The following is a 45,576-nucleotide window of genomic DNA, read 5'->3' on the forward strand; positions in this document are numbered from 1 at the left end:
CCACACCACAGAGCTTCATCAGCTCCTTCTTTGCCTGAGGGTAACGCATATCATAGATTTTTTCCAGAGAGATCTGACCGGATGCAATGGTCCTGGCCGTTACTGCGATATATTTTGCCCGGTATCCCAGGCCGCATCCTCTTAACTCCTCTTCCGTTGCCTGACTTAGCGCCTCTACAGTCGGAAAAGCGTAGTATTCCACACCTGCAGATGAATTTTTTCGCTCTCCGTACTTCCGGCAGATGGTTTCGATACATTTGCGGATACGCTTGATATTGTTCTGCTGAGATATCAGAAACGTAACGATCATTTCCCAGAGATCCTGTCTTAATATCCGTATCCCGTCTCCTGCCTTTATTGCGGCACCCAGATATTTATCCCGTGGATTAGCAGCATTCATGTAAGCTTCATAATCCGTATCCAGATCAAAATACAGCACCCAGTAACAGATAAATTCCTCCTGAGAGCAGCAGAAATCCACCACTCCGTCTTTCTGATACATTTCCAGATACTGGTCTCCCGCCACCATGGAAAAATGTCCGTCTCCAAGCTTTCTCATCCGGAAGCACTGTCCGGAATCGCATATTTTATCAAGGCTGAAATGTTCCAGCTCTACTGTGATCATGTCTGTTCCTCTCGTAAATATTTTTCCTTATATAATGTTCTGTATTCTCTTGGTGTCATCCGGTACCGTTCCCGGAATACCCGGTTAAAAGTCCTCTGACTTTCAAATCCCGGGATCTGCACATACGCCTGTTCCACTGCAAGATTATCATCCTTCTCCTTGCGGTTTGCCCTGAGACACCGTACCGCATTTAGAATATCCGGATGCACCTGCTCCTTTTTTATAACCGGGTCTTCCGGACAGCTGTTCTGGATGATATCCGCAAACTGACCAATCAATACCGGCTTTGCCCAGAGATAGACTGCTTTGTTTTCTCCCGGAGAGAACACCTGATAGTGATGGATCACATCCGGAAAGATCACTGCAAAATCTCCCTCTTCCATATGATAAAGTTCCTGTCACATACCAAGCTCCAGAGTTCCCTCTGTGATATCGATAAACTCTATGGAGTTATGAAGATGGGGTGAAGCATGGGCTAAGGTCCGCAGATGAATATGGAGATTCTTCTTTTTTTCTTCGTATACTGGAAACATGGATTTTTCTCTCCGCAATATTTGACTACTTTTTCTGTGTTTTTGGCACGTAATATTTCCGAGAGTTTATTATAATGCATTTGTAAGTTAAAGAAAAGAGGAGGAAAATAAAATGAAAAAAATCATAGAATTTATCAAATATGCGATCAAATGCTACATAGAGATCAATGCAAGAAATCCATACTTCCACTAAGAAGATCCACAATAATATCTGAGGTCACGGATATTTTGTGTGGATCATGCGCATGAAAAAACTGAATAAAAGTCAATAAATGACTTGTGCGAAAATAATATCACCTGGCATCATGAAGTATCTCCAAAGCCCGTTTATATCTTCCATGCAGCCGTGATATCTGTTCAGTAGACATATTTTCGCAGTCAGAAAGACGTGTTACATCAGAATTGTGGAGCAGATCAGCCTGCTTCACTTTTTTTGCGATCGGATTCTTCCGAAGCTTCCGGATATAATCGAAATAATTCATATTCTTATCTCTTGTAAGACAACGTAATGCCTCCACAACCTCTTCCGGAAATTCTCCGGTAAGATCCTCAAATGTGATCTCTGTATCTTCTATCACATCGTGCAGAAGTGCCGTACATACACTGAGTTCATCATCCATTTGCTCCGCTACATGAAATGGATGAAAGATATAAGGTGTCCCGCTTCGATCTGTCTGTCCATGATGTGCCTCGTATGCCACCTTCATAGCTTTTTTCGTCAAAGCTGTATAAATCATAGCTGTGCCTCCCGTCAGGTCTTTCGAACCCCCGTTCATACTCTGTATTACACAGTATAGCATCTATATTTCCTACATACAAGGATAAAAAGTTTTATATATCTATCATTTTTACTTATATACGACAATTTTCTGATTATAGCATCCCAAAAACTCTGCTGTTCTTATTTAGATCTTTCATTGGATCATGAACTCGCTTGCCCTCATTCTGAAATTAGTATATACTTACTAGTACAGCGAAAATTAAGTTTCTGCCATATTGACGCAGGATGATTTCTTCATCTGCAAGGCGGAGGAATGAGGCGTAGCGGTGGCTACGACGATTGACGACAACGCAGCAGATGAAAAATCAGACAAGTCAATATGGCGGTTACTTAATATTCGCTGTACTAGGTCAGGTAAAACTATCCATATTCGTGGTATTACACGGATCACTTCATTTTAAAAAAGAAAGGAATCTTACCTATGAAATTTATATATCCCGCAGTTTTCCGTCCCACAGAGGACAAAAAATACAATGCTTTTTTTCCGGATCTTGCCTGCTGTGAAGCCAACGGTGACACGCTGGATGATGCCATCGAAAATGCCAATGCAGCTGCATACGACTGGATCTACACAGAGCTTATGGAATTTGAGGGAAAGCTTCCTCCGGTTTCCGATGAGAGCGATCTGGAGCTTCAGGAAGGAGACGTTGTCCGCAATATCTCTGTAAATATCCGCTTCCAGGATGGCTGGGACGAATAAACTCTCGTATCACAAAAACAAAGGCGACATTTAATATCATTTTCAATAAATGTCCGTGTCGAAAATGCCTGTTATGCAAAAAGCATCCGGATCGGTAATTGTCCTTTATTACCGATCCGGATGCTTTTATTATACATTTCTTCATTGTTCGTGATACTGTCTGAAAAATTTACGCAGTCCGTCCAGTGCTTTTACCAGCACTTCTGTCTCATTCTCATTCAGCTCTGCGATCACCGCTTCTGTCATCTGCCTATGAAACTCCGCATGATGATGATATGCCATACGTCCCTTATTTGTAAGCTGGATAAATACCACACGCCGGTCCTTCTCACTTCGCTCTCTCTTCACATAGCCTTTTTTTACAAGACTGTTCATAGATGTTGTGAGGGAGCCTACGGTGATCTTAAGCTTGGCTGCAATGGAGGACATGTTCCCCCCTCCAAGGCCTACAGCCTCGATAATGTGCATATCATTGTTGGAAATATCTTTATATTTATCTGTGATGATGGCTTCCTCCTCCAGTCGGAGGATCTCATTGAACAGATTCACCAGCACGTCATTTATAACTTCCCGATTGTCCACTCTACCCGCTCCTGTTTCTCCGGAGCAAAAAAGCTTCTCCGGTTCTCTGTTTATGAAGCCATCGTAACATAAATATGGCATTTTTTCCACTGGATTTTTACTTTGCGGGCTACAAAATCACTGCACTTATTACTTCTACATTTTCCTGAAACGTTCATAGCGATGTTCCAGAAGCTTCTCCGGCTCTTCTTCGCCATATTTCTCAAGAAAATCCGCAATTCCGTTTTCCAGATAACCTGCAATATCATTTATGTTCTCACGGCTTACAGGCTCTGCTTCCGGAATCACATGCTCAATCATCCCCATCTGGTAAAGGTCTGCAGCTGTGAGCTTCATCACTGCTGCTGCTTCCTTTGCCTTTTTGCTGTCTTTCCAGAGAATGGAGGCAAAGCCCTCCGGGGACAGGATGGAATAAACGGAATGCTCCAGCATCCATACCTCATCTGCCACCGCCAAGGCAAGGGCACCTCCGCTTCCGCCTTCACCGATCACAACGGAAAGCACCGGCACTGTGAGACCTGCCAGTGTATAGAGATTTTTTGCAATGGCTTCACCCTGTCCACGTTCCTCTGCTTCCAGCCCGCAGAATGCACCTGGCGTATCTACAAGGCAGATCACCGGACGGTGAAATTTCTCTGCCTGCTGCATCAGGCGCAGGGATTTCCAGTACCCCTCCGGAGATACCATTCCGAAATTCCGGGTAATGTTTTCCTTTGTACCCTCTCCTTTTTCCTGTACAAGGACAGTTACCGGCTGTCCGTGGAAAAATGCCACACCACCGATCACTGCCGGATCATCCCCGCAGTGACGGTCCCCGTGAAATTCCATGAAATCGTCAAAAAGCGCTTCGATGTAATCCTTTCCTGTAGGGCGTGTTTTGGCTCTGGCAAGCTGGACATGTTCCCAAGGAGTGAAATCTCCGGATGGAACGAAGTCCGGCCAGATCCTATTATCTTCCTCAACAGTTTTCATCGATTCCTGATTGTCAGACTTGAACCCATTTTTAATGTCCGTATTATCGGACTGTACATTATTTGGGACTTTGTTCTGATGTAATCTCAGAATATCCGCCAATACGATCCTCTGCTCCTCACGCTTTACGATCTTGTCCACAAAGCCATGTTCCAGAAGAAATTCCGCTCTCTGGAAGCCTTTGGGAAGCTTTTGCCCGATGGTCTGTTCGATCACTCTGGGACCTGCAAAACCGATCAGCGCTTTCGGCTCTGCCAGGATAATATCTCCCAGCATAGCAAAGCTTGCCGTCACGCCGCCTGTTGTCGGGTCTGTGAGGACCGGCACATAAAGAAGTCCGGCATCGCTGTGCTTCCGGATGGCCATACTGGTTTTTGCCATCTGCATCAGGGAAACCAGGCCCTCCTGCATTCTGGCACCGCCGGAACAGATATAGAGGATTACCGGCAGCTTCTCCTCTGTGGCACGTTCAAAAGCCCGCGTGATCTTTTCCCCCACGACTTCTCCCATACTGGACATCATGAAACGACAGTCACAGACACCAAGTGCCACAGGTGTCCCTTTTATAGTACACTTTCCGGTAACTACAGCCTCATCAAGCCCTGTCTTTTCACGAAGCCCCTGAAGCTTTTCTTCGTAGCCTCTGTACTGAAGGGGATTCTGTTCTTCCATGTGAGCATCCCACTCCACAAAACTCTTTCTATCTGCGATCAGTTTGATCCGACGGTAAGCGGGTACATGGAAATAATTTCCGCAGTGGGGACAGATGTATTGATTCTGCTTTACCTCGTCTACAAAAACCGCCGCTTTGCAGGCGTTGCATTTACGCATCAGGTTATCCGGCACCTCCGGAGTGTTTTCCTGTTCCTCACCCCGGATATCCCTGACTGTTTTTTTGAACATGTGCTTAATTCTCATTGATCTTCACTCCCGCAATGATATGGCTGGCAAGAAAGCCAGTGTCAAAATTTCCGGACTGATAATCCTCATCTTTCAGGATTTCGTACTGATAGTCAATATTTGTATCGATTCCGTCAATGATCACCTCACCAAGAGCACTCTGCATTTTTGCAATGGCGTCTTTCCGGTTACCTGCATGAACGATCAGCTTCGCAAGCATGGAATCATAATATGGCGGGATCTTACAGCCGTTATACACACAGGTATCCACACGGATCCCGTTTCCTCCCGGAAAATGCGCTCCCTGGATAGTTCCCGGCGAAGGGCGGAAATTTTTCTGGGGATTTTCAGCATTGATCCTGCACTCAATGGCGTGTCCCTGGATCCGGACATCCTCCTGAGCGATCTCAAGAGGCATTCCGGAAGCGATCTTCAGCTGCTCCTTTACAAGATCGATACCTGTTACCCACTCTGTCACCGGATGCTCCACCTGGATCCTTGTATTCATTTCCATAAACCAGAATTTTCCATCCGGTTCCAGAAGAAATTCGATCGTTCCCGCATTTACATAACCGGCTGCTTTCGCCGCCGTCACCGCCGCATGACCCATTTTTTCTCTTAATTCCGGAGAAACTGCAGCACTTGGAGATTCCTCGATCATCTTCTGATGATTTCTCTGGATGGAGCAGTCACGCTCTCCCAGATGGATCACATTTCCGAAGCTGTCTGCAAGGATCTGAAACTCAATATGTCTCGGATTTACCACGAAATGTTCAATATACATGGTACCGTCGCCAAAAGCGATCTCAGACTCTTTTCTGGCGGTTGCATAGGCTTCCGGAAATTCCTCCGGTGTGTTTGCCACACGCATGCCTTTTCCGCCGCCGCCAAGAGCTGCCTTGATGATCACCGGATAACCGATTCTCTCAGCTTCCTTAAGACCGGTTTCAATATCCTCCACATCCCCTTCGCTGCCCGGAACTACCGGAACACCAGCTGCGATCATGGTGCTTCTTGCAATTTTTTTGTTGCCCAGCATACGGATGACCTTTGATGGCGGACCCACAAATGTGATCCCGCATTTTTCACAGAGCTCCGCAAATCTGGCATTTTCAGAAAGAAAGCCAAATCCCGGATGAATGGCATCCGCACCGGAAACCATGGTTGCACTGATGATCTGTTCCATATTCAGATAGCTCTGTGCAGATGGTCCCGGTCCGATACAGATTGCTTCGTCCGCCAGCTGTGTGTGAAGGCTTTCCTCATCTGCCTCAGAATAAACCGCCACTGTGGCAATTCCCATTTCTCTGCAGGCACGGATAATACGCACCGCGATCTCGCCTCTGTTGGCGATCAGTAACTTTCGAATCATACAATCACCTTACCCGATCATAAATGTAAGCTCAGCCTCTACGGCAACCTCGCCATCCACAGATGCCACTGCAGAACCAATGCCTACAGGACCCTTTCTGCGGATGATCTTTGTCTCAAGACGGAGCTTGTCTCCCGGAGCTACCTTTCTGCGGAATTTACACTTGTTGATACCTCCGAAATAAGCGGTTTTTCCCTTCATGTCCTCCAGGGAAAGAATGGCTACCGCACCCACCTGTGCCAGCGCTTCTACCATCAGAACACCCGGCATTACCGGCTCCTGGGGAAAATGTCCCCGAAAAAAATCCTCGCGGAAGGTCACACATTTATATCCGACAGCAAATTCACCCGGCTCATAATCTTCAATATAGTCCACAAGCAGAAACGGATGTCTGTGTGGAATGATCTCCTCGATCTGTTTTACATCAAGATGCTTCATTCTCTATCCTCCTGAAACAATAATTTTTCTTATTCTCTGATTCTGATCTGAAGGTACTTATCGGATACGGAAAAGCTTCTGACCGTATTCTACCGGCTGTCCGTTCTCCACATAGATCTCTGCGATCTCGCCGTCAAAATCACTTTCGATCTCATTCATCAGCTTCATAGCTTCCACGATTGCAAGAACCTGTCCTTTTTTTACCTTGTCTCCCACCTGAACGTAAGGCGGAAGATCCTGGGACGGTGCAGCATAGAAGGTTCCTACCAGCGGAGATGTTACCAGGCTGCCTGTCTGATCTTCCCCGCTCTGTGGTACGGTTTCCGACTGCTCAGTACCTTTCACTCCCTGTGCTTCTGCCACAGTTTTTCCTGTCACTGTCACTGCCATTTCATCTGTTGAAGCCGGTACCACAGGATCTTTGCCCGCCACCGGTGCTGTATTCACTGCCCTGCGGACTTTTCCACCGGTCATTCCTACTGCCGGAATGTTTTCCACAGTTTCTCCCATAACCCCCTGGATGATCTGTGGCTTTCCATGCTCCATACTTAAGGTCAGATCTGCTGTCTCATATGTAAAGGCAGTAAGCTCTGATGCAGATACGTGATCGATCAGTTCAAGAATCTGGTTAAATTCCATAGCTTCAGTCCTCCTCATACTTCTTTACAAGCAATGTTCCGTTGTGTCCTCCAAATCCAAGGGAATTGCTCATTGCATAACGAACTTCCTGTTTTGCCGGAGCGCCGATCATATAGTTCAGATCAAGCTCCTCCTCTGTTTCTGTTGTTCCCACTGTCTGATGGATAAATCCGTCCAGAATGGATTTTACGCATACGATAAACTCAACAGCTCCTGCTGCGCCAAGAAGATGGCCCACCATGGATTTTGTGGAATTGATCTTTACATCCTTGGCAGCGTCCTTAAACGCAAGCTTGATAGCTCTTGTTTCAAACAGGTCATTGTGATGTGTTCCGGTTCCGTGTGCATTGATATAATCTACCTGCGCCGGTGCAACACCTGCTTCCTTCATGGCATTTTCCATAGCACGTGCGGCGCCGCTTCCGTCCTCGGCCGGAGATGTGATATGGAAAGCATCTGCAGTTGCACCGTATCCCACAACCTCTGCCAGGATATTGGCATTTCTCTTTTTGGCATGCTCAAGCTCTTCCAGAACAACCACACCTGCACCCTCGCCCATAACAAAACCGCCTCTGTCTTTATCAAACGGAATGGATGCACGCAGCGGATCCTCACTTGTGCTCAGTGCAGTAAGGCTTGCAAAGCCTGCGATACCGATAGGGCAGACAGCTCCCTCTGTACCACCGGCAAGCATTACATCTGCATCACCATACTGAATGGCACGGAAAGCATCTCCGATACAATGTGTTCCTGTCGCACATGCCGTTACCACGTTGGTGCATTTTCCTTTTGCGCCGGTAGCGATAGAAACATTTCCGGCTGCCATATTTGTGATCATCTTCGGAACAAGAAGCGGATCCACTCTTGAAGGACCTTTTTCCATAAGCTTCTTCTCATTGGTCTCGGTAGCCTGAAGACTTCCCACACCGGAGCCGATGATAACGCCTACCATGTACGGATCTTCCTCTTCCATCTTAAGCCCGGAATTTTCCACTGCTTCCAGTGCAGCTGCTACCGCATACTGGGAAAAAGGCTCCATTCTTCTTGCAGTTCTCGGATCCATGCGATCCTTTGCCACAAAATCTTTAAGCTCTGCTGCCAGTGTTGCCTTGTATCCGGTCGTATCAAAACGGGTGATCGGTCCGATCCCCACCTTTCCTTCTTTTACTCCGTTCCAGAAGCTTTCCACATCATTTCCGATCGGTGTTACTGCTCCAAGTCCTGTTACTACTACTCGTCTTTTCATCAATCTATCCTCCTGACTCCGGGGAGCCTTCTTTACATTGCCATTCCGCCGTCTACGCGAAGTACCTGTCCTGTGATGTAACGTGCACCGTCTGATGCCAGAAATGCGGCTGCCTTTGCCACGTCTTCTGTTGTTCCCATGCTTCCCATGGGGATAGATGCCGCAATATTTTCTTTTACTTTGTCAGAAAGCACGTCCGTCATGTCTGTTTTGATAAATCCCGGTGCAATGGCGTTGACCGTGATCCCTCTGGATGCCAGCTCCTTTGCAGCGGATTTTGTAAGACCGATGATCCCGGCTTTGGATGCCGCATAATTGGCCTGTCCTGCATTTCCACGAAGGCCTACCACCGATGAAAGGCTGATGATCCGGCCGCTTCTCTGCTTCAGCATCATTCTGGACACATGACGGATGCAGTTGAAGGTTCCTTTCAGATTGATGTCAACAACTCTGGAAAAATCTTCCTCACTCATTTTCATGAGAAGTCCGTCCTTCGTAACTCCGGCATTATTTACCAGGATATCAACACGTCCGTATTTTTCTGCAACAGCTTTGAAAAAAGCTTCACATGCATCAAAATCTGCCACATTGCACTGCAGGATATCTGCCTGGCCGCCGGCTGCCTCGATCTCTGCTTTTGTTTCCTGGGCTTTTTCTTCTGAGCCGTTATAATTGATCACTACAAGGTTTCCTGCTTTTGCAAGCTCCAGGGCGATGGCTTTCCCGATCCCACGTGCACCGCCTGTTACAACTGCGATTTTTTTCTCTGACATATGAATTCCTTTCTGATGTTATGCGGTCATCCGTGATCCGCATTTGTTACCTGGCATTTCTGTCTGCTGCACTATGCCTGCTTTATTTTTGATTCTTTATCTTTTTTTCCAATATTTATACTAGTTCCTGGCAGACCTTCTCTGCATCTTCTACGGTCTGGATGTTATATACTTTTACATTTCTGTCGATCTTTCTCATAAATCCGGCAAGGGTTCTTCCCGGTCCGATCTCAATAAATGTATCTACTCCCTGACGGATCATATTTTCCACACTCTGCTGCCAGCGCACGGAAGAAGAAATCTGTTTTTCCAGAAGTGCTTTTGTTTCCGCCGGATCTTCCACATACTCTGCGGTCACGTTTGTCACATACGGGATTTTAAGTTCATGAAGTGTGACACCCTCCAGAACCTTTCCCAGTTCTTTTCCTGCAGTGGCAAGCATTGCGGAGTGGAACGGTCCGCTGACATTTAACGGGATCACTCTTCTTCCTCCGGCTGCCTTCAGCTTTTCAGAGGCTTCCGCAACTGCCTCCGCAAGGCCTGTGATCACGATCTGGCCGGGACAGTTGTAGTTTGCAATGCTTACATCTGCAATGTCTGCAAGCACTTCCTCGATCTTCTCTGTCTCCATTCCCATAACTGCTGCCATGCTTCCCTTACCTGCCGGAACTGCCTGCTCCATAAGGATTCCCCTTTTTCTCACGGTAGTAACAGCATCCTTCAGCTCCATGCCGCCGGCAGCTTCAATAGCGCAGTACTCGCCAAGGCTTAATCCTGCAGTTACATCTGGATGAAGTCCCATCTCCTCTACCACCTTCTCCATGGCAAGACAGGTAGTGACCAGTGCAGCCTGTGTATATTCAGTCAGGTCAAGCCTGTCATTTTCTTCAAAGCAAAGTGCTTTCATATCCAGATCCAGCCACTCACCGGCAGAGTCGAAAACATCCTTTGCTGTATCGTATTTCTCATAAAAATCTTTTCCCATTCCGGCCTTCTGTGCACCCTGGCCCGGAAAGATGAATGCTGTTTTTCCCATTTATTATTCCTCCACAAGAAAACTGTTTTTCTTTACAGTCTCTTTTGTCTCTCTGATCAGTCTTGCCATCAGCTCCTTACAGGTCGGTACATCCTTTACCATACCTGCGATCTGTCCGGACATAACGCTTCCGGTTTTTACATCGCCGTCAACAACAGCCTTCCTGAGGCCACCAAGTGTCAGCATTTCCAGTTCTTCAAAGGATGCACCTGCAGCTTCTTTCTCCAGATATTCCTTTGTCATAGGGTTTCTTAAGGTACGGACCGGATGACCTGTGGTACGGCCGGTTACTCTTGTGTCGATATCCCTGGCTTTCAGAAGGAATTGTTTGTAATTCTCATGTACGTGACATTCCTCTGTTGCCACAAATCGGGTTCCCATCTGTACGGCTTCTGCACCCAGCATAAAGGCTGCCGCGATCCCACGACCGTCTGCAATTCCACCTGCTGCAATTACCGGGATCTTTACTGCATCCACGACCTGCGGTACCAGCGCCATAGTGGTTGTCTCACCGATATGTCCGCCGGACTCGGTTCCCTCTGCTACCACTGCATCTGCGCCACAGCGCTCCATTCTTCTTGCAAGAGCTACAGATGCAACAACCGGGATCACCTTTACTCCGGCAGCTTTCCATGCTTCCATGTATTTTTCCGGGCTTCCGGCACCGGTTGTTACTACCTTGATCCCTTCTTCTACTACGATCTTCGCAACCTCATCGGCACTTGGACTCATCAGCATGATGTTTACACCAAAAGTCTTATCTGTCAGTTTTTTCGCCTCACGTATCTGCTCACGCACCCACTCTGCCGGTGCGTTTGCCGCTGCGATCAGTCCCAAGCCGCCTGCCTCGGATACTGCTGCCGCAATGTGATGATCTGCCACCCAGGCCATACCGCCCTGGATGATGGGATATTCAATACCAAGTAATTCTGTAACTCTTGTTTTCATCTTTTACCTCCGGAAAATTAAATCAAGCGGATAAAAGCATCCGCGGTTTATTTGGATCAAGCGGATAAAAACATCCGCATTCACTACGTAGCCTTATTTTAACAATTCATTAACAGGGGCTTTAATACTCGATCAGGCTTGCTCCGTACGTCAGTCCGCCGCCGAAGCCTGCAAGGACCATTCTGTCACCCCGCTGCAGTTTTCCGCTTTTTTTCATCTCATCCAGGAGGATAAGAAGACTTGCGGAAGAAGTATTGCCGTATCTGTCCATATTCATAGGGAACTTGGAAATGTCTTCGCCCAGCCGCCTTGCTGCAGAACGGATGATGCGCTCATTTGCCTGGTGGAGAAGATAATAACTGATATCTTCACAGGAAACCTGCTCTCGGGAAAGAAGCTCCTTCACAGCCTCCGGTACCTTGCTCACGGCAAAGCTGAACACTTCCTTTCCGTTCATCTGTATGTAGGTTTCCTTTGCCTTCGGATCATTTTCATAACGGATCTGATTTCTGCTCTGTAAGGTAAGTGCACCGCCTTTTTTTCCAATGGAATGGGTTACCTGTGCATAGCTTCCACCCTCTTCTGCTCTCAGCACGACTGCTCCCGCACCATCCCCGAAAAGAATGCAGGTGCCACGATCTGTCCAGTCCGTTAAACCGGACAGTTTTTCCGCTCCGATCACAAGGGCATTCCTATATATTCCCTGGGCCAGGTATGCCTGCGCAGTGTTCAGTGCCAGAAGAGATCCTGTGCAGGCGCCGTTCAGATCAAAGCAGGTAGCCTTTTCCGCTCCGAGCCGCTCCTGCACCCCACATGCCACACAGGGCATGATCTCTGTTGGAGAAATGGTTGCCACAAGGATCAGATCGATTTCTTCTGCCTTCATTTCTGCGTCTTCCAGAGCTTTTAATGCTGCCCCCGCTGCCATCGTCACAGTATCTTCGTCCTCTTTTGCAATATGTCTCTGTACCACACCGGTTCTTTCCCGAATCCACTGATCACTGGTTTCCACCATCTTTGCCAGATCGTTGTTATCCCACACTCTGTCCGGTGCCCACGAACCGGTTCCACATATTTTACCTGTCATATTTTTCTCCATGATATCTGTCTTAAATCAGTCTGTATAAATCTGTACTGCTGTTCTCTGAATTATCTTTTATCTTAAAATATTTTGATTATCAAATTATATCATCATAAAAGTATTTGTCAAGAAGGAATTTTTGAGCATCCTTTTATGAAAAAAATAACAGCTGCCCCAGGCGTGGAGTATTGGTCTCTCCTCTGTCCTGTGACAGCTGTCTTATTTTTTTCAGACAGGTATTGTATTTATGGTTATTGCATTTATAGTTATTGCCTTCATAGTTTTACTTCATCACCCACTGTACCAGGCACACCACACCAATCTGCACCAGCAGTATCACCGGTACACCAATTGCAAATCTGGCTTTTCGGGTTTTGTGGTGAAAAAATCTCATGCCAAGGATCGCCCCGACGCTGCCACCGATGACAGCACTTAAGATCAAGGTCTTCTCCGGGATCCGCCATTTATTACGACGGGCTTTCTGCTTGTCAACTCCGAAAAGCACAAAGGCCAGGATATTGACTGCAAGCAGATAATAATATATGTAATCATTCATGATAGCTCCCTCCAGGCTCTGTGTCCTGTATTTCGGACAGTAACCGATTTATGTATTCATTGCAGTTTGATGATCAGCACCGGTATGGGCGGATCATTAGGCCGGTTTGCATATTCCGACAGGATCACCAGATATTTATGAGGATCCAGCTGACGGATAAACGCAAGCATCTCATCCCGTTCCTGATATCCTGTATCCCCGCCACTGTAAATACAAAGTGTCATAAGTCCGCCCTTTTTCAGAAGCTTAAGTCCGCTTTCCACCGCTCTTATGCTGCTGTCTGCTCTGGTCGCCACCGAATGGTCTCCGCCGGGAAGATATCCCAGATTAAAGGTGATGCAGGACACGGTTTCTTCTTCTGCATAAACATCCATATTCTCATGAGACTCCAGAAGAAGCTGATAATTTTCCGGACAGTTATCTCTTTTCAGTCGCTCCTTCGTATGTTCCAGTGCCTGCTTCTGAATGTCAAAAGCCAGAACCCGTCCTCTTTTTCCTGCAAGCTGGCTTAACAGAGCCGTGTCATTGCCATTTCCCATTGTTGCATCGATACAGATGTCTCCCGGCATGACCTGCTGCCGTATAAAATGCTGCATGTATGCAGTGATCTGAAGATTTTTCATTTAAAAATCCTTTCAAAATTCTCTTACAGTTCATGATAATACGGACAGATATCCTCATAATGTCCATCCTTCATACGGAACCCCTTCGGGATCACGCCAAGCTGAGTAAATCCAAGTCTCTCATAAAGATGTCTTGCAGGAACATTGCAGGACACAACCGCATTAAACTGCAGGACACCAAAACCATGCTCTTTTCCCCGGGTCAGACAGTCGGATACCAGCTTTTCTCCAATGTGAAGTCCTCTGGAATCTCTGCTTACCGCATAGCTGGCGTTACAGATATGACCGCATCTTCCGATATTATTCGGATGAAGAATGTAAAGTCCGTAAACTTTTCCGCTTTCCGCATCTACTGCTGCAGCTGTATAGGTCTGTTCTGAAAAAAAAGCTTTTCCTGTCTCTTCGTTAAGGCATTCTTCCTGTGGAAAAGCCACACCGTCTTCTACAACCTCATTCCATATCCGGATCAGATCCGGAAGATCTTTTTCTTCGTATTTTCTTACTGTAACATTCATGATGATCTTCTCCTCTATTTAAGCAGCTCCACATTCCGTCCATTTCTTTGGATCACACCCTCATCCGAAAGATTTTTGATCTCCCGCATCATGGCACTACGGTCCACACTTAAGTACTGGGCCAGTGCAGTATAGGACATGGGCAGCTTGAATTTCCCGGCATTTTTTTCCGCAGCCAGAGAATGCAGATAGGCTATCAGCTTCTTTCTGGTGGAGGATCGTGAAAGCATGTATATCCGATCCGTCTGCTGCCTGGAACGGAGGGCTGTCATCTGCAGAAGATTACTGACCATCTGGCTGTGATGATGACAGGCATTTTCACAGCGCTTGATCACATGCTCATAATCAATAAACAGCACCTTCGTCACGGTAGTAGCACATACATAATAATGCTGGGAATCTGACGGAAGCAGAAACGGTTCGCCAAATACACTGTCCCTATTCAGTTCATCGATGACATACTCATTTCCATCCTCGTCACAGCAGTAGAGAACTGCTCTTCCCTCCTGGATCAGACCGATCTTTTTCATGGAGCTGGAATATTCCATGATGGTTTCTCCATTCTGAAAAACTTTCTCCCGGACTTTAAAGCAGACACGCATTCTTTCCTGTTCTTCGGGCAAAATATCCGTAAATAAAGTGATATGCTCCATAAATTTTCCTCCCACCGGCAAAATACTCTTCCGCATATCTGTACTTTCCTCTTTGTATACAAGACTATGTAAGAGGACTCTCAAAGCAACTATCCGCATTTTATTTTGCTGCATGTTTCTGATTTTATACCAGCACGAAAAAAATGTAAAGTCTGGAAATTTTTCCTGTTTTGTTGTATTTGCAACAGTTTTTGCCATCAATTTCTGTTATATTTTTATCAAAGTTAAGAAACAAACAAATCACTGAAGCATATAAATAAATCCACCATAGAAAGAAAAGAGGAATCGCTCATGAAAATCACAGATACCATCAAATATGTAGGCGTTAATGATCATCAGGTTGACCTTTTTGAGGGCCAGTACAAAGTGCCGAACGGCATGTCCTACAACTCCTATGTGATCCTGGACGAAAAAATTGCGGTTATGGATACGGTAGATGCAAATTTTACTCACGAATGGCTTGATAATATCCAGAAAGTTCTGGGTGACCGGAAACCGGATTATCTGATCGTACAGCATATGGAACCGGATCACGCAGCCAACATCGCAAACTTCCTGAAGGCTTATCCGGACACCATCGTTGTTTCCAACAAAAAAGCCTTCGCCATGATGCAGAACTTCTTTGACCTGGATCTGGAAGGTCATCAGATCATCGTAGATAACGGCGGAACCCTTTCCCTTGGAAAACACGATCTGACTTTTGTATTTGCACCGATGGTTCACTGGCCGGAGGTTATGGTCACTTATGACAGCACAGAAAAGGTTCTTTTTTCCGCAGACGGCTTCGGAAAATTCGGTGCCCTGGATGCAGAGGAACCATGGGACGATGAGGCAAGAAGATACTATATCGGCATCGTTGGAAAATATGGTGTGCAGGTGCAGAACCTTCTGAAAGCAGCCGCAGCTCTGGATATCCAGACCATCTGCCCGCTCCACGGACCGGTTCTTACTGAAGATCTTGGACATTATATTAGCCTCTATGATACCTGGTCTTCCTACACACCGGAGGATGACGGAATCGTGATCGCCTACACTTCTGTATACGGTCATACAAAAATGGCCGTTCAGCAGCTGGCCGATAAATTCCGCAGCAAAGGATGTCCAAACGTTGTTGTCTATGATCTTGCAAGAGACGATATGTCCCAGGCACTGAGCGATGCTTTCCGTTACTCCAAGCTGGTTCTCGCAACCACCACATATAATGCAGGCATCTATCCGTTTATGAACGACTTTATTACCCGACTGACAGAGCACAACTTCCAGAACCGCACGGTAGGACTGATTGAAAACGGAACCTGGGCACCGCTGGCAGCGAAGGTTATGAAAGAAATGCTTTCCAAATGCAAAAAGATCAGCTGGCTGAATACCACAGTTAAGATCATGTCTGCAGTAAACGAAGAAAACCGCAGGCAGATGGAAGCTATGGCTGATGAGCTCTGCCAGGAATACATTGCAAAAAGCGATGATCTTGCCAACAAGAATGATATGACTGCTCTGTTCCGCATCGGTTACGGCCTCTATGTGGTAACCTCCAACGATGGCAAAAAGGACAACGGTCTGATCGTCAATACCGTTACACAGCTTACCGACAACCCATATCGCGTGGCTGTCAACATCAACAAGGCAAACTACTCTCACCACGTGATCCAGCAGACCGGTATCATGAACGTAAACTGCCTGTCCACAGATGCTCCGTTCTCTGTTTTTGAGCAGTTCGGCTTCCAGTCCGGCAGAAGCACCGATAAATTTGCCGGACAGAAAGTAAACCACTCCGACAACGGCCTGGTATTCCTGGACAAATATATCAATGCTTTCATGTCCCTGAAGGTAGAAAACTATGTGGATCTCGGCACTCACGGAATGTTCATCTGCAGCGTCACAGAGGCCCGTGTCATGAGCGATCAGGATACCATGACTTACACCTACTACCAGAAACATGTAAAGCCAAAGCCACAGACCGAAGGCAAAAAAGGCTGGGTATGCAAAGTCTGCGGATACATCTATGAAGGCGATGAACTTCCGGAAGATATCATCTGCCCGCTGTGCAAGCATGGCGCTGTGGATTTTGAGCCGATCGAAGGATAAGACTGAAATCCCCATAAATTGATTTAATCCGGTTACAGCTCCCTTATTTTTACAAATTATAAACCACAAAAAAGACAGGCTTCTGAGGTTGCCTGTCTTTTTTGTATTATCATCCAATGTCTTCTCAGCGTCTTTCACCAAATTTATTCTTACAGCAGATCAGACACTCACGCTCTGTATTTCTGCAGGAATCCTGAAATTTACGGATTATATGTCTTTCATTTATTTCATCAGTCTGATAACCTGCTCTGCAGTATCTGCCAGATTCTGCTTTGCATTCTCATTTTTCATGGCCTCCTCCAGAGTTACCACTCCGCGGAGGATCGGGAAAAAGGCATCGATCCCTGCATCGTTGCAGGCTCTTGCGTCACGCTGTACGGCACCTGCAAAGGCGATCACTTTTTTGCCATATTTCTTTGCAAGCTTTGCAACACCTACCGGCGCTTTTCCCATGGCTGTCTGTCCATCCATACGTCCCTCACCTGTGATCACAAGATCCGCGTCTTTGATGTAGTCCTCAAGTTTTGTCTCATCCAGCACGATGTTGATCCCGGATTCCAGGACTGCATCGGTAAAGGTCAGGAATGCAAATCCCATTCCGCCGGCAGCACCTGTTCCCGGATACTTTGCATCTGCTTTCGGAAAACGCTCCTTTGCAAGCTCTGCGTAAGCACCCAGCCACTGATCCATGTCCTGGATCATCTCCGGCGTAGCACCCTTCTGCGGTCCGTAGATGGAACTGCATCCAAGCTCTCCGCAAAGAGGATTTGTGACATCGCAGGCAACACGAAATTTACATTCTGCAAGCTCCGGGATCACATAGGCATCTGTGATCTCTGTGATGTCTTTCAGGCCTCTTGCTCCCGGAAGGACCTGCTTTCCGTTTTTATCCAGAAATGCATAGCCAAGTGCCTGAAGCATTCCCACACCACCGTCATTGGTGGCGCTTCCGCCGATACCCACAATAAATCTGCGGCAGCTTTTTTCGATGGCGTCCTTGATCACCTCACCGACACCGTAGGTTGTGGTATAAAGAGGATTTCTTTTTTCGTCCGGCACCTGCGTGATCCCTGCTGCACCAGCCATTTCGATCACTGCAGTCTTTGTGCTTTCGATGATGCCATACTCACAGATCACCGGCTCGCCAAGAGGCCCCGTAACCTTTACGTGCTCTGTTTTTCCGTTCATTCCTGCGACAAGGGCTTCCACGGTTCCCTCTCCACCGTCTGCCAGTGGTCTTACCTGAACTTCTGCGTCCGCATCCACACGATGGATACCTTCAGCAGCTGCAAAGCCTGCCTCCATGGATGTCATACTGCCCTTAAAAGAATCGATCGCTGTTACTACCTTCATTTTATTTTCCTCCTGTATGATTTTTATGTAAAGCTGATATCCGTACTCTCCGTTCTATCATTCCGTGTACCGGAAACGTGAAATGTTCATTTACGTGTCAGGCGGATATTTTCTGCGCAGCTCTGCAGCCAAATAACTGTTCTGCTGTTTGGTTATCAGCTGTCCCCGGATGAAAAGAACCTTCTGTGAACTTATTTTTCCCTGGAAATGTCTCTGGCTGATGCCGCAGAGAAGCTTTTTCTCCACAAAAATACTCTTCAATATAAATTAAACCACATTTATAAAAAATGTGGTCTCAATCCCCGAAAATTCCGGGACGCTGTTCTGTTGTATCTGGCACTGGAGCTGGAATGAACCGGCTATTTCACTATTCTCTCACATGAAAGCCAAACTCCTCCTCCAGTGGGATTTCCCTTGCTTCAATCCCCTCGATCTCCACAAAGCTCTGCTGAGAAAGGCGCTCTACCATCTCCCGGATTTCTTCTCTGGTTCCCTGTACTTCCATTTCCACACGATCATCCCAGAGATTCCGTACCCAGCCGGTCAGTCCCATGGACTGTGCAATATAATAGGAGCGGTAACGAAAGCCTACTCCCTGTACTCTTCCTGAAAAATAAAAATGTTTCCGAATCTTTTCCATCTGGCACCTCATATTTTCTGTCTTAACTATTCTGTCTCTGTATCTCCACCCGAAATTCTCCCGCATCCGCCGCAGGAATATCATAACCAGATTATATAATATTTCTTTATAAATTGTAAAGTTATATCCTTCTATCTATTGGAAACTATAATCATCTGCGTTATAATGGTTTTTATCAGAATAAAAAGAAATTTACTTTCTTTTGCAGAAAATATTTTCAACAAAATTTAACATCAGGAGGTAATGATCATGAATGAAAGCATCAAAAATCTGTTAGAGCGCAGAAGCATCCGCGCCTACAAAAAAGAGCTTGTTCCGAAAGAAACTCTGGATACGATCCTGGAAGCGGGAGAATATTCCCCCAGCGGCATGGGACAGCAGAGCACTCTTATGGTAGTGACACAGGATCCGGAGCTGGTTGCAAGGCTTTCCAAAATGAACGCAGCTGTTATGGGCAGCACCTCAGATCCGTTCTACGGCGCCCCAACTGTGATCATTGTCTTTTCCGACAGCAAAATGGGCACCTGTGTGGAAAACGGAAGTCTTGTGATGGGAAATCTCATGAATGCCGCACATGCTCTCGGCGTGGACTCCTGCTGGATTCACCGTGCAAAAGAAGTTTTTGACTCCGAGGAAGGAAAAGAGCTGAAGAAGCAGTGGGGTGTTCCAGAGGAATATATCGGCGTAGGCCACTGTGTTCTTGGATACCGTGACTGTGAGTATCCAACAGCCAAACCGCGTAAGGATGGTTTTGTGATCCGTGTGTGATCGGCTTGCAGAATAAAATTTCCACTGCCAAAAACTTTTAATGTAAATAAAAATCTGACAGATTCCTGCATGATACGCATCGCTACGTATCTGAGAATACACAGGGAAACACCCCTCCGGTATCATAAATACCAGAAGCTTTTCCCGTCTTCTCCGGCAGTGATCTGTCAGATTTTATTTTCTCTTATTTCAGTGCTTTATCCTTATATCTGGAAATCTCCTCCAGATATTTTTTCCCAAGGGCACTGATGTTAACACCCTTTCTGGCAACATAACCGATTGTCATGATCTCATCGGAATCCAGCTTCACAGCACAGTAATCGGAACCATTAAGATCCTCACAGATAATACCGGAGCATAAGGTATATCCATTCAGTCCTACCATCAGGTTCAGCATAGTAGCCCTGTCATCGGCTTTGATCAGCCGTTTGTATTCATAGGTGCTCAAAACCTCCTCAGCAAAATAAAAAGAGTTATTTCCTCCCTGTTCAAAGGACAGACACGGATATTCCTTCAGTTCTTCCAGCGTGATCTTCTCACGCTTCGCCAGAGGATGCCCCTTCCACATATAAACGTAGATCCGACAGTTGAGAAGTTCGTGAAACTCCAGACCATACTCGTGAAACATTTTTGTAAGTACCTTACGGTTAAAATCATTTACGTAGAGGATCCCGATCTCACTCTTGAAATTACGGACATCCTCGATGACCTGATGCGTCTTGGTCTCGTGGACCGCAAATTCGTACTCATCCATGCCGAATTGCTTTACCAGCTCCACAAAGGCATTAACTGCAAAGGTATAATGCTGCATGGAAACACTGAATTTTTTGCGTGACTGTTCCTTGGAAATATATTTGGCTTCCATCAATTCGTACTGTTCCACCACCTGCCTTGCATACCCCAGAAATTCTTCGCCTGCAGGCGTTACGGCGATTCCTCGGTTCGTTCTTCGGAAGATCTCAACACCGGTTTCTGCTTCCAGCTCCCGGATTGCCGTGGAAAGACTGGGCTGAGAAATATAAAGGCTTTTTGCTGCCTCGTTCATAGATCCGGCTTTTGCAATTGCTATGGTATATCTGAGCTGTGCCAGAGTCATCTTTCTGCCTCCCCGTTTCTTGTTCCGGCTTTCTGTTCCTCTTCAGGCAGATCCGGCAACAAGCATCCTTTATCTTTTTATTTAAGGTAGTTCTTATCTACATATCCTTCTTTTCCAAGCTTCGGAACATATACATACCAGTAAGTACTGTCTTTCTTCTCAATGACTTCTACCGTATCTCCGTTATTCAGCTGGGCGATCTCATTGTCCTTGTCATACGCCTTTGTACTGCGCAGAGCCAGATAGCCGCTTTCCACTTTAACAGTCATGGATGGAGTTGTCGTACCTGAGCCTCCGGTAAGATAGTTCCTGTCAACATAACCGGTCTTATCCAGCTGCGGAACATATACATACCAGTACTGATCGTTGCTGGTGTCCTTCACCTGAACCGTGTCACCGGTATTCAGCTGTCCGATCTCATTGCTTTCATTATAGGCTGCCTTGTTGCGAAGGGCAAGATAACCAGTTTCTACTTTAACTGTCCACAGACCACTGTTGTAAATATACCGGTTATCCACATATCCGGATTTATCAAGCCCCGGAGCATATACGTACCAGTAAGTAGAATCACTGCTGTCCTTTACAAGAACGACATCTCCGGTATTCAGACGTCCGATCTCGTTACTGTCATTGTAAGCTGCGGTACTTCGAAGAGCCAGATAGCCTTTTTTTACCTTTACTGTCCAGGAATCGTTGGAAGCTGTGGCGTTCTCTGCTATCTGGATATAGTTTTTGTCCAGATATCCGGATTTATCCAGTCTTGGCACGTATGCATACCAGTAGGTAGCGTCCTTCCGATTTGTAACTTCCACAAGATCTCCTGTATTCAGCTGTCCGATCTCATTGCCTTTGTCAAAAGCCTTCTCACTCCGGAGAGCCAGGTATCCATCTGTGACTTTGACTTTAAAAGTGGTTCCTGCTGCTGCCTTTGCCTCCCGGATCGTCGCCGGAAAAGCTGCTGCCAGTATAAGTGTCAGAAGTACCAGCCTTTTTACTGCCTTTATATGGGACAGAAGAGTTCTTTTTCTCATATTATACGCCTCCTTTTCTTTTTTGGATCTTTCTCTGATCTGCGGCTCTCTCTGTTTTTTATTTACTGAGCAGACCGCACCGGAATTTATGGTAGTATTATATCATATTTTCAGCTGATAGCTGTAAGAATCACATCTCTTATTGCAGTCCAAAATGTTCTTTCCCACAATGCAGGTATTGACACTTTTAATTAGTAGTGTTATATTACATGTAGAACAAGATAAAAGTAATGCCCCCGGGATTTTTCCCGGGGAATTTTATACGCATACGTTCAATATATGACAGTCCGGGAGATCTGTCCTCTGAGAGGACAGATCGATCATCCGGGACGCTGCAGACTATAATATAAGGGAAGGTGAATACCATGGCAGTAAAAAGAGATTATTACGATGTTCTGGGCATTGACCGGAACGCAGATGAAAAAACAATAAAAAAAGCCTATCGTAAACTGGCCAAAAAATATCATCCGGATACAAACGCCGGTAATGCAGATGCCGCAGATAAATTTAAAGAAGTAAACGAAGCCTACGATGTCTTAAGTGATCCAAAGAAGAAAAAAATGTATGATCAGTTTGGTCATGCCGCATTTGAAGCAGGAGCTGATCCTGGAGCCGGCGCAGGTGCCGGTGGATTCGGCGGATTCCAGGGTGGCGGCAATGGCAGCTATCAAGAATTTCATTTTAACGGTGAAAATATGGACGATATTTTTGGTGATATCTTCGGAAATATGTTCCACGGCAGTCACGGCGAAAGCCGCGGTTTCGGCAGCAATGGCACATATGAGCATTTCACCGGTAACGGTGGCGGCTTTCACAGTGGATTTGGCGGAAGTGGCTTTCACAGTGGCAACGGCTTCGGCGGATTCCATCAACAGGATTTTCCGCAAAAAGGCTCTGATGTGAAGGCCAGCATCAACGTTACCTTTGATGAGGCAGCTTTTGGTGCAGATAAAAGGATCTCTCTGTCCGGTCCGGACGGAAGCTCCGGTGCACCGCAGACACTTCAGATTCATATTCCGGCAGGTATTGATACCGGCAAGAGTATCCGTCTGAAAGGAAAAGGCATGCCCGGAACCGGCGGCGGTGAGCCTGGTGACCTTCTTCTGAAGGTTACCGTAGGAACACGTCCTGGCTATGAACGAAAGGGATCGGATGTTTATACCACCATTTCTATTCCTTACACAACCGCTGTTTTCGGCGGTGAAGCCACCGTTCCCACCCTTTACGGAAATGTTATCTGTAAGATCAGGGAAGGTATGCAGTCCGGTTCCAAGATCCGCCTGAGAGGAAAAGGCATTGTTTCCATGAAGAACCCTTCCGTCCGCGGTGATCAGTATGTAACCATTCAGATCCAAGTTCCTCAGAATCTGAATTATTCCGCAAAAGAGAAACTCCATGAATATGCAAAGGCCTGTGGACTGGAACGGAGTAATGCCACCGGATCACATGTAGCATAAAAGTTAAAATAAAAGAGTATCACAAAGCTCATCACTATCAATGAGTTCCTGTGATACTCTTTTTTGATTTTAAAGTAAGATCTGATATAGCTTATGACAGCGTCATATCTCCATCTTTCACCCATCCGAGCTTACGTACAAACATATTGATCAACGGGCAGAGAACTGCCGGGAGAATAAAAGAGATCAGAAAAAGTCCTGCCCAGTCCATAGCTGTAACAGCTGTCTTGGTTCCTTCTGCAATATCATTCATCCATCCTGTATACACACCGATCTGACCTACAAAACCGCAGGTACCCATTCCTGAGGATACAGCAGTTCCGTTCATCTGAAGCCTGAACAAGCAGGTTGCAATAGGTCCTGTGATAGCAGATGTTACGATCGGAGCGATCCAGATTCTTGGATTTCTGACGATATTTCCCATCTGGAGCATGGAAGTTCCGATTCCCTGAGAGACAAGACCACCCCATTTGTTTTCCCTGAAGGACATGACCGCAAAACCTACCATCTGCGCACAGCAGCCCGCTACTGCAGCGCCGCCTGCCAGTCCGGTAAGTCCCAGAGCCGCGCAGATCGCAGCAGAAGAGATCGGCAGCGTTAGTGCGATTCCAACAAATACAGAAACCAAGATTCCCATAAAGAATGGCTGCAGATCTGTTGCCCACATGATCACGCTTCCTACCTTCATGGCAGCTTTTCCAAGAGCCGGTGCCCACCATGCGGAAAGACCTACGCCCACACCGATGGTTACAAGAGGCGTTACAAGGATATCGATCTTTGTTTCCTTTGAAACTGCCTTACCGATCTCAGCTGCAACAATGGCAACAAACAGTACAGCCAGAGGACCGCCTGCTCCGCCAAGTGCGTTGGAGGCAAATCCAACGGTGATCAGCGAAAACAATACCAGCGGCGGGCAATGCAAGGCGTAACCGATGGCTACTGCCATGGCAGGGCCGCTCATGGCAGATGCCAGAGAACCTACTGTATACTGGGTATCATTGACTGTGGCAACTGCCATAGTCAGAAACGGAATGTGAAACTGTGTGCCAATGGTGTTGATGATCGTACCGATCAGCAGGGAACAGAAAAGTCCCTGTGCCATAGCTCCCAGTGCATCGATACCATATCTCTTCAGAGAGATCTCGATATCCTTCCGTTTTAGAAATGCTTTGAATTTTTCCATTTTTAAACTCTCTCCTTACCCTGATCCGCTTCCTGCCGGATCAGTTCCTTTATTTGCAAAAAGCCTCGCTTACTTTCTCAAGTTCCTCGCGGATGGAAATATGCTGCGGACATACTTCCTCACACTGTCCGCATTTTATACATTCATCTGCACGCTTTCTGCCATGACTGACTACCAGCCAGTCTTCCTGATGCGCTGCGGCGGCTTTATTTCCGTACAATGTCAGATAATTCATTGCTGTAAAAGAACCGGAAATTCCAATTTCCATCGGACAGACCTTTGCACAGTAGTTACAGGTTGTACATGGGATCAGAGGAATTTTGCTCATAGCCTCTCTTGCCTTATCAAGAGTCTCCTTCTCACTGTCAGTAAGGCCATTGAAATCCTTCATAAAGGAAAGGTTATCCTCCATCTGTGCAACATTGCTCATTCCGGAAAGTACGGTGATCACGCCTTCCAGATTTGCCGCAAAACGGATTGCCCAGGATGCTGTGGATGCTTCCGGCTCTGCTTCCTTCAGAAGCTTTTCCACTGCTTCCGGCGGAGTTGCAAGCATGCCGCCTTTTACAGGTTCCATGATAATGACCGGTTTTCCATGTTTTCTGGCTACCTCGTAGCAGGCTCTTGACTGGATCACCGGATTTTCCCAGTCTGCGTAATTGATCTGCAGCTGTACAAATTCCATTTCCGGATGTGCAGTGAGAAGTGCATCCAGCTCCTCCGGTGTGGAGTGGAACGAAAATCCTGCATGTCTGATCAGACCGGCTTCCTTCTGTTCATGGATCCAGTCCCATAAACCGTACTTATCAAAATATTTTGTTCTGTGCTCTCCAAGATTGTGGAGAAGATAAAAGTCGAAATATCCTGCCTTTGTTCTCTCCAGAGATGTTTTAAACTGTGCAAGAGCTTCATCTCTTGTCTTGCAGTTGATCCAGGCTGCCATCTTGGTGGCTAACTGATATTTTTCTCTCGGATAACGCTCTACCAGCGCTTCGCGGATAGCATCTTCGCTTCCTGCATAAGCCCATGCTGTATCAAAATATGTAAATCCGGCTTCCATAAATTTGTCCACCATGACTTTGGTCTGCTCCACATCGATCACACCTTCTGATTTCTGCGGAAGTCTCATAAGGCCAAAACCAAGTTTTTTGATCTCTTCACCTAAATATGCCATATCTTTCTCCCTTCTTATTACATACCGGAAAATTCCTCATATCATCTGATATATCACCGGATAAGCAATATTTCTGACACAGATATCTCCCGGACCGTTATATTTTTGCCGCAGAAAAACTGCGTTTCTCCTATTATAACGATATTTTTCCTGGCGGTAAACCTTTTTCTTTTACAAGTGTCAAGACAACGCCAGGATATAAAAAACAGCTGCCGCACGTTTATTGCACGGCAACTGTCTTTTGTCCTATCAGTTCATCTTTGTTCTTTACACCTCAGATCAAATATTTTAAACTGATATTACTTATAATAACCATATATCGAAAGGCAGAAAACTCTCATGAAAAACAAGCAGGTCATGAACCGCCAGACTTCGTCAAAAGAACTTCATCTTATTTCCTGCGGCTGGGAAAAATGTACACCGGAACAGTCCTATGGTCCAGGTGTACGGCGGTATTACACCATTCACTTTGTGCTGAGCGGGCAGGGATATTTCTATATGAACAACCGGAAATATACCTTGAAAGCCGGACAGTGCTTTTTCATTCCTCCTATGACCAGTTCTCTCTACAAAGCGGAACCTTCTGATCCCTGGACTTACATCTGGATCTGCTTCAATGGAGAAAATGCTCCCATACTTTGTGAACACTGTCATCTTACTGAAGAAACTCCGGTCCAGCAGCTAAATTCGGTTCTTCCCTATCAGGAAACCATTCTTGAAATGATGACTCACCCGCAGCTGACGCCCTCCAGTGAAGCCTATATCCAGAGTGGTCTTTACCGGATCATCGCCATGCTGGAGGAAGAATTTCATGCTTCCTACACGACCATGGAATCCAATGAGAATTTTTACATCACACAGGCTGTTGATTACATCAAAAAAAGTCCGCTACAGAATATCACTGTGACAGATGTTGCTGACTATCTCCATATCAGCCGCAGCCACCTTTACGGACTTTTTAAAAAACATCTTGGAACCACACCCCAAGCATTCCTGACTTCAGCCAAGATCATCAACGCCCGGGAGCTTCTGACCATCACGGATATCCCTGTCTCCAGCGTGGCGTTCTCCTGCGGATATCAAAATCCATTTGCCTTTTCCCGTGCCTTCAAAAAAGAAACCGGCATGACGCCACGGGAATACCGGGAAAAATATCATCATGCCGAGGATCTTCTGGATTGCTGAACCACTTTTTCTGATTTACGGAACAACTACCTTGGCATTATAGTATTCCACCGCAGCATCCATGGTCGGACCTTCGTTGTCAAACCAGTCATAAGTGATAGTTTCGCCGTTTTCTCCCCATACCTCCGGGCAGTCGATTTCTTCCCAGTCCATCGGAACAAAATGCTCTTTCTGTTCTGATGCACGCAGCATGATCTGATGCAGCTCCTCAAATTCCTCCGGATTCAAAACTCCAGGTTTTGCGGATACAAACAGTGGTGTACCGCTCTTTGCAAGAACGTCTGCCCACTGACGATTTTTCTCCCATGGGATCATTCCGAAAATACCGACACAGTCTGCATCAATATGGTAAAACGTATTGTGCTGCGGAAGACGGAATGCCAGCGTATTTACGCCCATTCGTCTGGTACGCTCCCAGATACGTCCGCTGGTATCGTCACCGGTCCGGTTCAGATGCATCAGGCCTGCGCCGAGATGTCCGATGGTATTGCAGCCGATGATCACTGCGTTGTTGCTCCGGGAAGCATCATAAATCTCCTGATAAAGCATTTTTACGATTTCTGCGCTGGTTTTGGTCTGATCATAAAAATGCCATTTCTCCATGGAATTGTCTCTTAAATTCGCCTCAAATCCCCATTTCCCAAAGAGATCAAAGGTAGAAAAATCATGCTTGATCAGCGTGTATCCCCAATCACAGATCCTCTCGATATCTTTACGGATATATTCCAGTGCATCCGGGTGGGACGGATCGAGACAGTCATTATAGGAAATTCTCCACTCATTCGGGATATTCTCATCTTCATTAAGAAGCAGACGGACCCAGATACCCGGGCGGACACCTTTTTTCTCCAGCTTGTCTGCAAGACCTTTCATATCCGGAAATCTGTCATTGCCTTTTGTCCATGGTCCACCGTTGTATTCATCCAAGCGGTGATGTTCCTGCCAACAGTCATCAATGACCATGAACGGAGGATTTTTTACACCTTCGGTCAGTTTCAGGATATAATCGGTATCACTTAAGATCTCCTCTTCGGAGCTGTCACCGTAAGCATAGTACCAGTTATTGCTTCCATATACCGGAAACTCTGGGAAGATCGGATCTGCACACATTTTTTCACAGAATTTCTGTGCAGTTTCAAAAGTATCTGCTCCTTCTGCTTCCATGCAGACGATCTGTGCGGCACACAGCTTTCTTCCTTTCAGCTGTACTCCTGTATTTCCGCAGCGAACATCCAGAAACAAAGTAATTCCTTTGGTATCCACCTGCCAACAGCACATAGCAGAAGGACGGACCTTTACGCCAAAGCAGAGAACCTTCTCAGAAAGCTTCGCCAGAAAATACCATGGCAGATAACGGTTTCCGCTCATTCCATGCCATTCCGCATCACCATAGGTACGTTCCCAGGCATCTCCCAGAAATCTGGCTGATTTCGGGATCTTATAGTTCCATCTCAGCTTCACACATCTCACTGCATCCTCGGATGTGACAAATATATCCTCATGTTCACCTGCGTCCTGAAATTCCACAGTAGTTGCACCGGCAGCTACTGTCGTCTGCCCTCCCTGGCACACAAGTCTCTCCGCTTCTGTTTCCACTGTTACATAATCCGGTACCCCAAGCTTAAAATCTGCATATTTTTTCTGCATTATTCTCTCCTCCTGTACTTTTTCATTTACATTTTGCTTTACCTGCATACTCATGAATACTGTCTTTCTATCGTCTGTTCAACTCAGAAGAATGTACGAAAAATTTTTTTAATACATTTTGTCTATATGCCTTATTATATTGATTTTTTTGGTTTTTTCTATGCTTTAAAGTTATTATAACATTGCAGAATGTTCAATCTGCATAAGATTTTCAGTCCTTGTCCGATTCGCTTTTTAATATGAGAGCATAAAGGGCTAAAGGTGGAAATTAGTTTTTTCATTTTACGGAACACAAATTCTTCACAATTTTTTAGCACTCACCTATTGACTTTGCTAACAACATGTGTTATATTACATATAGAACAAAGGAGAAGATAAAAAAGAACTTCCAGATGTTCAGAATAAAACCAAACGATCACCACTGCGGAATAACCCGAAGTGGTAACTATATACCGGCAACAGTTGGATTTCTTGATCCACCGGAACGGCTTTTCAATTTGAAAGGAGAAATGACTTATGATGTTCCCGAGTGTATTTGGAGAAAACTTATTTGATGAGTGGATGGATGATTTTGGATTCAGAGATAATTTCTTTAGCGGAAAGAACCCTCTTTATGGCAAACATGCAAAAAATATCATGAAAACTGATGTACGTGAAACAGATAAAGGCTATGAGCTGGATGTAGATCTTCCAGGATTTAAGAAAGATGAAGTACAGGTACAGCTGAAGGATGGTTATCTTACCATCTCCGCTGCCAAGGGTCTTGACAAAGACGAGGAAGACAAGAAAGGCAATTATATCCGCCGTGAACGTTATGCCGGCAGCACAAGCAGAAGCTTCTATGTTGGTAATGGTGTAAAAAACGAAGATGTCCATGCAAAATTTGAGAACGGTGTTCTGAGACTTTCTATTCCGAAAAAAGCAGCTGAAGAGATTGAAGCTGATAAATATGTATCTATTGAAGGCTGATATTGACTCACTCTCACAGGGGGAGGATCCTTAGGGATTCTCCTCCTCTTTTTTATACGCAATAATACATATGACACTCTCTTTCCAATTTACTACGTACTCACAAGTACTTTCACTCTATAGTAATGATCCTATTGTCAAAGTTTTCATGATATTGGATATTTTTTAACAAATACGCTTGATTTTTTGAATATTTTTTATATATTTTGCATTATATTATTTCATTTTTTTGAAATTAATGGTATAATATGCACAGCTAATCGGATATTTGCAATCCGCATTCGGTTAAATAAATCTGTTTCGTAATCCTTCAGGATAATTCTCCTGAACAACCACGTAAAACACGATCACGACAGGAGGTTTTTATTATGGATCAGGACAACATCATAAAAATTTATGCACGCACTGACAACCGCATACAGCTTAAAATGATTCCGGGACACTTCGTAACATCCCAGTCCCATATCACACACTACCTGGATCTCACTACTATGAAATCCAGATGCGCTGAAGCACAGCGTATTGCATCCGCTCTCGCAGCAAATTACGAAGCATCCATTCCGGTAGACACCATCGTCTGCATGGACGGACTTGAAGTGATCGGTGCTTATCTCGCCGAAGAACTGACCAAAGCCGGCGTCCTTTCCATGAACGCACACCAGACCATCTACGTCATCACCCCTGAGTTCAACAGCACCGGGCAGATGATCTTCCGCGACAACTATGAACCAATGATCAATGGAAAAAACATCCTCGTCCTAAATGGTTCCATCACCACCGGATCCACATTGAACCGAGCTATCGAAAGCGTTCTGTACTATGGCGGTAAGATCCGCGGCGTGGCAGCCATCTACAGCAGTGTAGACAGTGTAGCCACACTCCCTGTCCACTCTATCTTTCAGGCCAGAGACATCCCGGACTATCACTCCTACCGCTCTGACAACTGCCCACTGTGCAAAAACCGCCAGAAGATCGATGCTATTGTCAGCAGTTACGGATATTCTGTATTATAAGATTCAGATCAATCAACGAATCCCCCATGGATAGCAAAACCAGTGGGGGATTCTCTTTATCTTTTCTTATTATAATTGATATTCTCTGTACATAGCTTCACGCATTTCTTTATCTGTAACAACCTTCTGAATCTCATTACCACGCTCATCAAGTATAAGCCTGTTGATCAGAACACTAAGTCGTTCTTCCCCCTGGGCCATTCCCTGAGCTATTCCCTGAGCCATTCCCTGGGCCATTCCCTGAGCCATTCCCTGAGCCATTCCCTGTTCTCGCCCCAGTGCTTCAGCCTGTTCCTTAGCTTCCGCCATCAGTCTTGCCCTTTTCTCAGATTCCAGTTCCAGAACATGTCCACCCATAATCTCACCTATTCCTTTCCGGACTTTCTCCTCATTTCTGAAAATATGATCAGATATCCGAGTTATCAGTCCAATCAGATCACTGAACAGTTCAGACCTTCCAGATTCAGTGATCTCTACCTCCAGTTTACTCCGGATCACTTCATATTCATTCAGTAATTCCTGAAAAAGTTGTGGATTCTCACTCATCTCATGCCCTCTTTTTTCATATCGCATGATATAAAAAGGAAGCAGCATAAGAAGACTCTTTTCAAATATCTTATCTTTTGTATAATTCTCTACTTTAATGGCAGGCACTCTGTACAAATGACATCCCCCATCCGGAAAAACCACATCCACTTCCAGAAAATCCGGCGTATTCCTACTATTTCTCAGATACAACACACAAGAACGTGGAAACTCCATCCGATACCTCCGTCCCTGCTTTCTGGCAAACTCAACAGCAGTTGCAAAATCATACTCTATCATCCGTACAGCCATTGTCGTGTCATCCGTACTCTGGCATTCTATATGATAAATCCTGTTTCCGATCAACAGCCGCGAATCCGTAATAATCTCACCATCCACCCGCTGATACTCGTTACGCAGCTGCACAATCTCCATATCAGCCGGGTATGATGTATGAAAAACATCATTGATCAAAGGCACGACCAGAAACGTCATTTTCTCCATCATAGTACGAAAAACATCATCAAAAATCGTATTATCTCTCAAACAATACTCCTTCTGGTATATACAATTATACCATCAACCAAACACTTCAGAAACCCTGTATACAGTTTTTATAAATATTTTTGAAAAAACGCTTCAGACATTGAAGCAAAAAGAAACCAAATAAATGGATAGATCTTATAAGATATACAAATCATACCACACATCCCACCACAACACCACAAAAACCCATCTCCAAATTTCGACACCACCTTCCAGCGTCCAGCAACGCGCCGACATTCACAACCTCCCTCCAAACCACATGGAATCTCAACCTTCCAAACTACAGGCGTCCAGCAACGCGCCGACGCTCACAACCTCCCTCCAAACCACATGGAATCTCAACCTTCCAAACTACAAGCGTCCAGCAACGCGCCGACGCTCACAACCTCCCTCCAAACCACATGGAAACTCAGCCTTTCCTCCCAGCCATCCAGCGCAGCGCTGATGGCTCATCCAACTCCCGTCAGACCACTCTACCCCTCCCACCATGACCGCACAGTGTGAGGTTTGCAGCAGAAGTCCGGGTGCTTTGGAGTGAGCCTTGGTCCATACTTAGCGTCTGAGGTGGTTCACGGAGAGGTACCCGGCGGCCACAAGCCGCAGGGTAAGGTCCATCTGTCTGAGCCAGGTACGCATCAGCGTACATGGCGAGTTATGGGCCGGCCGCTCCGTGAGGCACCTCAGACGCTTAGTATGACCAGGCGAAACGACGGCACCCGGACTTCTGCTGCAAATCTCACACGTCCGTCCGTGTCATCTTGCCCACACCAAACACCTGTGCTATAATCAAACTAATTAAAAAACCGAGGTAAACCACACATGAACAAAAAAGAAATCGCAGAAATAAAAAAACAATTCACCCCTGACCGCTGCTCCATCACCCGCATCTGCGGCTGCTACGTAGACGGTGAAAAAAACAAAAAAACCGAACTCAAAGAAGCCTTCTTATCCTTATCAGAGGAAGAAACCTTCAAATACTTCGACATCTTCCGAAAAACCCTCACCGGCACCATCGGAAAAAACCTCATCAACATGGAATTTCCTCTGGATCAGGAAACCGAAGGCGGAACCCAAAACTTCCTCATGAAACTCCGCAAAAGCAAACTCACCGACGACACCCTCACCGAAGCCTTCTACGACAGAATCATAGAAAACTACGACTACGGTGAAAACTACTACATCATCCTCATCCACGCAGTCTACGACATCCCCGGCAAATCCTCCGACGGTGCCGAAATGTTCGACGCTTCCGATGAGATCTACGATCACATCCTCTGCAGTATCTGCCCGGTCAAGCTCTCCAAAGCAGGCCTGCATTACAATGCAGAGACAAACAATATTGAAGACCGTATCCGGGACTGGCTGGTAGAAATGCCTGACTGGGGCTTCCTTTTCCCACAGTTCAACGACCGCAGTACCGATATCCACGGACTTCTCTACTACACCAAAAACGCCGAAAATCTCCGCTCCACCATGATGGAAGAAGTCTTCGGCTGCACCACACCACTATCTGCCGGAACCCAGCGTGACTCCTTCAATGCTCTGGTGGAAGAAACCCTTGGTGATGACTGTGCCTACGACACAGTCCTTGAGATCCATGAAAAGCTCAACGATCTCATCGAATCCCAGAAGGACGAACCGGAACCTGTTGTCCTCACCAAATCCGAAGTCAAACGTCTCTTCGAAGAATGCGGCGTAGAAGACGAAAAGCTCCAGAACTTCGATGAACAGTATGAGCTTGCCGCAGGAGAAAAATCAGCTCTGGTAGCATCCAACATCACCAACACCCGGAAATTCGAGATCAAAACCCCTGACGTGGTGATCCACGTAGCGCCGGACCGGGCAGAACTGGTAGAAACCCGCATCATCGATGGCCGAAAATGCCTTGTGATCCCCATGGAAAGTGAAATAGAACTCAACGGCATCCGTGTCAGCACACTGAACTCTGTTGAAGATACATCCGCAGAACCGCTTCCTGTTAATGATATTACTGACATTGATAACAGTAACACCGAAGAAGAAATCCCATTTTAAAGGAGACCATATGAACGATAAAAAAATCCTGTTCTTCGACATAGACGGCACACTGCTTACGCCTCACCCCTTCAAGGTTCCGGAGAGCACCAGCCGCGCCCTCACAAAAGCCCATGAAAACGGTCATCTTCTTTTCATCAACACCGGCCGCACCAAAGTAATGATGCCCTCTGCACTCTCAGAGCTTCATTTCGATGGCTATATATACGGCTGTGGAACCCACATTTACATGGACAACAAATTGCTTTTTTTCCGCACAGTCCCAAATCTTCTGTGCAAGGAAACCGTAGACCTTCTCCGCAAATGCAAGATCGAGGCAATTTTTGAATCCAACACTGAGATCCTGTATGATGGCGCATCTCCGGCCCAGTCCGAATTCGGAGTCAAAATGCGAAAAGAAATTCCAATGGTCGACATCACGAAATTCAATCGGGAGGATGCCTGCACTTACTCCTATGACAAATTCCTGGTACATATGCTGCCGGATTCCGATGTCGAAAAATTCCGCAGCTTCTGTAATGATCATTACACCTATTTTGATCACGGAGACGGAATCTGGGAAGTCACACAAAAGGGTACCAGCAAAGCCACAGGCATGGAATTTCTCCTGGATCGCCTTTCCATCCCCAGGGAAAACTGCTATGCATTCGGAGACAGTCCCAACGACCTTCCCATGCTGAAAGCTGCCGGAGTCGGCGTTGCTATGGGAAATTCTTACGGAGGCATCGAAAAACACTGCACATACCAGACAAGCGCAGTAGACAGGGACGGGATTCTTCACGCACTGGAGCATCTCGATCTAATCTGACGATCCATAAAGCAGGCATGAGCATTACAAAAAACGAGCCGTGTACGATAAATCCGTACACGGCTCGTTGTCTTTTCTCTTATCATTCCATTGTAAACATTGTATCTTATTTCTCAGCTTCCGGTGTAGCAGCTGCCTCAGATTCTGTACTATCTGCAGTCTCCTCATCAGCCTTTGCAGAATCTCCCTCTGTCTCCGGTGTCTCGGTTGCCTCAGCCTCTGCAGAATCTGCTGTCGGTGTCTCAGTTACATCCGGGTCCGGTGTCGGAGTTGGAGTCTGGATCGTAAAGCTGTGATTATCTGTGATCTTGATCTTCTTGATCAGTTTTTTCTCTTCTTTGATATCAGCTTTCTTCTTCCAGCCATCTGTTGTATCATTATAGAAATCATCCTTCTTGGTGTTTGTCAGAGACTCTTTCTTACTCTCCGTTGCAGTTTTATCATTCTTGGAATCCAGTCTCACAACATACCATACGGAATCTGTCTTTATGATCTCCTCGTTCAGTGCACCCTCGTCCAGCTTTCTTAAAGCGGTACGAACCTCATCCGGATAAGTAGTTCCGTTGGCAGCACTGTCATCACCTTCCTCATAGGTAGGGCATGTTCCGGTTGTTGCGGTCATATCCTCGGAGATCTCATCTCCAAGAGTATTGAAATCTGCAGCCGGATCCTCTTTAACCTTGTCATAAAACTTCTGAAGATTCTCTTTATTCTTCTTGATATCATCATCGGAAAGATCATCTCCGCTGACCTTTGCACTTGCATAGCTGAAGGACATCTGCTGATATTCTTTCTCATCCAGTTTCACGTCCGCTTTGGCTTCAATGGCATCCTTCATCTTCACATCGTATGTTTCAAGCTCGAGGAAAGTCTTCACCATATCTTCATCAACCGCAAGCTCTGCAATTGTCTCATCGGAATTGGCAGCCATAAAGTTCTTGGCAGCTTCCTCAAGAGCCTTCTGCTCATCATCTGTGATTTCAACATCATACTCGGAAGCGTGTTCTTTCTCCAGACACATCTTTTCAACAGTTTCAACAGAAGTTGTTACCGCATTTTCACCGTAAGTCTCATCGGAATCATCATCCATTTTGGTACTCCAGATAGACATATCGCTTCCACCGCCAAGATACATCTTGTACATTGCCTCAGCCTGTGCCTGCTGCATACGTGCTGCCAAACTTACAACGCCAAACGGGATTTCCTGCTTATTGACTGTCACTGCGATCTTTGTACCATCGAGTTTTTTATTTCCGCAGCCTGCCATCATTCCTGCCGCTGTAACGCAGACAAGAGCAGTAACTGCCGCTTTCTTTACTGAATTTCTCATTTCATCCTCCATCTATCCGTCCATAAGAATCACGGTCCGGCTCTTATTCCATAATACTTGATTATAAACGTTTTCACCTTTAAGAGCAAGGAATTTCACGAACTTACACGACATTTCACAAATTATCCACAAGTCTTTCCGGGAAAATATCCGGTATCCACAAACCGGATGTTTTTTCCCGTGGATAACCCTAAGCTTAGCTGATTCTTCCCTTTACTCCAGCGGCTCTGCCAGTTTTGCCAGCTCCCCCGCAAACTTCATCAGCTCTTCGATCAGCCTTCCCTGTGGTGTCAGGATAAATTTCGGCTCATGATCAGCCTTAAACTGCAAACCTCTCCGGTACTGCGCCATAATAGCCGGGATACCTGCGGGATCCAGCTTGGCCTTTTCATAGAGCGTGATCCGGACATCTTTTCCAAGCTGCTTGATCTCCGTCACATATCCCTGATGGGCAAGAGCCTTCAGTCTTGCAATGGCAAGAAGATTCAGCACAGCTTTTGTCGGCTCGCCAAAACGGTCGATCAGCTCCTCCAGCATATCGTCATATTCCTGCTGGCTTTCAATACCGGCAATACGCTTATAAATATCCAGCTTCTGGAACTCGTTGCCGATATAGGAATCCGGGATAAATGCATCAATATTGAGATCAATGGTCGTCTCAAAATCATCCATAGTCCGGATTCCCTTTGCCTCCTTGACAGCCTCACTGAGCATCTTGCAGTAAAGGTCATAACCAACTGCGTTCATATGCCCGTGCTGCTGAGCACCGAGAAGATTTCCTGCTCCACGAAGCTCCAGATCCTTCATAGCTATCTTAAAACCGCTTCCAAGGTCTGAATACTCCCGCATGGCGCTGAGCCGTTTCTCCGCGGTCTCCTGGAGCATCTTGTTTTTGGTATACATCAGGAATGCATAAGCAGTCCTGTTGGAACGTCCTACACGCCCACGGAGCTGATAAAGCTGGGAAAGGCCATATCTGTCCGAATCATGGATGATCATAGTGTTTACGTTGGAAATATCCAGTCCTGTCTCAATAATAGTGGTGGAAACCAGTACATCCACATCTCCATTGATAAAATCATACATTACCTGCTCCAGTTCCCTCTGACTCATCTGTCCATGTGCAAAATCCACTCTGGCCTCCGGCACAAGTCTGGATATCCGAAGGGCTACTTCGGCAATGTCATTGACTCGATTATATACGTAATACACCTGTCCCCCCCGGCGAAGCTCCCTGCGGATGGCTTCCCGAACAGTCTCCTCATCGTACTCCATAACGTATGTCTGGATCGGCACACGATCCATCGGCGGCTCTTCCAGAACGCTCATATCACGGATACCGATGAGACTCATATGAAGAGTTCTCGGAATCGGCGTTGCCGTCAGCGTCAGTACATCCACATCTTTTTTCATCTGCTTGATCTTCTCCTTGTGAGTAACACCAAAGCGCTGCTCCTCATCAATGATCAGAAGTCCAAGATTTTTAAATTCCACATCTTTTGAAAGAACTCTGTGGGTGCCGATCACAATATCTACCTGCCCCTTTTTGATCCCTTCGATGGTCTTTTTCTGCTGGGCAGATGTCCGGAAACGGCAGAGAAGCTCCACCTTCACCGGAAATTCTTTCATACGCTGTACAAAGGTATTGTAATGCTGCTGGGCAAGAATGGTAGTAGGGACCAGATAAACCACCTGCCGGCTTTCCTGTACTGCCTTAAACGCAGCTCTTAAAGCCACCTCCGTCTTTCCGTAACCAACGTCACCACACACAAGACGGTCCATGATCCTAGTGCTTTCCATATCTCTCTTGGTATCCTCAATGGCTGCCAGCTGATCCTCTGTCTCCTCATAGGGAAACATCTCCTCAAATTCCTTCTGCCATACGGTATCCGGTCCGCAGACATACCCCTCTTTCTCCTGGCGGACTGCATAAAGCTCTACCAGCTCTTTTGCGATATTTTTTACCGCACCCTTAACACGGCTCTTGGTCTTATTCCACTCCTGACCGCCAAGCTTGTTCAGCTTAGGCGTTTTTGCATTTTCGGAGGATCCTGAATATTTCTGCAAAGCATCCAGCTGGGTTGCCAGGATATAGAGATTACTGCCGCCCCGGTATTCGATCTTGATGTAATCCTTCACAACACGGTCAACCTCTACCTTTTCGATTCCACGGTAAATACCCAGTCCGTGCTTTTCATGAACAACAAGATCACCAATGGAAAGCTCTGCAAAATCCTGGATCCTGTTTCCGCTGTACTTTTTCTTTTTTTTGCGCTTTTTCTGCTCTTTGCCGAAAATATCGGTTTCCGTCATCACTGCAAATTTGATCAGCGGATACTGGAAGCCACGTCTTGCGTGACCATAGACCACCATGATCTCCCCGGGACTGATGATACGATCCATGTCCTGGCTGTAAAAAGCATTCAGTCCTTCCTCTGAAAGATCCTTTGCCAGACGCTCCGCCCTGGTCCTGGAACCGGAGAGCAATGCGATCCGGTATCCCTGACTCTTATACTGAAGGAGATCCTTTACCAGAAGTTCAAAGCTGCTGTTATAAGAATCTACAGACTTCACCGTAAGATCAAATTCCTCATTGATCTTCCATCCGGAACGTCTGGGAGAAAGTGCGGATACAGCCACACAATTCCGTCTGTTTAGCTTCTTCTGCAGTTCCTGAAAGCCACATAGCCACTGCTCCGGAAGATTTGCCTCGCCTTTTTCCTCTCTGTGCATACGACTCTGACGGTACTCTTCCTCCACACCCTCGCCGTTTTCTGCCAGGTGGTTCAGTTCATCCAGAAACACCAGTGTTTTTTCTTCCGGAAAATAATCCAGAAAGGATACCATATCTTCTCCGTCCATCTTTTCTGCAGCCGGATAAATCGTAATTTCATCTACATTTTCCAGAGATCTCTGACTTTCCGCATCAAAGCTCCGGATAGAATCTACCTCATCATCCCACAGTTCGATACGCCAGGGATTATCCTCTGTCAGCGGATAGATATCAATGATTCCTCCACGCACAGAAAACTGCCCCGGAAGCTCTACCTGACCAGTGCGTTCATACCCCAGCTCTACCAGCTCTTCCTTCAGCTGATCCAGATCGATCACACTGTCACTTTTAAAATGAAGAAGTCTGCTTCTGATCTTTTCCAGCGGCATCAGGAAATCCATACATCCGTCAATGCTGGTAACAACGGTCACTTCTTCCTGTTCCAGAAGTGCCCGGATCACACGCATCCGCTGCCGGATCAGAAGATTTCCGTGTATATCTGCCTGAAAAAACAGAAGATCCTTTGCCGGATAAAAATATACATTTTTGTCATAGAAGCGGTAATCCTCATAGATTTCCTTTGCGTTGCGCTCATCATCCGCAAGGATCAGATGATATGGAAAAAGCCCGGAAAGTCCATACATCAGATGGACCTTCTGGGACTCCATGCATCCGGAAACATTAAGAATTCCGCAGTTTGCGCCACAGCGCTTTTTTATTTCCCCAAACTCTGCAAGACCCTGCAGAGGATGCAAAAATGCTTCCATACAAACCTCAATTCTTAGGCTTTTTTCTGTTATATTTATTCATCGCCGCATCTACGCCCTCGGACAGGATCATCTCCACAGCCTCTGCCGCATCATTGATCCCTTCATCCACAAGCTTGCGGTCACTGTCCGAAAAATGACCCAGCACAAAATCTGCCAGATCCCAGTCTTTCGGTTTTGCACCGACACCAACACGGATGCGGATAAATTTTTCAGTTCCAAGGCGGCGGATGATATCCTTGATCCCGTTATGTCCGCCTGCACTGCCCTTTTTGCGGATACGAAGCTGCCCAGGCTCCAGATCGATATCATCGTAGATCACGATCAGCTCTGTCTCCGGATCGATCTTGAAATAGCCGGACATCTCCTGGATCGGACCGCCGCTTAAATTCATATAGGAAAGCGGTTTCATCAGAATAGCTTTTTCACCGCCGATGATACCTTTTCCATACATGGCATTAAATTTTACGCCGCCCTGCGGGATATTATGCTTCTCCACAAGACAGTCAACGGTGTCAAAGCCCATATTGTGGCGTGTAGCCTCATACTGCTTTCCCGGATTTCCCAAACCTGCAATTAAATACATAAAAACTCCTCAGCTGTAATCTACCTGTTTCAATGTCAGGCCTTCTTATGCCTTAAGGCATACAAATGCTCTGATCGTATCAGTTGAAATATACCATCTCATCAGCAAGTGGCTCACAAACTTCTACATGCTCTGCGTAAAGTACGATTCCCTCTCCCTGATATTCCATTCTCTTCTCAAACGCAACCTTCGCAGTAACATCCACCCACTGGCCTTCTGCGATCTTCGGAGCAAAAGCGCTCTTGCAGATGTAACCAAGGAATGTGGTATCATCTGCACAGCATGTCATGGCTGTTCTTCCGGGAACAAAGAATTTGCTTCCCATTCCACGCGGCTTCAGGGCACGTGCTTTAAAGTGAACGGTTTTTCCAACATAACGGTCCGGATGATCCATGGAATCCACAAACCAGATACCATAATCCTCCGGAAGGATATCGATCACCGGCGCATCAATATCAAATGGCATCTCATCCTCAAAAAGATCACCAAGCTCGCCCTCTTCATCCTCAAAGATGATCTCCGCACGCTGGTTCACCACCTTGATGCTTCTTCTGTAAGAAGGAAGCGGGTCGTTCTCCTGGCAGCGGTTAAAGATAACCATATCCGCATTGCGGACCATGTCCATAAAAAGGGACTTCATATTCGCCATATAGACTTGGAATGTGCTTGCATCCACACAGGTGATATGTTGCTCCACGCCCCAGCCTTCCGGTTTTTCCATTTCTTCGAATTTACTTACCAGCCACATGCCATTATACTCAATGATCACCCGCTCCGGCTGATGCAGGATCTCCATTGCCGCAAGTCGTTCCGGTGTAAGCTCTTCCTCACTGTCAATGCTCTCCACAACGGTATTGCACTGTTTCAGTGCTTCCTCATCATATTCTTCCTCACCCTCTTCGCAAAGGATCAGCAGTGTTTTTCCATCGATCTGAAAGTAATCCTGCTGCAGGGTAAAGCTCAGGAAAGAGGTCTTGCCGCTTTCCAGAAAACCTGTGATCAGATAAACGGGTACTCTGGTCTCTTCCATAAATCCATCCTATCAGATACTGTACGATTTAATGTACAGTATCTGTTTCCTTTCTGTAACAATCTATATCTGTATTCCGCTTTGGCTTTGCGTCAAAACGAACATTTATTTTATCATATGCTTTATGCGATCCCGAAAAGCTCCTCCAGTGCATGCTCGTCAAGCTTAGAACCGATCACGCACAGACGGCCTGTATATTCTGGTGCGCCCTCACGGATCTCGGTTTCTTCCGGAACCATATCAAAATAGATCCATGTTCCGTCCTCTGCCGGAAGCATTCCTTTTGCACGGAGAATGATACCATATTTGTCAGACTCGGAAAGTGCCTCAAGGATCTTCTCAAGTCCCTCACGTGTGAATTTCTTAATCGTCTCACGGCCCCAGCTTGTGAAGACCTCATCTGCATGATGGTGGTGATGGTCGTGTCCACAGCCGCACTCGCCGTCGTGGTGATGATGGTGCTCATGGTCATGACCGCAGCCACACTCGCCGTCATGATCGTGATGATGATGTTCATGCTCCTCGTGATCATGATCGTGTCCACAGCCGCACTCCTCGTCATGGTCGTGATGATGATGCTCCTCGTGATCGTGATCATGGCCGCAGCCGCACTCCTCATCATGATCATGGTGATGATGCTCATACTCTTCATGATCGTGATCATGTCCACAGCCACACTCCTCGTCATGATGATGATGATGCTCATGCTCCTCCTCAAGCATCTCCTGCTCCAGGGATACCGGATGCTCCATAACCTCTACCAGCTTCTTACCGTCAAGATTCTCGATCGGAGTTGTAATGATAGCAGCATCCTTATTCAGGCTGCGGAGAAGCTCCAGGGACTCCTGAACCTTTTTCTCACTTGCAATATCGGTACGGCTCATGATGATAGCACCTGCATACTGGATCTGGTTATCAAAGAACTCACCGAAGTTCTTCATATACATTTTGCATTTTTTTGCATCAACAACAGTTGTATAGCTGTTCAGTTTAATGTCAACCTCGTCCTGAACACCCTGTACAGCCTTGATAACATCAGAAAGCTTACCAACTCCTGACGGCTCGATCAGGATCCTGTCCGGATCATATTTGGTAACAACCTCTTTCAGAGAGGTTCCGAAATCTCCTACCAGAGAGCAGCAGATACATCCGGAGTTCATCTCACGGATCTGGATCCCTGCCTCTTTCAGGAAGCCGCCGTCAATACCGATCTCACCGAACTCGTTCTCGATCAGCACTACCTGCTCACCCTGAAATCCATCCTTCAGAAGTTTTTTGATCAGAGTTGTTTTTCCGGCGCCAAGGAAACCGGAGATAATATCAATTTTAACCATTTTGTATACACTCCTTTTAACGTAGTTTGACCAGGAAGTATTATACCCCCTGGTTGTATCCTGTTATGCTCATGATGACAGAGAAAAAATTACCTGTTTCTGTATCTGCTGTCATTATATCCATTTTACAAAACAGACATTCCTATTCTGCTTTATATTCAGATTAATAGAGGGATGTGAAAAGCTCACATCCCTGAAAATCGTTCTTCCTATCAGCCGTTGATCATAAAGCTCATAAGCTTGTCGATATCCTCTTTCTCTGCTGCAACGATCTCAAGCTCCGGGATCTCACCAGCGGAAAAGATGTTTGCAAGAGATACATACTGGGAAAGCTTGGATTTCAGGTTCAGTCTGTCTCCCTCTCCTGTTACAAGCTCTACTCTACCCTTGCAGCTGTCAATTACCTCAAAAAATTTATCAATATCTGTAATATGTGTTACTTTCATTTTAAAAATCTCCTTTCTTATTAAAGGGCTGTTCTTAACTCTTTCCGTTAGATTATACCCCAGTGTTTTTAAAAAAGCAATCCCTGCCGGGCAAAAACACTTCACAGATATTCTCTACGGATCTATATATATTTCGTCATATTTCTTCAATTTCAACGGTACAGTCTTTTCTTCCTTTGTTCCATTTCATGAGATAAACCTTAAATCCCAGAGAATCTCTGGCAATGGTAAACGGTTCTTCCCTGAGTACTTCGGATCCCATACCCTGCTCGTTCAGCTCTGCCTGCTTTGTCCTGGCTTTTTCTGTAAGAACTCTAAGCTCTTCATCGGCTTCTTTTCCAAAAGAACGATTCCCATATCCGGATGAAGCTTCCCGCAGCTTTTCAGAAAGGCACATCGTTACCTGGATGTGTTTTGTACGGTGAAGCATTCCTGCCAGTTTCCGTGCTACCCATTTAAACGGAAGTTTCCGGTAAATTTCAAGCCACCTGACAAAAGTACGGTCTCCTGCCTGCCTTGCGATCTCTCCCATTACCTCAAATGCCTTTTCCGAGGGAATCCACGGATTTTCCCTGGGAACAATATACTTTTCCGGAACAGCCGGATAACAGCAGTAATTCAATGGCGGAAATTCCACCAGTGCAGAAAGCTTCTCCTCCAGAGCGTTGCAGCTGTCCCCGCCTATATAATCATATTTGTCGCGGAGGATCGCCAGGCGATATTCCAGCTGCCGTAAATATTCATACCCTTCTACCCAGAAATGACCGATCCGGCTATAATCGTAGAGATGTTTTTCCAGAGACAGGGTTTCAAAAAACAAAGTCACCACCGAATCATCCTGGTGGACCACAAGGATGTATTCTCTACCCTGCCGGCTTAAATCTGCCAGGATCTCGCCCTCGTAATCCGGTTTGTATACACCTGTCATACGGGCATTTCCAAAAACAAGAAAGCTTTCTACCGCATCATTCATAAGATACACAAGACGGATTTCGCCGTTTTTTACATAAGAATCCACTCTGTACATATTGTCATCGGACTTTTCCGCAATTGCTTCCGAAAAAGCACTTTCTGAAGCTGCTTTCTGATCCTGCGGATCTTTCTCATCATTCACTGCCACCAGTTCAAACTGATCTTCTCCAAGCAGCTCTGCTAGCTTCTGAAAGGTATCTGGCAGCTCTTCAAAGGCCTTCTCTGAGACATATCTCTCCGGTGCTGTTTTTCCTGCAGTATTATTTCCAGTATCCATCAATTACCTCTTTATTCAGTTTCTCCCCAATAACGATCATGATCTCCTGTCCCAGCTTTGCCGGCTGGATGCAGATCTCATGGCGGGTAGCATTCAGCTCCAGCCACTGTCCATCTTCTTTTCTGAGAAAACCTTTTACGCGAAAAACATCTCCGCAGGATGGATCATTCAGGATCCTTTCTGCAGTTTCATGAAGTTCCTCCTCGCTTTTATGAACGTTCATAAAAAACAGAGAATCAAATCCGCCGCCTTCCGCATAGGATTCCTTCACGTAATCCTCTGCCACATACCCGCAATCCAGGATCTTTTCCAGGTCTGTGTCTGTGAGATCATCCCAGTTTCCGGTGAGGATCTCACTGTCCAGACAGCGCCTGCACTGGATCTGGCCAAGTGCACGGTTGAGATGCTCTTTTGTGCTGCTGATCTCTTCCACCGTGGCTTCCTGGCTCCTGCTCAGTAATACATAGCCTGCATCTGCCACCTCGGAAGCCAGCAGATAATCCGCTTCCGCAGAAAGATCCTCTGCCAGCTTCGCATCCACAATGGCGATCACATTTCCGATCTCATACCATTTATCCAACGGTTCCTCATGGAGGGCGTCAAAGAACTCATCCACATCAAAGATTCCGGATGGTTCTACGATGACACGGTCGTAACCGCACATTCCCATGGCGATCAGCTTTGTCTTAAATCGCCGTCTGTGACAGTCCGCATCACAGCCCCCGGAAACCATCTCCAGCTCACAGTTGTCTCCCATCAGATCCTGAAGCAGCATCATATCCACATTCACTGCCCCGAAATCATTTTCCAGGATCCCGATGTTCATGCCTTTTTTCAGAAGATAGGAGGCATATTTTTTTATAAATGTTGTCTTTCCGGATCCGAGAAATCCGGTTATCAGATCGATCTTTATCATATTTCTTCCTTTACTTTATCAACTCTCCGGAGCATACAGTAAAATAAATGCGAATATATGCTTTACTTATGTTCCGGTCATATTTCAATAATCTCCTGCCCGACAAATGCCGGACTGCTATCAGTATATAATCTTTTTTCCGCAAAGAAAAGAGGCGGTCCTGAAAAATCCTCTCAGAACTGCCTCTTTCCGGCTATTTTATCTTTTTATAAACATATATGAAGATTACTTTGTAAACAGATCTACCAGATCCTGACCATCATTATAGCCCTGTTTTTTCAGTTCCTGAACAAACCAGTCATCTACACCGTCTACTGCTTTCTTAAAGGAATCGATATCCATGTCCTTTTTCTCTGTGAAGGTCACACCGTTTTTGTCTGCCCAGCGTGCTTTGATCTCATCATCACTGGAACGGTTGATGTAACGCTCATACTCAACAGCTTTCTGACCACACTCGTCAACAACAGCCTGCTGCTCCGGTGTCAGCGCATCATAAATATCCTGGTTGATGCAGAAGAACAGGCAGTCATAGATTGCATCCCACATGGAGCAATATGGCTGTACCTCCTGTACACTGGCTGCATCGATGGCGGGCAACGGATTCTCCTCGCCCTCTACCGTATTCTGCTGAAGTGCTGTGTAGGTCTCGGACCAGTTC

General features: G+C 46.1%; 42 protein-coding genes and 2 pseudogenes (1 of these 44 cut by a window edge). 10 read left to right on the top strand and 34 right to left on the bottom strand.

The features are described 5' to 3' along the window. The 3 genes and pseudogenes from EAI83_RS08785 to EAI83_RS08795 form a co-directional block, all read right to left on the bottom strand. Window positions 1–625, bottom strand: the 5' portion of a protein-coding gene (locus tag EAI83_RS08785) for a DNA-3-methyladenine glycosylase family protein (RefSeq protein WP_021652785.1). Its footprint begins 182 nt before the window's first position; only the first 625 of its 807 coding nucleotides appear in the window; it begins with the start codon at window positions 623–625; its stop codon lies off the left edge, out of view. Then, a pseudogene (locus tag EAI83_RS08790) lies at window positions 622–1,158 on the bottom strand (cupin domain-containing protein). The gene EAI83_RS08785 and the pseudogene EAI83_RS08790 overlap by 4 nt, the downstream one beginning before the upstream one ends. A gap of 293 nt (window positions 1,159–1,451) precedes the next feature. Continuing rightward, complete coding sequence (locus EAI83_RS08795; protein WP_022427167.1) at window positions 1,452–1,895, bottom strand: HD domain-containing protein; 444 nt, start codon at window positions 1,893–1,895, stop codon at window positions 1,452–1,454. Window positions 1,896–2,360: 465 nt separating this feature from the next. Between EAI83_RS08795 and EAI83_RS08800 the strand changes: the two genes are divergently transcribed. After that, window positions 2,361–2,639, top strand: coding sequence for a type II toxin-antitoxin system HicB family antitoxin (locus tag EAI83_RS08800; protein ID WP_015525547.1), 279 nt, complete (start codon window positions 2,361–2,363; stop codon window positions 2,637–2,639). Window positions 2,640–2,780: 141 nt separating this feature from the next. On the opposite strand, the gene EAI83_RS08805 is transcribed toward EAI83_RS08800, so the two are convergent. The 14 genes from EAI83_RS08805 to EAI83_RS08870 form a co-directional block, all read right to left on the bottom strand. After that, on the bottom strand, window positions 2,781–3,221 hold the full coding sequence (locus EAI83_RS08805) for a MarR family winged helix-turn-helix transcriptional regulator (RefSeq protein ID WP_022427168.1): 441 nt from the start codon (window positions 3,219–3,221) through the stop codon (window positions 2,781–2,783). Window positions 3,222–3,356: 135 nt separating this feature from the next. Further along, window positions 3,357–5,111, bottom strand: a complete 1,755-nt coding sequence (locus EAI83_RS08810; protein ID WP_129975123.1) for an acetyl-CoA carboxylase carboxyltransferase subunit alpha — start codon at window positions 5,109–5,111, stop codon at window positions 3,357–3,359. Beyond that, complete coding sequence (locus EAI83_RS08815; RefSeq protein WP_129975125.1) at window positions 5,101–6,465, bottom strand: acetyl-CoA carboxylase biotin carboxylase subunit; 1,365 nt, start codon at window positions 6,463–6,465, stop codon at window positions 5,101–5,103. The genes EAI83_RS08810 and EAI83_RS08815 overlap by 11 nt, the downstream gene beginning before the upstream one ends. A gap of 9 nt (window positions 6,466–6,474) precedes the next feature. Next, window positions 6,475–6,903, bottom strand: a complete 429-nt coding sequence (fabZ, locus tag EAI83_RS08820; protein ID WP_015525544.1) for a 3-hydroxyacyl-ACP dehydratase FabZ — start codon at window positions 6,901–6,903, stop codon at window positions 6,475–6,477. A 57-nt stretch (window positions 6,904–6,960) separates the two neighbouring features. Further along, window positions 6,961–7,542 (bottom strand): acetyl-CoA carboxylase biotin carboxyl carrier protein, encoded by a 582-nt coding sequence (accB, locus tag EAI83_RS08825; protein ID WP_110925794.1) that lies wholly within the window; start codon window positions 7,540–7,542, stop codon window positions 6,961–6,963. Between the two features lie 4 nt (window positions 7,543–7,546). After that, the gene (gene fabF, locus EAI83_RS08830) at window positions 7,547–8,788 is read right to left on the bottom strand and encodes a beta-ketoacyl-ACP synthase II (RefSeq protein ID WP_015525541.1); all 1,242 of its coding nucleotides are present in this window, start codon (window positions 8,786–8,788) and stop codon (window positions 7,547–7,549) included. A 32-nt stretch (window positions 8,789–8,820) separates the two neighbouring features. Then, window positions 8,821–9,561, bottom strand: a complete 741-nt coding sequence (fabG, locus tag EAI83_RS08835) for a 3-oxoacyl-[acyl-carrier-protein] reductase (protein WP_129975127.1) — start codon at window positions 9,559–9,561, stop codon at window positions 8,821–8,823. A 115-nt stretch (window positions 9,562–9,676) separates the two neighbouring features. After that, a complete protein-coding gene (fabD, locus tag EAI83_RS08840; protein WP_092071748.1) occupies window positions 9,677–10,597 on the bottom strand; it encodes an ACP S-malonyltransferase in 921 nt (306 codons plus the stop codon). A 3-nt stretch (window positions 10,598–10,600) separates the two neighbouring features. Further along, on the bottom strand, window positions 10,601–11,545 hold the full coding sequence (fabK, locus tag EAI83_RS08845) for an enoyl-[acyl-carrier-protein] reductase FabK (RefSeq protein ID WP_015525538.1): 945 nt from the start codon (window positions 11,543–11,545) through the stop codon (window positions 10,601–10,603). Window positions 11,546–11,666: 121 nt separating this feature from the next. After that, entirely contained in the window at window positions 11,667–12,632 is a 966-nt protein-coding gene (locus EAI83_RS08850) for a beta-ketoacyl-ACP synthase III (protein WP_015525537.1), read from the bottom strand. 277 nt (window positions 12,633–12,909) lie between these two features. Further along, window positions 12,910–13,182: a DUF1294 domain-containing protein gene (locus EAI83_RS08855; RefSeq protein WP_015525536.1), complete on the bottom strand. Its 273-nt coding sequence runs from the start codon at window positions 13,180–13,182 to the stop codon at window positions 12,910–12,912. Window positions 13,183–13,238: 56 nt separating this feature from the next. Next, complete coding sequence (locus EAI83_RS08860) at window positions 13,239–13,805, bottom strand: class I SAM-dependent methyltransferase (RefSeq protein WP_021652773.1); 567 nt, start codon at window positions 13,803–13,805, stop codon at window positions 13,239–13,241. Window positions 13,806–13,828: 23 nt separating this feature from the next. Beyond that, window positions 13,829–14,320 carry a GNAT family N-acetyltransferase gene (locus EAI83_RS08865; RefSeq protein ID WP_118368503.1) on the bottom strand — a complete coding sequence of 164 codons (492 nt, stop codon included), beginning with the start codon at window positions 14,318–14,320 and terminating at the stop codon, window positions 13,829–13,831. A gap of 14 nt (window positions 14,321–14,334) precedes the next feature. Continuing rightward, a complete protein-coding gene (locus EAI83_RS08870) occupies window positions 14,335–14,973 on the bottom strand; it encodes a Crp/Fnr family transcriptional regulator (protein WP_173722343.1) in 639 nt (212 codons plus the stop codon). A gap of 291 nt (window positions 14,974–15,264) precedes the next feature. Here EAI83_RS08870 and EAI83_RS08875 point away from each other — a divergent pair, with 291 nt between their 5' ends. After that, window positions 15,265–17,058, top strand: coding sequence for a flavin reductase (locus tag EAI83_RS08875; protein WP_118368505.1), 1,794 nt, complete (start codon window positions 15,265–15,267; stop codon window positions 17,056–17,058). 222 nt (window positions 17,059–17,280) lie between these two features. On the opposite strand, the gene EAI83_RS08880 is transcribed toward EAI83_RS08875, so the two are convergent. Beyond that, complete coding sequence (locus EAI83_RS08880) at window positions 17,281–18,411, bottom strand: glycerate kinase family protein (protein ID WP_110102717.1); 1,131 nt, start codon at window positions 18,409–18,411, stop codon at window positions 17,281–17,283. 201 nt (window positions 18,412–18,612) lie between these two features. Between EAI83_RS08880 and EAI83_RS17850 the strand changes: the two genes are divergently transcribed. Beyond that, the gene (locus EAI83_RS17850) at window positions 18,613–18,765 is read left to right on the top strand and encodes a helix-turn-helix domain-containing protein (protein ID WP_255363779.1); all 153 of its coding nucleotides are present in this window, start codon (window positions 18,613–18,615) and stop codon (window positions 18,763–18,765) included. A gap of 13 nt (window positions 18,766–18,778) precedes the next feature. On the opposite strand, the gene EAI83_RS08890 is transcribed toward EAI83_RS17850, so the two are convergent. After that, complete coding sequence (locus EAI83_RS08890) at window positions 18,779–19,051, bottom strand: acylphosphatase (protein ID WP_015525529.1); 273 nt, start codon at window positions 19,049–19,051, stop codon at window positions 18,779–18,781. Window positions 19,052–19,300: 249 nt separating this feature from the next. On the opposite strand from EAI83_RS08890, the gene EAI83_RS08895 reads away from it, so the two are divergent. Further along, window positions 19,301–19,819 (top strand): nitroreductase family protein, encoded by a 519-nt coding sequence (locus EAI83_RS08895; protein ID WP_110102715.1) that lies wholly within the window; start codon window positions 19,301–19,303, stop codon window positions 19,817–19,819. Between the two features lie 184 nt (window positions 19,820–20,003). Here the strand turns inward: EAI83_RS08895 and EAI83_RS08900 are convergent, their stop codons facing one another. Both EAI83_RS08900 and EAI83_RS08905 read right to left on the bottom strand, forming a co-directional pair. Beyond that, complete coding sequence (locus EAI83_RS08900) at window positions 20,004–20,915, bottom strand: LysR family transcriptional regulator (protein WP_015525527.1); 912 nt, start codon at window positions 20,913–20,915, stop codon at window positions 20,004–20,006. Window positions 20,916–20,992: 77 nt separating this feature from the next. After that, the gene (locus EAI83_RS08905) at window positions 20,993–21,946 is read right to left on the bottom strand and encodes an SH3 domain-containing protein (RefSeq protein WP_242981812.1); all 954 of its coding nucleotides are present in this window, start codon (window positions 21,944–21,946) and stop codon (window positions 20,993–20,995) included. Window positions 21,947–22,311: 365 nt separating this feature from the next. On the opposite strand from EAI83_RS08905, the gene EAI83_RS08910 reads away from it, so the two are divergent. Further along, on the top strand, window positions 22,312–23,403 hold the full coding sequence (locus tag EAI83_RS08910; protein ID WP_059086226.1) for a DnaJ C-terminal domain-containing protein: 1,092 nt from the start codon (window positions 22,312–22,314) through the stop codon (window positions 23,401–23,403). A gap of 91 nt (window positions 23,404–23,494) precedes the next feature. On the opposite strand, the gene EAI83_RS08915 is transcribed toward EAI83_RS08910, so the two are convergent. Then, a complete protein-coding gene (locus tag EAI83_RS08915) occupies window positions 23,495–24,586 on the bottom strand; it encodes a PTS transporter subunit IIC (RefSeq protein WP_015525523.1) in 1,092 nt (363 codons plus the stop codon). A gap of 49 nt (window positions 24,587–24,635) precedes the next feature. Beyond that, window positions 24,636–25,760: an aldo/keto reductase gene (locus EAI83_RS08920; RefSeq protein ID WP_110102714.1), complete on the bottom strand. Its 1,125-nt coding sequence runs from the start codon at window positions 25,758–25,760 to the stop codon at window positions 24,636–24,638. Between the two features lie 339 nt (window positions 25,761–26,099). On the opposite strand from EAI83_RS08920, the gene EAI83_RS08925 reads away from it, so the two are divergent. Beyond that, the gene (locus tag EAI83_RS08925) at window positions 26,100–26,945 is read left to right on the top strand and encodes an AraC family transcriptional regulator (protein ID WP_110102713.1); all 846 of its coding nucleotides are present in this window, start codon (window positions 26,100–26,102) and stop codon (window positions 26,943–26,945) included. Window positions 26,946–26,960: 15 nt separating this feature from the next. Here EAI83_RS08925 and EAI83_RS08930 read toward each other — a convergent pair whose 3' ends face one another. After that, on the bottom strand, window positions 26,961–28,592 hold the full coding sequence (locus tag EAI83_RS08930; protein WP_242981811.1) for a glycoside hydrolase family 36 protein: 1,632 nt from the start codon (window positions 28,590–28,592) through the stop codon (window positions 26,961–26,963). A 516-nt stretch (window positions 28,593–29,108) separates the two neighbouring features. On the opposite strand from EAI83_RS08930, the gene EAI83_RS08935 reads away from it, so the two are divergent. Together EAI83_RS08935 and EAI83_RS08940 are read left to right on the top strand one after the other, a co-directional pair. After that, entirely contained in the window at window positions 29,109–29,561 is a 453-nt protein-coding gene (locus EAI83_RS08935; protein WP_110102711.1) for an Hsp20/alpha crystallin family protein, read from the top strand. A 368-nt stretch (window positions 29,562–29,929) separates the two neighbouring features. Next, complete coding sequence (locus EAI83_RS08940) at window positions 29,930–30,574, top strand: hypothetical protein (protein WP_021652759.1); 645 nt, start codon at window positions 29,930–29,932, stop codon at window positions 30,572–30,574. 69 nt (window positions 30,575–30,643) lie between these two features. On the opposite strand, the gene EAI83_RS17235 is transcribed toward EAI83_RS08940, so the two are convergent. Next, window positions 30,644–31,645, bottom strand: a complete 1,002-nt coding sequence (locus EAI83_RS17235; protein ID WP_110102710.1) for a hypothetical protein — start codon at window positions 31,643–31,645, stop codon at window positions 30,644–30,646. Between the two features lie 819 nt (window positions 31,646–32,464). Between EAI83_RS17235 and EAI83_RS08945 the strand changes: the two genes are divergently transcribed. Together EAI83_RS08945 and EAI83_RS08950 are read left to right on the top strand one after the other, a co-directional pair. Further along, window positions 32,465–33,679, top strand: a complete 1,215-nt coding sequence (locus EAI83_RS08945; protein ID WP_059086232.1) for a DUF4317 domain-containing protein — start codon at window positions 32,465–32,467, stop codon at window positions 33,677–33,679. 10 nt (window positions 33,680–33,689) lie between these two features. Further along, window positions 33,690–34,487 (top strand): HAD family hydrolase, encoded by a 798-nt coding sequence (locus EAI83_RS08950; RefSeq protein WP_129975129.1) that lies wholly within the window; start codon window positions 33,690–33,692, stop codon window positions 34,485–34,487. A gap of 106 nt (window positions 34,488–34,593) precedes the next feature. Here EAI83_RS08950 and EAI83_RS08955 read toward each other — a convergent pair whose 3' ends face one another. From EAI83_RS08955 to EAI83_RS08995, 9 genes and pseudogenes are all read right to left on the bottom strand, one after another. Further along, window positions 34,594–35,817, bottom strand: coding sequence for an FKBP-type peptidylprolyl isomerase (locus EAI83_RS08955; protein WP_129975131.1), 1,224 nt, complete (start codon window positions 35,815–35,817; stop codon window positions 34,594–34,596). A gap of 213 nt (window positions 35,818–36,030) precedes the next feature. Beyond that, entirely contained in the window at window positions 36,031–39,357 is a 3,327-nt protein-coding gene (gene mfd, locus EAI83_RS08960; protein ID WP_129975133.1) for a transcription-repair coupling factor, read from the bottom strand. A 7-nt stretch (window positions 39,358–39,364) separates the two neighbouring features. Further along, a complete protein-coding gene (gene pth / locus EAI83_RS08965; RefSeq protein WP_015525511.1) occupies window positions 39,365–39,943 on the bottom strand; it encodes an aminoacyl-tRNA hydrolase in 579 nt (192 codons plus the stop codon). Window positions 39,944–40,022: 79 nt separating this feature from the next. Then, window positions 40,023–40,973 (bottom strand): TIGR03943 family putative permease subunit, encoded by a 951-nt coding sequence (locus tag EAI83_RS08970; RefSeq protein WP_021651300.1) that lies wholly within the window; start codon window positions 40,971–40,973, stop codon window positions 40,023–40,025. 122 nt (window positions 40,974–41,095) lie between these two features. Continuing rightward, window positions 41,096–42,307 carry a CobW family GTP-binding protein gene (locus tag EAI83_RS08975; protein WP_129975135.1) on the bottom strand — a complete coding sequence of 404 codons (1,212 nt, stop codon included), beginning with the start codon at window positions 42,305–42,307 and terminating at the stop codon, window positions 41,096–41,098. A gap of 212 nt (window positions 42,308–42,519) precedes the next feature. After that, window positions 42,520–42,753: a hypothetical protein gene (locus EAI83_RS08980; protein ID WP_044962326.1), complete on the bottom strand. Its 234-nt coding sequence runs from the start codon at window positions 42,751–42,753 to the stop codon at window positions 42,520–42,522. A 136-nt stretch (window positions 42,754–42,889) separates the two neighbouring features. Then, window positions 42,890–44,002, bottom strand: a complete 1,113-nt coding sequence (locus EAI83_RS08985; RefSeq protein ID WP_021652868.1) for a DUF3878 family protein — start codon at window positions 44,000–44,002, stop codon at window positions 42,890–42,892. Continuing rightward, window positions 43,986–44,918, bottom strand: a complete 933-nt coding sequence (locus EAI83_RS08990; RefSeq protein ID WP_129975137.1) for a GTP-binding protein — start codon at window positions 44,916–44,918, stop codon at window positions 43,986–43,988. The genes EAI83_RS08985 and EAI83_RS08990 overlap by 17 nt, the downstream gene beginning before the upstream one ends. 225 nt (window positions 44,919–45,143) lie before the next feature. Continuing rightward, window positions 45,144–45,576 (bottom strand): annotated as a pseudogene (locus EAI83_RS08995) (TRAP transporter large permease subunit); the annotation flags it as partial.

Origin of the sequence: Blautia sp. aa_0143, from assembly GCF_004167315.1 — a bacterium.
In the GTDB taxonomy this organism is placed as follows: Bacteria; Bacillota; Clostridia; order Lachnospirales; family Lachnospiraceae; genus Blautia_A; species Blautia_A fusiformis.

Bases quoted from the DNA above. Each gene is read 5' to 3' on its own strand.
- EAI83_RS08795 (WP_022427167.1), bottom strand. From the start codon at position 1,895: ATGATTTATACAGCTTTGACGAAAAAAGCTATGAAGGTGGCATACGAG.
- EAI83_RS08800 (WP_015525547.1), top strand. From the start codon at position 2,361: ATGAAATTTATATATCCCGCAGTTTTCCGTCCCACAGAGGACAAAAAA.
- EAI83_RS08810 (WP_129975123.1), bottom strand. From the start codon at position 5,111: ATGAGAATTAAGCACATGTTCAAAAAAACAGTCAGGGATATCCGGGGT.
- EAI83_RS08815 (WP_129975125.1), bottom strand. From the start codon at position 6,465: ATGATTCGAAAGTTACTGATCGCCAACAGAGGCGAGATCGCGGTGCGT.
- fabZ (WP_015525544.1), bottom strand. From the start codon at position 6,903: ATGAAGCATCTTGATGTAAAACAGATCGAGGAGATCATTCCACACAGA.
- accB (WP_110925794.1), bottom strand. From the start codon at position 7,542: ATGGAATTTAACCAGATTCTTGAACTGATCGATCACGTATCTGCATCA.
- fabF (WP_015525541.1), bottom strand. From the start codon at position 8,788: ATGAAAAGACGAGTAGTAGTAACAGGACTTGGAGCAGTAACACCGATC.
- fabG (WP_129975127.1), bottom strand. From the start codon at position 9,561: ATGTCAGAGAAAAAAATCGCAGTTGTAACAGGCGGTGCACGTGGGATC.
- fabD (WP_092071748.1), bottom strand. From the start codon at position 10,597: ATGGGAAAAACAGCATTCATCTTTCCGGGCCAGGGTGCACAGAAGGCC.
- fabK (WP_015525538.1), bottom strand. From the start codon at position 11,545: ATGAAAACAAGAGTTACAGAATTACTTGGTATTGAATATCCCATCATC.
- EAI83_RS08850 (WP_015525537.1), bottom strand. From the start codon at position 12,632: ATGACAGGTAAAATATGTGGAACCGGTTCGTGGGCACCGGACAGAGTG.
- EAI83_RS08855 (WP_015525536.1), bottom strand. From the start codon at position 13,182: ATGAATGATTACATATATTATTATCTGCTTGCAGTCAATATCCTGGCC.
- EAI83_RS08860 (WP_021652773.1), bottom strand. From the start codon at position 13,805: ATGAAAAATCTTCAGATCACTGCATACATGCAGCATTTTATACGGCAG.
- EAI83_RS08865 (WP_118368503.1), bottom strand. From the start codon at position 14,320: ATGAATGTTACAGTAAGAAAATACGAAGAAAAAGATCTTCCGGATCTG.
- EAI83_RS08870 (WP_173722343.1), bottom strand. From the start codon at position 14,973: ATGGAGCATATCACTTTATTTACGGATATTTTGCCCGAAGAACAGGAA.
- EAI83_RS08875 (WP_118368505.1), top strand. From the start codon at position 15,265: ATGAAAATCACAGATACCATCAAATATGTAGGCGTTAATGATCATCAG.
- EAI83_RS08880 (WP_110102717.1), bottom strand. From the start codon at position 18,411: ATGAAGGTAGTAACAGCGATCGATTCTTTTAAGGGCAGTATGACATCC.
- EAI83_RS08890 (WP_015525529.1), bottom strand. From the start codon at position 19,051: ATGGAAAAGATTCGGAAACATTTTTATTTTTCAGGAAGAGTACAGGGA.
- EAI83_RS08895 (WP_110102715.1), top strand. From the start codon at position 19,301: ATGAATGAAAGCATCAAAAATCTGTTAGAGCGCAGAAGCATCCGCGCC.
- EAI83_RS08900 (WP_015525527.1), bottom strand. From the start codon at position 20,915: ATGACTCTGGCACAGCTCAGATATACCATAGCAATTGCAAAAGCCGGA.
- EAI83_RS08905 (WP_242981812.1), bottom strand. From the start codon at position 21,946: ATGAGAAAAAGAACTCTTCTGTCCCATATAAAGGCAGTAAAAAGGCTG.
- EAI83_RS08910 (WP_059086226.1), top strand. From the start codon at position 22,312: ATGGCAGTAAAAAGAGATTATTACGATGTTCTGGGCATTGACCGGAAC.
- EAI83_RS08915 (WP_015525523.1), bottom strand. From the start codon at position 24,586: ATGGAAAAATTCAAAGCATTTCTAAAACGGAAGGATATCGAGATCTCT.
- EAI83_RS08920 (WP_110102714.1), bottom strand. From the start codon at position 25,760: ATGGCATATTTAGGTGAAGAGATCAAAAAACTTGGTTTTGGCCTTATG.
- EAI83_RS08925 (WP_110102713.1), top strand. From the start codon at position 26,100: ATGAAAAACAAGCAGGTCATGAACCGCCAGACTTCGTCAAAAGAACTT.
- EAI83_RS08930 (WP_242981811.1), bottom strand. From the start codon at position 28,592: ATGCAGAAAAAATATGCAGATTTTAAGCTTGGGGTACCGGATTATGTA.
- EAI83_RS08935 (WP_110102711.1), top strand. From the start codon at position 29,109: ATGATGTTCCCGAGTGTATTTGGAGAAAACTTATTTGATGAGTGGATG.
- EAI83_RS08940 (WP_021652759.1), top strand. From the start codon at position 29,930: ATGGATCAGGACAACATCATAAAAATTTATGCACGCACTGACAACCGC.
- EAI83_RS08945 (WP_059086232.1), top strand. From the start codon at position 32,465: ATGAACAAAAAAGAAATCGCAGAAATAAAAAAACAATTCACCCCTGAC.
- EAI83_RS08950 (WP_129975129.1), top strand. From the start codon at position 33,690: ATGAACGATAAAAAAATCCTGTTCTTCGACATAGACGGCACACTGCTT.
- EAI83_RS08955 (WP_129975131.1), bottom strand. From the start codon at position 35,817: ATGAGAAATTCAGTAAAGAAAGCGGCAGTTACTGCTCTTGTCTGCGTT.
- mfd (WP_129975133.1), bottom strand. From the start codon at position 39,357: ATGGAAGCATTTTTGCATCCTCTGCAGGGTCTTGCAGAGTTTGGGGAA.
- pth (WP_015525511.1), bottom strand. From the start codon at position 39,943: ATGTATTTAATTGCAGGTTTGGGAAATCCGGGAAAGCAGTATGAGGCT.
- EAI83_RS08970 (WP_021651300.1), bottom strand. From the start codon at position 40,973: ATGGAAGAGACCAGAGTACCCGTTTATCTGATCACAGGTTTTCTGGAA.
- EAI83_RS08975 (WP_129975135.1), bottom strand. From the start codon at position 42,307: ATGGTTAAAATTGATATTATCTCCGGTTTCCTTGGCGCCGGAAAAACA.
- EAI83_RS08980 (WP_044962326.1), bottom strand. From the start codon at position 42,753: ATGAAAGTAACACATATTACAGATATTGATAAATTTTTTGAGGTAATT.
- EAI83_RS08985 (WP_021652868.1), bottom strand. From the start codon at position 44,002: ATGGATACTGGAAATAATACTGCAGGAAAAACAGCACCGGAGAGATAT.
- EAI83_RS08990 (WP_129975137.1), bottom strand. From the start codon at position 44,918: ATGATAAAGATCGATCTGATAACCGGATTTCTCGGATCCGGAAAGACA.